At 66.6% G+C, this 57,671-nt stretch carries 44 protein-coding genes and 1 pseudogene (2 of these 45 only partly in view); 17 read left to right on the top strand and 28 right to left on the bottom strand.

Going from position 1 to position 57,671, the window contains the following annotated elements; all coding sequences use genetic code 11:
• The 5 genes and pseudogenes from ACUZUJ_RS06225 to map form a co-directional block, all read left to right on the top strand.
• A protein-coding gene (locus tag ACUZUJ_RS06225) for a GNAT family N-acetyltransferase (RefSeq protein WP_458220108.1) crosses the window boundary here: on the top strand, positions 1 to 988 show its 3' portion. Its footprint begins 77 nt before the window's first position; only the last 988 of its 1,065 coding nucleotides appear in the window; its start codon lies off the left edge, out of view; the stop codon is at positions 986 to 988.
• Between the two features lie 3 nt (positions 989 to 991).
• Positions 992 to 1,876: an arginase family protein gene (locus ACUZUJ_RS06220; RefSeq protein WP_101765151.1), complete on the top strand. Its 885-nt coding sequence runs from the start codon at positions 992 to 994 to the stop codon at positions 1,874 to 1,876.
• Between the two features lie 167 nt (positions 1,877 to 2,043).
• Positions 2,044 to 2,403: pseudogene (locus tag ACUZUJ_RS06215) on the top strand (bleomycin resistance protein).
• Positions 2,404 to 2,471: 68 nt separating this feature from the next.
• Positions 2,472 to 2,684, top strand: a complete 213-nt coding sequence (locus tag ACUZUJ_RS06210; RefSeq protein ID WP_005415768.1) for a ParD-like family protein — start codon at positions 2,472 to 2,474, stop codon at positions 2,682 to 2,684.
• 10 nt (positions 2,685 to 2,694) lie between these two features.
• Positions 2,695 to 3,477: a type I methionyl aminopeptidase gene (gene map, locus ACUZUJ_RS06205; RefSeq protein ID WP_197622032.1), complete on the top strand. Its 783-nt coding sequence runs from the start codon at positions 2,695 to 2,697 to the stop codon at positions 3,475 to 3,477.
• On the opposite strand, the gene ACUZUJ_RS06200 is transcribed toward map, so the two are convergent.
• Complete coding sequence (locus ACUZUJ_RS06200; RefSeq protein ID WP_049446381.1) at positions 3,474 to 4,088, bottom strand: LysE/ArgO family amino acid transporter; 615 nt, start codon at positions 4,086 to 4,088, stop codon at positions 3,474 to 3,476. The genes map and ACUZUJ_RS06200 overlap by 4 nt on opposite strands.
• 106 nt (positions 4,089 to 4,194) lie before the next feature.
• On the opposite strand from ACUZUJ_RS06200, the gene ACUZUJ_RS06195 reads away from it, so the two are divergent.
• From ACUZUJ_RS06195 to ACUZUJ_RS06175, 5 genes are all read left to right on the top strand, one after another.
• Positions 4,195 to 5,088, top strand: coding sequence for a LysR family transcriptional regulator ArgP (locus ACUZUJ_RS06195; RefSeq protein ID WP_101765149.1), 894 nt, complete (start codon positions 4,195 to 4,197; stop codon positions 5,086 to 5,088).
• 78 nt (positions 5,089 to 5,166) lie between these two features.
• Positions 5,167 to 6,573, top strand: coding sequence for a TolC family protein (locus ACUZUJ_RS06190; RefSeq protein ID WP_101765148.1), 1,407 nt, complete (start codon positions 5,167 to 5,169; stop codon positions 6,571 to 6,573).
• Entirely contained in the window at positions 6,566 to 7,579 is a 1,014-nt protein-coding gene (locus tag ACUZUJ_RS06185; protein ID WP_049446385.1) for an HlyD family secretion protein, read from the top strand. The genes ACUZUJ_RS06190 and ACUZUJ_RS06185 overlap by 8 nt, the downstream gene beginning before the upstream one ends.
• Positions 7,564 to 8,751, top strand: a complete 1,188-nt coding sequence (locus ACUZUJ_RS06180) for an ABC transporter permease (protein WP_049446388.1) — start codon at positions 7,564 to 7,566, stop codon at positions 8,749 to 8,751. The genes ACUZUJ_RS06185 and ACUZUJ_RS06180 overlap by 16 nt, the downstream gene beginning before the upstream one ends.
• Complete coding sequence (locus tag ACUZUJ_RS06175) at positions 8,748 to 9,875, top strand: ABC transporter permease (RefSeq protein WP_049446390.1); 1,128 nt, start codon at positions 8,748 to 8,750, stop codon at positions 9,873 to 9,875. The genes ACUZUJ_RS06180 and ACUZUJ_RS06175 overlap by 4 nt, the downstream gene beginning before the upstream one ends.
• Before the next feature lie 129 nt (positions 9,876 to 10,004).
• On the opposite strand, the gene ACUZUJ_RS06170 is transcribed toward ACUZUJ_RS06175, so the two are convergent.
• The 8 genes from ACUZUJ_RS06170 to ACUZUJ_RS06135 all read right to left on the bottom strand — a co-directional run bounded on the left by ACUZUJ_RS06170 (position 10,005) and on the right by ACUZUJ_RS06135 (position 29,617).
• Complete coding sequence (locus ACUZUJ_RS06170) at positions 10,005 to 10,373, bottom strand: glycine zipper 2TM domain-containing protein (protein ID WP_014646414.1); 369 nt, start codon at positions 10,371 to 10,373, stop codon at positions 10,005 to 10,007.
• A gap of 166 nt (positions 10,374 to 10,539) precedes the next feature.
• A complete protein-coding gene (locus tag ACUZUJ_RS06165; RefSeq protein ID WP_049446482.1) occupies positions 10,540 to 12,762 on the bottom strand; it encodes a methyl-accepting chemotaxis protein in 2,223 nt (740 codons plus the stop codon).
• A 210-nt stretch (positions 12,763 to 12,972) separates the two neighbouring features.
• Positions 12,973 to 13,365, bottom strand: coding sequence for a hypothetical protein (locus tag ACUZUJ_RS06160; RefSeq protein ID WP_049446392.1), 393 nt, complete (start codon positions 13,363 to 13,365; stop codon positions 12,973 to 12,975).
• A 143-nt stretch (positions 13,366 to 13,508) separates the two neighbouring features.
• Positions 13,509 to 13,763 (bottom strand): hypothetical protein, encoded by a 255-nt coding sequence (locus ACUZUJ_RS06155; protein ID WP_430345169.1) that lies wholly within the window; start codon positions 13,761 to 13,763, stop codon positions 13,509 to 13,511.
• Positions 13,764 to 13,818: 55 nt separating this feature from the next.
• A complete protein-coding gene (locus ACUZUJ_RS06150; protein ID WP_049446394.1) occupies positions 13,819 to 14,694 on the bottom strand; it encodes a DUF2628 domain-containing protein in 876 nt (291 codons plus the stop codon).
• Between the two features lie 136 nt (positions 14,695 to 14,830).
• Complete coding sequence (locus ACUZUJ_RS06145; protein WP_458220109.1) at positions 14,831 to 15,259, bottom strand: hypothetical protein; 429 nt, start codon at positions 15,257 to 15,259, stop codon at positions 14,831 to 14,833.
• Positions 15,260 to 15,262: 3 nt separating this feature from the next.
• Positions 15,263 to 27,919, bottom strand: a complete 12,657-nt coding sequence (locus tag ACUZUJ_RS06140; protein WP_458220110.1) for a hemagglutinin repeat-containing protein — start codon at positions 27,917 to 27,919, stop codon at positions 15,263 to 15,265.
• A gap of 21 nt (positions 27,920 to 27,940) precedes the next feature.
• Positions 27,941 to 29,617: a ShlB/FhaC/HecB family hemolysin secretion/activation protein gene (locus ACUZUJ_RS06135; RefSeq protein WP_049446396.1), complete on the bottom strand. Its 1,677-nt coding sequence runs from the start codon at positions 29,615 to 29,617 to the stop codon at positions 27,941 to 27,943.
• 363 nt (positions 29,618 to 29,980) lie between these two features.
• On the opposite strand from ACUZUJ_RS06135, the gene ACUZUJ_RS06130 reads away from it, so the two are divergent.
• The 4 genes from ACUZUJ_RS06130 (at position 29,981) to ACUZUJ_RS06115 (ending at position 35,640) form a co-directional block, all read left to right on the top strand.
• Positions 29,981 to 30,373 carry a barstar family protein gene (locus ACUZUJ_RS06130; protein ID WP_049446398.1) on the top strand — a complete coding sequence of 131 codons (393 nt, stop codon included), beginning with the start codon at positions 29,981 to 29,983 and terminating at the stop codon, positions 30,371 to 30,373.
• A 126-nt stretch (positions 30,374 to 30,499) separates the two neighbouring features.
• Entirely contained in the window at positions 30,500 to 33,091 is a 2,592-nt protein-coding gene (mutS, locus tag ACUZUJ_RS06125) for a DNA mismatch repair protein MutS (RefSeq protein ID WP_049446400.1), read from the top strand.
• Between the two features lie 194 nt (positions 33,092 to 33,285).
• A complete protein-coding gene (locus tag ACUZUJ_RS06120) occupies positions 33,286 to 34,929 on the top strand; it encodes a catalase (RefSeq protein ID WP_049446402.1) in 1,644 nt (547 codons plus the stop codon).
• Between the two features lie 108 nt (positions 34,930 to 35,037).
• Positions 35,038 to 35,640 carry a DUF937 domain-containing protein gene (locus ACUZUJ_RS06115; protein WP_049446404.1) on the top strand — a complete coding sequence of 201 codons (603 nt, stop codon included), beginning with the start codon at positions 35,038 to 35,040 and terminating at the stop codon, positions 35,638 to 35,640.
• A gap of 38 nt (positions 35,641 to 35,678) precedes the next feature.
• On the opposite strand, the gene hslR is transcribed toward ACUZUJ_RS06115, so the two are convergent.
• Entirely contained in the window at positions 35,679 to 36,086 is a 408-nt protein-coding gene (gene hslR, locus ACUZUJ_RS06110; protein WP_049446406.1) for an Hsp15 family ribosome-associated heat shock protein, read from the bottom strand.
• 9 nt (positions 36,087 to 36,095) lie between these two features.
• Positions 36,096 to 36,335 carry a hypothetical protein gene (locus ACUZUJ_RS06105; protein ID WP_049446409.1) on the bottom strand — a complete coding sequence of 80 codons (240 nt, stop codon included), beginning with the start codon at positions 36,333 to 36,335 and terminating at the stop codon, positions 36,096 to 36,098.
• Between the two features lie 62 nt (positions 36,336 to 36,397).
• Here ACUZUJ_RS06105 and ACUZUJ_RS06100 point away from each other — a divergent pair, with 62 nt between their 5' ends.
• Positions 36,398 to 37,858, top strand: coding sequence for an MATE family efflux transporter (locus tag ACUZUJ_RS06100; RefSeq protein ID WP_458220111.1), 1,461 nt, complete (start codon positions 36,398 to 36,400; stop codon positions 37,856 to 37,858).
• Between the two features lie 116 nt (positions 37,859 to 37,974).
• Here ACUZUJ_RS06100 and ACUZUJ_RS06095 read toward each other — a convergent pair whose 3' ends face one another.
• From ACUZUJ_RS06095 to ffh, 10 genes are all read right to left on the bottom strand, one after another.
• Positions 37,975 to 38,382, bottom strand: a complete 408-nt coding sequence (locus ACUZUJ_RS06095) for a DUF1801 domain-containing protein (RefSeq protein WP_049446414.1) — start codon at positions 38,380 to 38,382, stop codon at positions 37,975 to 37,977.
• Positions 38,383 to 38,420: 38 nt separating this feature from the next.
• Positions 38,421 to 38,855 (bottom strand): DUF1801 domain-containing protein, encoded by a 435-nt coding sequence (locus ACUZUJ_RS06090; protein ID WP_049446417.1) that lies wholly within the window; start codon positions 38,853 to 38,855, stop codon positions 38,421 to 38,423.
• Between the two features lie 79 nt (positions 38,856 to 38,934).
• Positions 38,935 to 39,315, bottom strand: a complete 381-nt coding sequence (locus tag ACUZUJ_RS06085) for a DUF6404 family protein (protein WP_014036408.1) — start codon at positions 39,313 to 39,315, stop codon at positions 38,935 to 38,937.
• A gap of 82 nt (positions 39,316 to 39,397) precedes the next feature.
• Positions 39,398 to 39,799 (bottom strand): 50S ribosomal protein L19, encoded by a 402-nt coding sequence (gene rplS, locus ACUZUJ_RS06080; RefSeq protein ID WP_005408597.1) that lies wholly within the window; start codon positions 39,797 to 39,799, stop codon positions 39,398 to 39,400.
• A 154-nt stretch (positions 39,800 to 39,953) separates the two neighbouring features.
• Positions 39,954 to 40,712, bottom strand: coding sequence for a tRNA (guanosine(37)-N1)-methyltransferase TrmD (gene trmD / locus ACUZUJ_RS06075; RefSeq protein WP_049446419.1), 759 nt, complete (start codon positions 40,710 to 40,712; stop codon positions 39,954 to 39,956).
• Between the two features lie 8 nt (positions 40,713 to 40,720).
• Entirely contained in the window at positions 40,721 to 41,233 is a 513-nt protein-coding gene (gene rimM / locus ACUZUJ_RS06070) for a ribosome maturation factor RimM (RefSeq protein ID WP_049446488.1), read from the bottom strand.
• Between the two features lie 44 nt (positions 41,234 to 41,277).
• Positions 41,278 to 41,538: a 30S ribosomal protein S16 gene (gene rpsP / locus ACUZUJ_RS06065; protein ID WP_005415733.1), complete on the bottom strand. Its 261-nt coding sequence runs from the start codon at positions 41,536 to 41,538 to the stop codon at positions 41,278 to 41,280.
• Positions 41,539 to 41,635: 97 nt separating this feature from the next.
• The gene (locus ACUZUJ_RS06060) at positions 41,636 to 42,448 is read right to left on the bottom strand and encodes an aminotransferase class IV family protein (RefSeq protein WP_049446420.1); all 813 of its coding nucleotides are present in this window, start codon (positions 42,446 to 42,448) and stop codon (positions 41,636 to 41,638) included.
• Positions 42,445 to 43,521 carry an NAD(P)H-dependent flavin oxidoreductase gene (locus ACUZUJ_RS06055; protein WP_101765138.1) on the bottom strand — a complete coding sequence of 359 codons (1,077 nt, stop codon included), beginning with the start codon at positions 43,519 to 43,521 and terminating at the stop codon, positions 42,445 to 42,447. Before ACUZUJ_RS06055 ends, ACUZUJ_RS06060 begins: the two co-directional genes overlap by 4 nt.
• 146 nt (positions 43,522 to 43,667) lie before the next feature.
• Positions 43,668 to 45,044 carry a signal recognition particle protein gene (ffh, locus tag ACUZUJ_RS06050; RefSeq protein ID WP_014036403.1) on the bottom strand — a complete coding sequence of 459 codons (1,377 nt, stop codon included), beginning with the start codon at positions 45,042 to 45,044 and terminating at the stop codon, positions 43,668 to 43,670.
• Between the two features lie 122 nt (positions 45,045 to 45,166).
• Here ffh and ACUZUJ_RS06045 point away from each other — a divergent pair, with 122 nt between their 5' ends.
• On the top strand, positions 45,167 to 45,961 hold the full coding sequence (locus ACUZUJ_RS06045) for a cytochrome C assembly family protein (protein ID WP_458220112.1): 795 nt from the start codon (positions 45,167 to 45,169) through the stop codon (positions 45,959 to 45,961).
• A gap of 137 nt (positions 45,962 to 46,098) precedes the next feature.
• Here ACUZUJ_RS06045 and ACUZUJ_RS06040 read toward each other — a convergent pair whose 3' ends face one another.
• The 4 genes from ACUZUJ_RS06040 to radA form a co-directional block, all read right to left on the bottom strand.
• A complete protein-coding gene (locus tag ACUZUJ_RS06040; protein ID WP_458220113.1) occupies positions 46,099 to 46,566 on the bottom strand; it encodes a hypothetical protein in 468 nt (155 codons plus the stop codon).
• A 92-nt stretch (positions 46,567 to 46,658) separates the two neighbouring features.
• Positions 46,659 to 48,965: a tetratricopeptide repeat protein gene (locus ACUZUJ_RS06035; protein WP_458220114.1), complete on the bottom strand. Its 2,307-nt coding sequence runs from the start codon at positions 48,963 to 48,965 to the stop codon at positions 46,659 to 46,661.
• A 48-nt stretch (positions 48,966 to 49,013) separates the two neighbouring features.
• Entirely contained in the window at positions 49,014 to 50,873 is a 1,860-nt protein-coding gene (locus tag ACUZUJ_RS06030; RefSeq protein WP_458220115.1) for an ATP-binding protein, read from the bottom strand.
• Between the two features lie 156 nt (positions 50,874 to 51,029).
• Positions 51,030 to 52,406, bottom strand: coding sequence for a DNA repair protein RadA (gene radA / locus ACUZUJ_RS06025; protein WP_014646395.1), 1,377 nt, complete (start codon positions 52,404 to 52,406; stop codon positions 51,030 to 51,032).
• Positions 52,407 to 52,555: 149 nt separating this feature from the next.
• On the opposite strand from radA, the gene ACUZUJ_RS06020 reads away from it, so the two are divergent.
• Positions 52,556 to 54,613: a putative bifunctional diguanylate cyclase/phosphodiesterase gene (locus ACUZUJ_RS06020; protein WP_049446430.1), complete on the top strand. Its 2,058-nt coding sequence runs from the start codon at positions 52,556 to 52,558 to the stop codon at positions 54,611 to 54,613.
• 126 nt (positions 54,614 to 54,739) lie between these two features.
• On the opposite strand, the gene cyoD is transcribed toward ACUZUJ_RS06020, so the two are convergent.
• The 3 genes in view from cyoD to cyoB are tightly spaced (each overlapping or abutting the next) and all read right to left on the bottom strand, a layout consistent with a single transcriptional unit that may run on beyond the window.
• The gene (gene cyoD, locus ACUZUJ_RS06015; RefSeq protein ID WP_014036396.1) at positions 54,740 to 55,081 is read right to left on the bottom strand and encodes a cytochrome o ubiquinol oxidase subunit IV; all 342 of its coding nucleotides are present in this window, start codon (positions 55,079 to 55,081) and stop codon (positions 54,740 to 54,742) included.
• Positions 55,081 to 55,719: a cytochrome o ubiquinol oxidase subunit III gene (cyoC, locus tag ACUZUJ_RS06010; RefSeq protein WP_049446432.1), complete on the bottom strand. Its 639-nt coding sequence runs from the start codon at positions 55,717 to 55,719 to the stop codon at positions 55,081 to 55,083. The genes cyoD and cyoC overlap by 1 nt, the downstream gene beginning before the upstream one ends.
• Positions 55,716 to 57,671 carry the 3' portion of a cytochrome o ubiquinol oxidase subunit I gene (cyoB, locus tag ACUZUJ_RS06005; RefSeq protein WP_014036395.1) on the bottom strand. It continues 42 nt past the right edge of the window, so the window shows 1,956 of its 1,998 coding nt (coding positions 43–1,998); its start codon lies off the right edge, out of view — the gene reads right to left on this strand; the stop codon is at positions 55,716 to 55,718. Before cyoB ends, cyoC begins: the two co-directional genes overlap by 4 nt.

Below are 57,671 nucleotides of genomic sequence, written 5' to 3'. Positions count from 1 at the left end.
GCTCGGATTCGAGGCGGGCCGCCTTCCCAGCGGCCTGCCGACCTTCCGTGCGCCGCTGGACCTGACCACCACCATGGACGACGACCTGCGCGGCAAGCTGCTTGGCCTGCCGCTGTCGCGCCTGTGGCGGCCATGGATCACCTGGAAGACCCGCTTCGTCGGTGCCACCAGCACCGAATACACCCCGCTGCCCGCGCACGTCGCACCGGAGGCATTGGCCGAGGACGTGACGCGTCACGCGATCGGCGATACGCGGCTGCTGGTGGTCAAGGACCTGGCGATCGATTCGCCGCTGCTGGACGACGCCGCCAACGCACACAGCGGTGCCTTCCTGCAGGCGCTGCTGGCACGCGGCTTCGTCGAACTGGAAGGCATGCCGCTGGCCTGGGTGGCCATCGATTTCGATTCGATCGATGGCTATCTCGGACGCCTGTCGTCCTCGCGCCGCAAGAACATCCGGCGCAAGCTGCGCTCGCGTGACGAGCTGCAGATCGAGTGCATCACCACCGGTGATCCGGCCCTGGCCGACCCGCAGCTGCAGGCCGAACTGTATGCGCTGTACCTGGGCGTGTACGCGCAGAGCGCGGTGCATTTCGACCAGCTCGACCTGCCCTATTTCCAGTACCTGCTGGCCGACAGCCTGGGCCAGGGACGCATGTTCCTGTACCGCCACCAGGGCCATTTGATCGGCTGGAACCTGTGCTACGTGCATGCCGGCAAGCTGGTGGACAAGTACATCGGCCTGGCCTATCCGCAGTCGCGCGAGCACAACCTGTACGCGGTCAGCTGGATGCACAACCTCGAGTACGCGCTGCAGCACGGCCTGAGCCACTACGTGGCCGGCTGGACCGACTCGCGGATCAAGGCCGAGCTCGGCGCCCGCTTCACCTCCACCCGGCACGCGATCCACGCACGCTCCCCGCTGCTGCGCGCTGCCCTGCGCAGGCTGGCCCCGTACCTGCAGGGCGAACCTGATGGAGGCGGTTGAACGATGCCGTTGCGTTCCCCGTTGATCCTGGACCTGGATGGTGGCGTGCTGCCGCTGCCCCAGGCGCAGACCCTGGCCTTGCCGCAGTGGCACGATCCACTGCGCTTCGCCTGCAGCAATGCCACCCTCGACCGTTTCGCCGCTGAAGTGCTGGCACCGCTGCCGGCCCAGCTCGGCACGGTGATGCTCGGCAGCGGTGATTTCCATCATCTCAGCCTGCCTCTGCTGCGTCGCATGCGCGCGCAGGAGCCGTTCCAGCTGGTGGTGCTGGACAACCATCCGGACAACATGCGTTTCCCGTTCGGCATGCACTGCGGTTCCTGGGTGAACGCGGCCAGCAAGCTGCCGCAGATCTCGCACATCCATGTGCTGGGCATCACCTCCAGTGACATCGGCCTCGGCCACGCCTGGGAGAACCACTGGCGCCCGCTGATCGGCGGTCGCCTGACCTACTGGTGCATGGACGTGGACGTGGGCTGGGGGCATCGCCTCGGCATGCGCCACGCCTTCCGCCGTTTCGAGCATCCCGAAGCGCTGGTGGCCGCGTTCGCTGCAGAGCAGGCGAAGTCGCCACAGCCGACCTACCTGTCGATCGACAAGGATGTGTTCGCCGAGGACGTCGCCCGCAGCAACTGGGACCAGGGCCGCTTCCAGCTGGAACATGCGCTGGTGGTGATCGAAGCGCTGCGTGCCGGCGGCCTGGTCGGCAGTGACATCACCGGCGAAGTGTCGCTGGCCAACTATCGGAGCCGCTTCAAGCGCTGGCTGTCCTCGCTGGATGGACAGCCCGACATCAGCGCCGACGATCTGCCGGTGTGGCAGGCACGGCACCAGCAGGTGAACCGCGAACTGCTGGCGGCGATGGCCTCGGTGCCGACGGCCTGCTGACCGCGTCCGGTCGTGCCGGCTGCTGGCCAGCCTTGGTTGGCAACGACCAGCCCCAGGCAGCGTCGGTAGTGCCGGCCGCTGGCCGGCAACCTCATTGTTCCCGGGCTCACGAGGATGCCGGCCAGCGGCCGGCACTACACTGGACGCCTGCCCCAGGAGCCCTCGCCATGCCCCAGACCGTCATTCCGCAACTGCGCATGCGCCATGCCGATACCACCCTGCCGTTCTAAGTGCAGGGGCTGGGCTTCGTGGTCGACTGGGAACACCGCTTCGAACCCGGCTTCCCGCTGTTCGCCCAGCTCACCCGCGACGGCCAGACGATCTTCCTCACCGAACACAGCGGCGACTGCGAAGTCGGCGGCGCGGTGTACTTCATCGTCGAGGACGTCGACGCCCTGCACCGCGCCTTCAGTGCCGCAGGCGTCCCCATCGAACAGCCGCCGCATGACACCGAATGGGGCAGCCGCGAGATGCTGCTGCGTGACCCCGACGGCAACCGCCTGCGCTTCGCCACCGACGCCAGCTGAACCGGGCGGCCTTGAGCTGGATATACGAAACATATACGCTTCGTATATCCACTCCTCCAGGACCGCCCATGGGCATCGTCAACATCGATGACACCCTGCACGACCAGCTGCGTCGTGCCTGCACCGTCTCCAGCCGCTCGATCAATGCCCAGGCCAACTTCTGGATCCGGGTCGGCATGCTGTGCGAGATGAACCCCACGCTGAGCTTCCAGGACATCGTCGCCAGCGAACTGCGGGCGGCCGGCGTGCAGCCGCCGCTGCTGGCACCGGGGCAGGTCTGAGCAGATGGCGATCATCAAGCGCCCCGACGAGATCGCGCTGATGGCCGAATCGGGCCGCCTGCTGGCGCAGGTGTTCGCCGCGCTCGACCGGCTGCCGCTGCAGGGCCGCAGCACGATGGAGATCAACGATTTCGTCGAACGCATGATCGTCGATGAACTGCAGGCGCGGCCGGCCAGCAAGGGCCAGTACGGCTTCCCGTATGTGCTCAACACCTCGATCGACAACGTGATCTGCCACGGCGTGCCCAGCACCACCGACGTGCTGCGCAACGGACAGATCGTCAACCTCGACATCACCCTGGAGAAGAACGGCTACATCGCCGACTCCAGCACCACCTACCTGGTGGGCGAGGTCGACTACGCCGCGCGCAGGCTGGTGCAGACCACCTACCAGGCGATGTGGAAAGGCATCGCCGCGGTGCGCCCCGGCGCGCGCCTGGGCGACATCGGCCACGCCATCGCCCGTCATGCACGCAGCCACGGCTACAGCGTGGTGAAGGAATACTGCGGCCATGGCATCGGCCAGGAGATGCACGAGGATCCGCAGATCCTCCACTACGGCCATCCCAACACCGGCATGGTGCTGGAAGAAGGCATGGTGTTCACCATCGAGCCGATGCTCAACCAGGGCAAGCCGGCCATCCGCCAGCAGCCGGACGAATGGCCGGTGTACACCCGCGATGGCAAGCTGTCTGCCCAGTTCGAGCACACCGTGGCGGTTACCCGCAGCGGCGTGCGCGTATTGACCCTGCGCCCCGGCGAAACGCCATTGTGCGCGGTGGAAGCGGCCTAGAGCGGACGCAACAGCAGCAGCGTGGCCAGGCAGAACATGAAGATCGCGACGCCCGCATCCAGCACCCGCCAGGCGCCCGGCCTGCGGAACACCGGCTGCAACAGGCGCGCGCCATAGCCCAGCGTGCAGAACCAGGCCACGCTGGCGGCGCAGGCACCGGCGGCGAACGCCCAGCGCAGGTCACCGGGGTAGCGCGTGGACAGGCTGCCCAGCAACACCACGGTATCCAGATAGACGTGCGGGTTGAGCAGGGTGAAGGCCAGGCAGGTCAGCAGCACCTGCCGTCCGCTGCCGCCCTGCGCCTCGGCGGCGGCCAGCGCACTGCCACCGCGCCATGCGCGCAGCCCCGCCTGCAGGCCATACCAGAGCAGGAAGGCCGCGCCACCGAAGCGCAGCACCTGCAGCAGCAGCGGCCACTGCAGCACCAGCGCGCCCATGCCGCCGACGCCGGCGAGGATCAGCATGATGTCCGCGCCGGCACAGGCCAGCACCACCCTGCCCACATGGCGCTGCTGCAGGCCCTGGCGCAGCACGAACGCGTTCTGCGCACCGATGGCGATGATCAGGCCGGCACCTGCGAACAGGCCGGCGGCGGTAGCGGCGATCCACATCAGGACAGGCCAGGCAGCGAGGGGACGCGCAGGGTGCGGCCGCCGCCACTGTTTAGACAAACTGATTTTTCTTTATCCTGTGCAGGAAAACTGAAGAGACACCGGCATGGATCTGGTACATCCGCAACTGGCCGCCTTTGCTGCGGTGCTGGAAGAAGGCAGCTTCGAGGCCGCGGCACGCCGCCTGTCGATCAGCCCGTCGGCCCTGTCGCAGCGGATCAAGGCCCTGGAGGACAGGCTCGGCCAGGTCCTGGTCGTGCGCCAGGCACCGTGCCGGCCGACCACCGCGGGCGAAGCACTGCTGCGCCGGGTACGACCGATGCAGGCACTGGAAGCCGAGGCGCTGGCCGAGCTGCTGCCCGAGCGTGGCAGCGACGCTGCGCGCACGCCGATCCCGCTGGCGGTCAACGACGACTCGCTCGATACCTGGTTCGTGCCGGCCATCGCCGACCTGCACCAGCGCCACGGTTACCTGTTCGACCTGCGCATGGACGACCAGGACCACACCCTGCAGCTGCTGCGCGATGGCAGCGTACTCGGCGCGGTCACTGCCGAAAGCCAACCGGTGAAGGGCTGCAACGTGCACCCGCTCGGCGCGATGCGCTACCACGCCATCGCCTCGCCCGGCTTCGCCCGCCAGTACTTCAGCGACGGCATGCAGGCCGCAGCCCTGGCGCGCGCACCGATGCTGGTGTTCAACCGCAAAGATGAACTTCAATGGCGCTTCGTGCGGCGCCTGACCCGCGCGCGGCTGCAGCCGCCGCTACACTACCTGCCCTCCTCCACCGGTTTCGTCGAAGCCGCCGCGTGCGGACTCGGCTGGGGCATGGCCCCGGAAACCCTGGTCGCGCCCGCCGTGCGCGCCGGCCGCGTGGTGGTACTGGAACCCCGCCGCTGGCTCGATGTGCCGCTGTACTGGCAGCATGCCGCCGTGCGCTCAAGCACGCTGCAGCACATCACCCAGGCGCTGCGCACTGCGGCCAGCGGCACCCTTCGTTGAGGACAAACCGATGATCGCAGACCCGGGCTTCACGCCGCGCGCACTACCGTTTGCGCACTTCTTCACCATTGGGACGGCATGGGCGTGATCGGCCGACGTACAAGGATGCACCGCGCGAAGGCCGCGCTGGCGTTGACGCTGGCAACCTGCCTGCCACTGGCTGCGCCGGCGCAGACCCTCACCGATGCACCGGCTTTGGACTGGGAACAGGCACGGCAGCGCCTGGAACAGGTCTCCGATGCGCTGGCCGCCGCCGACGCCGCCGTGCGCAACAAGCAGGACCTGCAGGAAGCGACGCGTCTGCTGCGCCTGCCGGAAATCACCGGCGAAGTGCGCCGCCTGCAGTTCCAGAAGACCCTCACCCTGCCACTGGGTTCGCTGGCACCGGTGGCCGAGGCCTATGGCATCGACTCGCCGCTGTCGTTCACCGAACGCGACTGGCGTACCCGCCCGGTGGTGACCGCCGTGCTGCCGCTGTACACCGGCGGTGTGATTCCGGCCGCGCAACGTGCGGCCAGCGCCGCACACGAACAGGCCAGTGCCGAGCGCGAAGCACAGCGTCAATCGCTGACCGTGCAGCTGGCCCAGGCCTATTTCGGCCAGCGCCTGGCCGAGCAGGCGGTGGACGTGCGCCGCGACGTGCGTGATGGCCTCAACCGCCACCTGTCCGACGCAGAGAAGCTGGAACGCGAGGGCTTCGCCACCCGCGCGCAGCGCCTGCAGGCCACCGTGGCCCGCGACAAGGCCGAGCGCGAATACCAGAAGACGGTGAACGACCTGGCCACGCTGAAGGCCGCGCTGGCCACGCTGCTGCGCAGTGGTGGCGAGGTGCAGCCGGTGTCGCCGCTGTTCGTGCAGCGCGTGCCGCTGGAACCGGTGACCAGCTTCGAGCGCACCGCACAGGCCCGCCAGCCGCAGATCGCACGCCTGCGGGCGATGGTGGCGCAGGCCGAACAGGGCGTGCGCGTGCAGCAGGCCAAGCTGAAGCCGCAGATCTTCGCCTTCGGCCAGTACGACTTCCGCCGCCGCGACGAGATGCTGACCGATCCGGACTGGGCGTTCGGCATCGGCCTGAAGTACACCTTCCTGTCGCCGAACTCGCGGCCGGCGCAGATCAGCGCCGCGCGTGCGCAGCAGGACCAGGCCGAAGCGGGCCTGCGCGAGGCCGAGAACCAGGTCGCGCTGGGCGTGCGCAAGGCCTGGAACGAACTGGAAACCGCGCGCCAGCAGTACGTTCTGCTCGACAGCAGCATCGCCCAGGCTCAGGAAAACCTGCGCCTGCAGGAGCTGGCGTTCCGCGAAGGCCAGGCGACTTCGCTGGATGTGATCGACGCGCGGCTCGGCCTCGGCGGCGCCCGTGTCGAGCGCGCACAGGCCGCCTACCAATACGATATTGCGCTGGCACAGTTGCTGGAGGTCAGTGGACAGATGGACCGTTTCGAAGAGTTCCGGCGGCGTGCGGACGAGGTGATCGACCATGAGTGATGTGCTGCACGACGATGCGACGACGCCCCCGGGCAAGCGCCGGTTGGGACCGATCCTGATAGTGGTGCTGCTGGTCGTGGTGGTGCTCGGCCTGTGGCTGGCCTGGCGCAGCCCGGGCGACCAGATCCAGGGCATGGCCGATGCGGACACGATCAACGTGGCCGCCAAGATCACCGCGCGCGTGGCCGAGCTGAAGGTGCGCGAGGGTGACCGCGTGCAGCCCGGGCAGGTGCTGTTCCTGCTCGACAGCCCCGAAGTGGCCGCCAAGGAACAGCAGGCGCACGGCGCATTGGCCGCCGCACAGGCGGTGGCCGACAAGGCCGACGAAGGCGCGCGCAGCGAGGACATCCGCGCTGCCGAAGCGAACTGGAAGCGGGCCGAAGCCGGTGCGACGCTGGCTGAAGCCACCTACCAGCGCGTGCAGAACCTGTTCAACGAAGGGGTGATGACCCGGCAGAAGCGCGATGAAGCACATGCCCAGGCCACCAGTTCGCGTGAACTGGCGCGTGCCGCCCGCGCGCAGTACGACATGGCCCTGGCCGGCGCACGCGAGCAGGACAAGCGTGCCGCGCAGGGCCAGGTGCAGCAGGCACAGGGCGCGGTAGCCGAAGTCAACGCCGCGCGTGTCGAAGTGGAAGGGCGCGCGCCGGTCGCCGGCGAGATCAACAAGCGCATGGCCGACCCGGGTGAACTGGTGCCGGCCGGCTACCCGGTGTTCACCCTGGTCGACATCGACCGCATGTGGGTGGCGATGAACCTGCGCGAATCGCAGATGCAGGGCCTGAAGGTCGGCAGCAAGCTGCAGGGCAGCGTGCCGGCACTCGGCCTGGATGGCGAATTCGAGGTCTACTTCATCAATCCGGCCGGTGACTATGCAACCTGGCGGACCACCCGCCAGTCGTCCGGCTACGACGTCCGCAGCTTCGAGGTGCGGGTGCGCCCGGTACGCCGCATCGAGGGCTTCCGCCCCGGCATGAGCGTGCTGTTCGCATGGCCCCAGCACTGAGCCCCGGCCGCGGCGGCTTCGCCGCCAGCTGGCGGCGCGAGCTGTGGTCGCTGCGCGGCAACCGCGCCGACCTGCTGCTGGTCACCCTGCTGCCGCTGCTGATGCTGGTGGTGATGGCGTGGATGTTCACCCCTTCGGTGATGCGCGACATCCCGATCGCTGTGGTCGACCTCGACCACAGCAGTGACAGCCGCCTGCTGCTGCGCATGCTCGATGCCAGCCCCGGCGTGCGCATCGCCAGCCAGCCGGTGGACCTGGAAGACGCATGGTCGCAACTGCGCAGCCTGGACGTGTTCGCCATCGTGCTGGTGCCGCGCGATGTCACCCGGCAGGCGTTGCGTGGACGCCAGGGCACGGTGTTCGCCTATTACAACGCCACCTACATGACCACCGGCCAGTCCGCGGCGCGCGATATCGGCGACGCGGTCTCGGCCTGGAACGCACGCCTGCTGCGCGAGCGCATCGGACTGCAGGTCGGTCCGGGCAAATTGCGTGCGGCACCGATCGCGGTGCAATCGGACATCCTGTACAACCCGGCGCGCAGCTACGAGCTGTTCCTGCTGCCACTGATCTTCCCCGCGGTGCTGTCGCTGGTGCTGGCACTTGCGGTGGCCGGCAGCCTCGGCCGCGAGATCCGCGACGGTACCCTGCCCGCCTGGCTGGGCCGCACGCCGTGGCTGGCGATTGCCGGCAAGGTCGCGCCGTACATCCTGCTGTTCTCGGTGTATGGCGCACTCGGCATCGGCTACCTGGCCTGGCTGCGCGGCGATGGCGTGGCGGGCAGCGTGCTCCTGCTGCTGCTCGCACAGCCGCTGTTCTACCTGGCCACGGCCGCCTACGCGCTGTTCTTCGTCGGCGTCACCCGCGACATGGGCACCGCGCTGTCCGCGGTCGGCCTAAGCATCGGCACCGCACTGGCGTTCTCCAGCGCCACCTTCCCGGTGCTGGATGGCCCCCTGTTCACCCGCATCTGGCATCAGCTGCTGCCGCTCAGCGCCTACATCAAGCTGCAGACCCAGCAGCAGTTCATCGGTTCGCCGCTGCAGGTTTCGGTATGGCCGTTGGCCACGCTGCTGCTGATGGCAGTGGTGGCCGGTGGCATCGGTGGCCTGCGCCTGATCGCCTTTGCGCGTACGCCTGCCGCCGCGCAACCGGCAGGGGCCGACGCATGAGCGCACTCTGGCGCAGCCTGCGGCAGACCCTGATGGCGGTGCTGTGCGACCGCTATGCGATCGTGGTGATGGTCGGCGCGGTGATCCTGTACTCGTTCTTCTACCCGGCCGCATACCGCCACCAGGTAGCCGGCAACCTGCCGGTGCTGGTGGTGGATGAAGACCACAGCGCGACCAGCCGTGAGCTGCTGCGCAAGTTCGATGCACTCCGGGTGGCACGCGTGGTCGGGCAACCGGCAGACATCGACAGTGCCCGCCAGCAGCTGGAAGCCGGCCACGCCGAAGGCATCGTGCTGATCCCGGCCAACCTGGAACGCGACATCCTGCGCGGCCACCCGGCCAAGCTGGTGCTGCTCGGCAACGGCGCCTACCTGGGGCGTGCCAGCTGGGTGCTGGGCAGCGTGGCCGATGCACTGGGCGCGTTCGGGCGTGAGGCGGTAGTCGGCCAGGCCGCCTTCATGGGCGCACCGCAGGCACCACCGGTCACCCTGGTGCAGCGCCCGCTGTACAACACGCAGGAAGGCTATGGCAGCGCCATCGTGCCCGGCGTGGCCGAGCTGATCGTGCACCAGACGCTGCTGATGGGCATCGGCGTCCTGCTCGGCGGCCGCCGCCTCGCGCTCGGCCGGCGCCTGCGCTTCGACCTGCCGACCCTGGCCGGCATGGCGATGGGCTTCGGCCTGATCGGCCTGTTTGGCCTGTTCTACTACGCCGGTTTCACCGCCTGGGTGCAGGACTATCCGCGCGGCGGCAACCCGCTGGGCCAGCTGCTGGGCGGCACCTTGTTCATCGCCGCCACCGTGGCCTTCGGCCTGTTCGTCGGCAGCTTCTTCCGCACCCGCGAACGCGCCTTCCAGTACATCATCGCCACCTCGATCCCGCTGTTCTTCCTGGCCAACCTGTCGTGGCCGGCGGTGATGACGCCACAACCGCTGGTCTGGCTGGCGCAGCTGTTGCCGACCACCTCGGGCATCAACCTGATGGTGCGCCTGAACCAGATGGACACCAGCCTGGCCGAAGTCAGCCACGAACTGATCACCCTCACCGCCCTGCTGCTGCTCTACGGCAGCCTCGCCACCTGGCGCCTCCTCGCAAAAAAGGGGACGGAGGGGATTAAGTCGTAAGCGGCCGGTTGGGGGGGATTGCGACTTAATCCCCTCCGTCCCCTTTTCCTGCAACGAAGAACGCCGGCGCGGGGCCGGCGTTCGAGTGCTGCGATGTGGAAGGGGAAAACGGGGTCTGGCAGCGATCGATCAGCGATAGACGCGTTCGCAGCGGCGCTCGACCACGCGGTCGCCGTTCTTCTGCTGGCTGTTGCCCTGGATCTGGCGACCGGCCGCACCACCGGCAACAGCACCTGCCACGGTAGCGAGCTTCTTGCCATTGCCGCCGCCCACCTGGTTGCCCAGCAGGCCACCGATCACCGCGCCGGTGGCAGTACCGGCAATGCGGTTGGGATCGCGCGAGTTGCGCTGCACTTCCACGTTCTTGCAGACCACGCGGCTGCCATCGTTGAATCGGCGTCCTTCATCGCGCGGCCCGTAGGTCTGTGCACCGGCTACCGACGAAGCCGCCAGCAGGGTGCCCAGCACAAGCAGTCGGGTCGAGGTCTTCATGGCCATCTCCTGAGTTCCGGTATGGCGCAAGTGTCCTCCCGCGGTTGGCAACCGGAAGTGAAATGCGCGTGTCCGCCACCTCATCGGCCATCGCGCGTTCAGGAAGAAAATCCGCGCCCATCACGATCAGCCATCGTGATGGGCGCCGTCTCCCTACCGGCGTGCTGCCTTGCTAGAACTCTTCCCAGCCACCGGCGTTGGCCGCCAGTGTCGGTTCGATGCGGGGTGAAAGCGCAGCGGGCCGACGCACTGGAGTGACCGTCGCAGCTACCGCTGCCAATGCAGGGCGTGCCACCGCCGCCGCCGTCGCCGCACCCGTGCGGAACACCGAAACCGCCTCGGCCAGCAGGTTGGCCTGCTCTTCCATCGAGCGTGCCGCTGCACTGGCCTCTTCCACCAGTGCCGCATTCTGCTGCGTGGTCTCGTCCATCTGCACCACCGCCTGGTTCACCTGTTCGATGCCCGAGCTCTGCTCCTGCGAGGCGGCGGAGATATCGGCCATGATGTCGGTCACGCGCTGCACCGACGCCACGATCTCGCCCATCGTGGTGCCAGCCTGGCGAACCAGCGCCGATCCATCGGCGACCTTGCCGACCGAATCCTCGATCAGGCCCTTGATCTCCTTGGCCGCACCGGCCGAGCGCTGGGCCAACGTGCGCACCTCACTGGCCACCACCGCAAAGCCCCTGCCCTGCTCGCCGGCGCGCGCAGCTTCCACCGCCGCGTTCAACGCCAGGATGTTGGTCTGGAAGGCGATACCGTCGATGACCGAGATGATCTCGGCGATCTTCTTCGACGAGGCTTCGATGGCCGACATCGTGGTGACCACCTGTCCGACCACCTCGCCGCCCTGCGAGGCGACACCGTGCGCGCCGATGGCAAGCTGGTTGGCCTGGCGGGCATGCTCGGCGTTCTGCTTCACGGTAGAGGTCAGCTCCTCCATCGACGCAGCCGTCTCTTCCAGGTTCGCCGCCTGCTGCTCGGTGCGCCGCGACAGATCGGTGTTGCCCGAGGCGATCTCGCCTGCCGCCAGGTTGATGCTGGACGCGCTGGACTGGATGCGGCCGACAATCTGCTTGAGCTGGTCGACGGTGGCATTGCAGTCATCACGCATGCGGGCGAACACGCCATGGAAGTCGCCCTGCATGCGCACGGTCAGGTCTCCGCGCGAGATCGCCTGCAGCAGGGTCGACACCTGCACCAGGTTCTCGTCGGTGGTCTGCATCAGGCGATTGAGCCCGGTCACCATGTCGCGGAAATCATAGGCGAAGCGATCTTCATCGCCGCGCAGGCTGAAATCGCCCGCCGCCGCTGCCGTCGCCAGCCGGCGGATCTCGCTGTTGATCGCCGACAGGCTGGTCTTGGTCTCGTCCATGGCCTGGGTGATCGCCGCCTTCTCGCCCGGCAGCGGATCCATGTCCACCGACAGGTCGCCACGGGCGTAGTGCTTCATCACCTCGATCAACCGGTTCTGCACCTGCACGTGCGAGCCGACCAGCGCATTGGTCTCATGCACCATGCGCCCGTAGTCGCCGGGAAAGGCACTCTCGTCCATGCGGTAGCTGAGGCTGCCCGCATCGTGCTGGCGCGCCAGCTCACCCTGCGCCGCCATCACCGACTGCAGCTGCGCCTGCATGCGCTGCATCGACCGGAGCAACTGGCTTACCTCATCATTGCCGGAGGCGTCGATGCTGCTGTCCAGCCGCCCGTTGGCGATGCCATCGGCCAGCTTCACCGCCCCTTCCAGCGGACGGGTCAGGCTGCGGGTGATGGCCCACGCGGCCAGTGCGCCGAGAATCAGGCTGAGCACACCGAAGGCGATGGACAGGGTTCCCGTCCACGCTTCCGTGGCGCGGTATTCCTCTCGGCTGCGCGCGGTCAGCGCTTCCTGATGCCGCAGCAATGTCGAGATGGCCTCGTTCCATGCGGTTGCCAGCCCATGCTCGGCGAGCAGTTCCTTGGCCGCGCCGTCGAAATCACCCGCCTTCATGCGCTCGTGAAGATGCTGGGTGGAGGCATCGGTCGCCTTGCGTGCCGCGTCGATCTTCGCAACCAGGGCATCGCCGGTGGCGTCGCGTGGAATCCTGATGTATTTGGCCCAGATACCGTCGTAGGTCCGCGACAGCTCCTGCGCCTTCTGATAATCCTTGTCGAAATCCTCGCCACGCTTGATCACCATCAGCCGGCGGTGCATCAACACTGCGTTGTTGGTATCCAGCATGTCGTTCAACAGCCGCATCTTCACCATGTTGACGTCCACCACTTTCTCGAACTGGGCGGACTTCAGGTGATTCCCGTACAGCACCAGGCCGACGATGGCCACGATGAACAGCAGCAGCAGTCCAAACCCGGCACCCAGCCGGGATCCCACTCGGAGGTTGCGTAAGGCGAGCATCTCAATTCCCTTGATCATGGCCGTACGATCGATGGCGGCGCAGGCAGGGGAAACTTTATGGGTCGATATTATTATATCGATCCAAAACTCTGGAACTGTGCAGACAGATGTGAAATCAGACGACCCATGAAGGCGTTATATCCATAAGGTATATCGCCACGGGTAGCGCGAATGGGATCAGGCCGGGGACTGCCCCCCCGCTATCCGGCATTACGGTGCAGCAGGCCCCGGGAAGACCAGATCCTTTCCGAGCCTTGCCGCATAGACGCTCTCGAACTGGAACGAGAGCACAAATCGAAACCCACACGTCGCGGCGTAGCGCTTTGTGAAGCGGCAGATTTCCTCCCAGGTGCTTTCAAACCCGCTCGCGCGGAAATGAAACGAGCCGAGCAGGCCCACCTGCCACTCGGCTTCAATCCCTTCCGCTACGAGCGCCTCCGGCGGGTCGACGATGCCGAACCCGAAGCCGGTGTTGGACACTGGAAGATATCCATGCAAACCGTCAGCACCGTCGGAGTGCTCGGCCTGGATTGAATCCAGGGCGTGCAGTACGGCGCCCAGGTCGGCACCGGCTTCGACTTCCAGAAACAGCGAAATGCTCATTATCGAACCATCATTCTGAAGCCAACAGCTTCATGACTCGGCATGGCCGCTTTCGTCTTCGGCTTCATTTCTGTCCTGAAGAATTCCTGATTCATACGGACTGCCCCTGCCCACCTCACCCATGGGAGCTCGCAATAATCCGGCTACCGCTTCAGATCAGTGTAGGTAGCACCCATATCCTTTATGCCCTCCTCGCTGTTCCCCATGGACGCTCTCACCGCGTCCAACCAGTCCTCCCACGCACCTGGATCCGTGGGGCTTCGATCCTCCTTAAGACTCCAGCCAAGTGAACCCAGCAGCCCCCCGATCTCATCGCTGGGGCCGCGGGAATAGTCGATCTGGAGGAAGTAGAACATCGCCATGTAGGCTTCCTCGATCGTCAAGAGCTGTTCTTTCACCAATAATCTCCCTGCATGCCCCATTTCCAGAGCGACTCTCGCCGGATGTCAGCGATCACAATCCAATGAGGGTATGCCGGTTGAAGAACCGCATCTTCCCCTCGATCGTGAAGTCCGTGCGCCTGATTTCACCCAGCATCATCTCGCGTTGGGCGTCGTTCAACGTACACGGCTCCAGGACATTGGCCTCCAGCACTTGACCTGGTGGCGCCAAACGCAACTCGACAATGCAGGCATTGCCCTCGGTTGGAACGCCCGCTGGCCACGCCGTCATTGCGATTGCACGCATTTGCTCCTGGTACGCCCCCCGCTCTGCTTCCTCTATCTGCGGGTCCGGCAGATCCGGCGGGTTCGCCGCCACGTACACAGCAGACTGCGTGGGCGTTGGCTCTGATAGCGAACGGACGATCAGATTGATCAGGGTGTTCTGTGAGGCCGTTACCGCCAAGGCGATCACCAGAGCTGTGTAGCTGACACCGCCAGCCTTCTGCAGTTCAAGGTGCCGCCGATGTGCCCCGCGATGCTCGGCATCAACCTTGCGGACAATCCTTCGACAGTGCGCCAGGTACAGCGGATTCGCCAGGATTCCAGCAAGCACGCGAAACACCACGAAAGAAAGCAAAGACAACCACGGCAGCCCCATCAGTACGAAGGCGGTCATCATCAACGGCGAAAGGATGAACCAGATCGCTCCCCACGCATGCATGCGCCGGAAGAAGAACCAGAGTGACGAGAACAGGAATGCCGGCCAGTTCCATCGCCTTGGCGCCCTTCCGGCAGCGTCGTCCAGGCTCCAGAAACGGCAATAAGTAGAGAACCGGTCCCTAACCAAAATCTCCAGTGCACTCTTTTCACTTGGCTCGTCAGCGGCCGAGTCTGCGTCTCGCTCCACACCAATTTCAGCGCGACTAAAAGCGGGCTCGATCTTCATTCGTTCTGATTCTTCATTCAAAAAACGCTGATACTTATTCAAAGGGTTGACTATTCTGGCGGGGCAACCGGGTAGCCGATCAATTGCCTGGCCCTGCATCGACTACCCGTTTCACACACTCCCACAAAAGCCGCATTCAGCGCATCAAATGAAGCAGATCATCGCCCGAACCGATGGCGATCTTTGGAATATGATTTCGAACACGCTCGGGGAGGTCGTCTTCGCGAATCGCAAGCTCCGGCTTGGCGATAAGGCGATAACCATCCCCACTTACGTCATGGCTAAAAATCCCGCGACTCGCCATTTCAAGGAAAGAGCGAAGATAGGCCTCGCGCTGAGCGAGTCCACTGAAATCAGGCAAACTCTCTTCAACCACGATGACGCCCGAGCAAACAGGAAGCGAGTAAATATAGTCACACGCCAATTGCCAGCTCTCGATGGACGACGCAACCTGGCTCGGAACGACACCACGCCCTCCCGTAGCAAAATGACAAACACACCCATCAGCACCAACCGCAAACCAATCAATGTCATTTACCTCAAGAAATTCTTCATCCATTTCCATATATTACTCATCTCCAAATATATTCCTGCAATTATCACATCTAGGAACAGGAAGGCCACTTCTCGGCCGAACAGCAGCAGTAAATTTGATATCCTCAAGCTTCAGACGTGGATTTGCCAGCATCAGTTCGTTTGCAGCTCTGAATTCTGCGCAACGACCAATAGTATTCCCACATGCTGTCTTGACGCCAAGGCCCCCGAGCGAATCAGCGTACGCCTTCAGGCCCGGCGCGATCACATCAGGAACAGGGCCACTCGACGTAGTCACAATTCTACCAGTTGTAGGATCAACAGCACCGATTGCGGTCGCTGGCGGGTTCCTTCCAATACCTGCGATGTACTTTATGAGCTGCTGTTCCGCATCGGCGATAAGTCTGACCTCCGAAGCGGCCGTCATGGTCCTCTTGGCGAGGAGTGCCTCCGGCCCGACCAAGGAAGTTCCGATGTCAAACGTGAGCTTTCCACCAATGTCAGCCGCCTGATCTACGTCTTCAAAATTCCACGAGTTCCTACCACCAGTCAGGTAGTACGCAAGGCCTGCCGTCTTCTCCATGTACTCATTGATGGCCTGACTTATCGCGCTGTTGCGTTTTTGGGAGAAGGCCTGCAAGCCAAGCTTGTCCATCTCCTTGTAATCCGAGACCAAGCCCAGCAGAACACTGATCTGGTTCATGCTTGCAGCACCCGCTAACAGGTCCTTTCCGCCGGTCCAGAGCCCGTTTACGAACGCAGTACCAGCGACCGATCGATTCGTCGACGACAGCCAGTCGGCTTCCGCACCGTAGCCTGCACCACGCAATAAATCGACAGTGTTCGAACCACACTCACCAACCAGCGAACAGTACACCTTCCTTTGCAGATCTTCGGTAGAAGAGTGAATGGCAATTTTTTCAAGGCTGACCCCAGAACCGGCATTCTTGCTCGCAGAGATGAGCTTATCGGCGTTTTCCGCCATCCATGCGTCATACTCCCCCTCATATATAGGTGAGTTATGCGATTCCAATGCAATTTTCGCAAGTGAACGCTGCTCAGCACATGCGGCAGATCCTGGCACTTGGCACGCCATCAACAACTTGTAATCGCGCTCCGCAGAGAGCCGCTCGAAGTTCTCCTTGATATCGCAGTCTTTACCTGCATCAGAGCAGATAACAGTCGCCTGAAGGTACTCCATCCGCTCGTCATGATTCAGGTAGTTGTTCTCAACGGAGTTTCTCGCAATCCCCATGCTCAATGCCGTACCAGAAACTCCTCCACCAGAAATCCCTCCCGCCATTGCGCCGACTGCTTGCCCGAGCACCCTTACCTGCTCCGCCTGCTCAGGTGACAATTTGCCCCCATTCTGTTTGGCGTAGTAATCGCCCAGGAACTTCGCCGCCAACTCACCACCACCGGCCGCCAACGCCCCACTCCCCGCCTTGCCGCCATTGGCCTCTGCCAACAGCGCGCCCAGCAGCGCGTGCGACAGCATCTGCATGGCCTCGCTAGGCGCAGCACTCTGCTTGTTCGGGTCAAACGTCTTGCCGATCAGTTCAGCCGCATACGGCGCCAGCGCGTTGGAACCCAGCTGACCCAGCCCCTGCCCTTCAACACCACCGACCAACGCGCTGGTCACTGCGCCGAGTGCGCGACCATAGACGCCATCAGGGGCCCACTTCTGCTGGGTCACCAGCGCTTCCGGGTAGGATGCATCGAACGCGACCAGACGGTTGAATCGCTCGTCCGGAGAAAGCGCATCGAATGCCCGTTTCTCTTCGGGACTCATCCCTTCCCGATACTTGTCCGTAATCTTCTTCGCATCCGCACTGCCAATATCCCAGGCAATCTGCTGGCTGGTGGCCATCACCGTCCCCGCCGCAGCCACCATCGCCTGCTGATCCGTCAGCCGCTTGCTCGCATCCGGCAATGCATCCACCGCGCGATGCGCTCCACTGGCATCGGTGTTGATGCCCAGCTCGGCCGCCGACGTCTGTCTGCCACCGATGGTGATGTTGCCCTCGGTCAAGGTGGCAAGGGTGGAGCTGCTGTCGCTGCCCTTTTCCATCATCGGCAGGCCCGGACCACCTCGGGGTGCGGCAGTTCCCGGCTTGGGCGTCCAGCCATCCATCTCTCCGCCCGCACCACCACTGATGCTGCCGGAGCTGGCCGTGTAGTCCATGTGGTTCCGCAGGTCAGTGAACGTCAGCGAGCCCGCAGTCAGTTCACTGTTGCCCGCATGGGTGCTGGTAATCGCACCGCCCACCAGATTCACGTGGCCGGCGTCGACGTGGTACCCGCCATTACCGGCAAACAGGCCGCTCTGCTGGCCAACACCCTGATAGCTGCCGCTGGCCTTGCCTGCACTGGCGTAACCGTCGGCATTCCACGCAGTGCCGAACGACACCTGCACGCGGCCACCCACCTGGCTGTTCCTGGACATGCTCTCGGCGATGTCCTGCAGCGACTCGATCGTCAGCGTGCCGCCGGTCTTGACGTCGATGCGATCAGCGGACGCTGTGGCGCCACGCAGCGTGGTATCGCCGTCGGCCTTCATCGAGATGTTCTTGCCGGTCAGCGTGGTGTTCTGCCAGGTGCTACTCTCGGCATTGGCCTTGCTGCTGCCAACACTCGCCTCGGCGTACACATACACGCCGGTCTGCGCGCCTACAGAGACCCCCACGCCGACTTCGGCGCCGGCATTGCTGCTCTTGCTGCGGTCGGCCACATGCGCCTTGCCAGCTTCCAGCAGGATATCTCCGGCCGAATCCAGGCTGAGGGTGTTGCCTGCACTCAGGTTGCCCTGAACAACATGGATGTCGCCCTGGGTGCTGGTGAGGTTGACGTTGCCGCCGCCCTGGATGGTGGAACCACGCGACACCATGCTGCTGCCATCGGCACTGCTGTTGGCGGTCTTGAAGCCGATGCCTGCTTCAGCACGGAACAGTTCGCCACTGCCGCCATGGCCGGAAAGCGCCGAGATCGCACTGGCTGCCTGGTACGCGTTGGCGCCCGCTGCCATGCCCTGCATCTTCTGCAGGCGATCATCTGACTGACGGGCCGCGTCCACGTTGTTGATCAGGTCGATCAACGGCGACTTCACCCGCGCGAACACGCCGATCTTCAGGTCCTTGTCGCTCTGCGAGTAATGGCCACTTTCGTCGGCGGTCAGCAGCTCGATCTCGGCAGCGGTGATGTTCACGTCCTTGGCTGCCACTACATTGCTGGCCGTCTGCGTGTACTTGCCACCGGCGGTCAGGTTCACGCTGCCACCCAGACTGCCGATGCTGCTGGCCACCTGTGACACCTGCGCGCTGTCGTCCTGGTGCTGCTCGCGGTGCCAGCCGGAGAACTTCTCGGCATCCGATATCTGTACCGTGCCGATCGCCTTGCTGTCCGACGTATTGGCGTTGCTGACCGTATCCTGCCCGCTGCGGACCAGCAGATCACCGGCCGCACGGATGCTGACGTCCTTCTCGGCGGCGATATTGGCTGCGGTCAGGCTGATGTTGCCCTCGGTGGTGGCCATGCGCACGCCGCCGCCGACCGACAGCTGCGTGCCGGTGATGGTGTCGCTGCTGCCGCTGCCCTGGCTCTGCGAGTTGTTGGTACCGAACGGCAGGCCGCTGGTGTTGTTGGCAAAGCCCCAGCCCTTGCCGCGGCTGCTGCTGTCGCTGCGCTCGGTGTTGTGGGCCACGTCGAACACGATGTCCTTGGTGGCCAGCAGCACAGCGTTGCCCTCGGCCGACATCTGCGTGCCCTGGCTGAGGATCGAGCCCCCATTGGCAATCAACGTGAGATCGCCGCCTGCAGCCAACTGGCTGACGCGGGCATCACTGGTCGAATGGCTCTGTTCGCTGTTGGTGCGCTGGCTGCCGGCAGTCACCACGGTCGAAGTGGTGGCCGCGCGCAGGCCGGAGGCTGCACCTTCAGCGGTGCGGGTGATCCGCCCCATCGCCGAGCCACTGTCGGCCATGCCGTCGGTGGTCGAATCGCGGGCGCTGCGGTAGGCCTTGGTCGGATCGTAGGTCACGCCCACCGAGAAGCCGCTGGACTTGCTGGCCTGGCTGGATTCGCTATCCGTGGTGTCCTGCCGCGCCAGCAGCGCAATGTCCTTGCCCACCAGTGTCAGGTTCTCGCCTGCGGCGACGTCCGATGCCCCGATCGTCAGTGTGTTGCCAGCATTGATCAGCACATTGCCGTCGCGCGAGGCGATCGCCGATCCCACCTGGGTGGTGGACTGCTCGGCGCGGGTGCTGCTGTTCTTCGCGCTGCTGTATCCAACCGATGCCACGCCGTTGCCGAAGCCTCCGGTAACGCCCGATTTCTTTTTGCTCTCGCTGGATTCACTGCTGTGATGGTCCTCGGCGGCAGTGATCAGCACATTGTTGCCAGCCCCCAGGATCCCGTTGCCGGTGGCATCGACCACCGCACCTACCGCAGTCAGATCGCGGCCAGCCGTGATGCTGATGCGCTCGCCCTGGATCGCCGTGCCGATGGCATAGCTGTCGCTGGCGTCGACGCTGCGCGTGGTGGTGGTGCTGGAGAGCGTCTTCTTTTTCTTGTCGTAGCTGTCGAGGCTGTAGTCGTGCGTCTCGTTGGCTGAGAGCAGGTTGACGTCGCGGCCCGCAGCCACGCTTACCGTGCCGTCATTGCTGTCGACCAACGCGGCGGTCAGGTTGACGTCCCGGCCAGCCTTCAGGAGCAGATTGTCCCCTGCCTGCAACGTACTGCCACGCACCGTCTCATCACGCTGGCTGACCTGCAGCGAGCTGCGCTTGCCCGCATTGGCAAAATCGCGGCTCTCGCTGTCCACCAACGCCTGGCTGTTGATGTCCCCACCGGCCTGCAATGCCAGGCCGGCCCCCGCCTTGATCTGCGCGGCGGCCAGGGTGATGTCCTTGCCAGCGGCCAGCACCACATCGCCAGCGCCCTGCACCGACGAGGCGGCATGTGTCGTCCTGCTGCTGCGCTGGTGGTTGCGCTCGTCGAAGGTGGCGTCGCGGCGTTCCTCCAGCGCAATCGCGCCAACATCCAGATTGCCGCCTGCGGCCAGCTGGGTCAGGCCGTCAGTGCCAGCGTTGCGGATCTGTGCGGCCTGCAGGCTGATGTCACCGCCAGCCACCACCGACAGCATGCCGTCGCCACTGGGGTTGGTTACATACAGGCCGGCGACCCGATCGATGCGGTTGGTCTCGTACTGGTAGCTGCCACCGCCCCGCTGTGTCTCCACCGTGGAGGCCACCGTGACGTTGCCCGCCGCCTTGACCGACAGCGCATCGGTGGCCGTCACGGCGGCACCGACAACGCGGATGTCCTTGTCCGACGACAGCCCGACGTACTGGCCGGAAATGCTGCCGCCGAGGTGCTCGATGTTGCCGGCATCGATGGTCACCAGCTTGCGGCCGGCGATATTGCCGGTGTTGACCAGGCCATTGCCCAGTTTGATATCGACATTGGCACCGGCCAGCAGTGCACCGTTGCCGTCCAGGTCGCCCGGTCGCAGGCGCAGGTAGACCTGCGGCACCAGCGCGGTGGTGGTGCTGCCATCGGCCAGGGTGACGGTCTGCTCGACCAGCCAGACGATGTCACTGGTCAGCTGTGCCATCTGTGCTTCGGTCAGCGCCACGCCGGGGCGCAGGCCCCATTCGCTGGCCACCGTGGCACCGGCCTCCAGCAGCGCGCGGTACTGCGCCTCGTCACTGGCGTAGCCATCGAGGAAACGGCGACCGGTCAGCTGGCCGATCTGTTCGCGCACCAGTTTCTGCTCGTAGTAGCCATCGCCCAGGCGTTTGTGCACGGTATCGGGCGAGTAGCCCATCTGGCCCAGCAGGTGGTCCGAGCTCAGCCAGGTCTTGTGGTCGGTGAAGCGCGGATCGGTCTCGACCAGATAGTGGCCACTGTTGGGATTGACGTTGAACAGGCTGGCGCTCGGCGCGCGCGTGTCCGGTGCACCCATCGCGATGCGGTCCGGTGATCCACCACTGGCCGCGACCACGCGCGGCCCAGAGGTGCCGCTGTTGCCGGCCACGCCGCCGACGTTACCGCCCTGCTGAGTGCCGGCGGCATCGGCCGCCTGCGCCAGCGCGCGTTCGGCACCGGTGCCGGTGGACTGGCCCGGCCCCTGCGCACCGCCATGGCCCGGCCCATCCGGCAGCGACTTGGGCCCCTGCACATTGAGGTTGGCCATGGCCGAACCGTTCTGCACGTTCGGCGCGTTTCGCCCCTGGTTGAGGTTGCTCAGGTCACCGACGTCGATGACCAGCGTGCCACCACTGGTGATGCTGCCACCGATCCTGCCGATCTCCTCGGAGATCGTGTCATTGCTCCAGGTGACCCGTTCGTTGCTGTAGGTGTGACCCACATTGTTGAATTCATGGGTGCGGAACAGCGTCTGCGCCAGGTTCTCCACCTTCGCCGTCGCGGTCAGTCCCACGATGCTCAGGTTGCCCCCTGCGGCGATGCTGCCGTAGTGGTTCTTCAGGTTGTCGGTGCCGATGCGCATCGCGCCGCCGGAGCGGATCACCGCGTCGGCGCCTACCCCGGCGCCGAGCACATCTTCGGTCACTGTCCGGGTCGCGATGCGGTACTGCTCATTGCTGCTGACGTTGTTGCCACCCGAGCCGCGCGGATTGGTCAGCGTATGGTCCGGATCGTTGTAGTCCTTGTAGGTCCACAACTGCACGCAGTTGGTGGTGCAGGTTCCGTAGTTGCTGGAATAGGTCAGCTTGTCGTCGACATAGCGGAATGCCGGCGCATCGGGATGCAGGGTACTCAGCTCGGCGAACGGGTCATCCGCGCCGACACGCACCTGGTCCGGATTGACCTGGTTGTCCTGGCGGCCGACGTAGTACATCACCACCGTGCCATCCTGCACGTTCAGGCGCGCGCGCTCGCCCAGGCCGGCATACAGGCCACCGCGTCCGAAGAAGTAGGCACTGGTCTTCGAGCTCAGGCGCACCACCGCGCGATGCACGGTGAAGCCATCAGGCGTGATGTGCGGCGTGTCTTCGAGGATGTCGGCCGGGTCGAGGTAGTACACCTCGTGCGCGGAGTAGTGGCTGGTACTGCGGATATCCTCGGTGCCGTTCTTGCCGTTGCGCCACCATGCCGGGCGGTCCAGCCGCACCGGATCCATCACGGTCGTGGCCTGTGTGATGACCACGTTCTCGCGGATGTTGTTGACCACCTGCGCATCGATGGACAGGTTGCCGGTCACATCGATGACCGAGCTGATGTTGTCGATCCGCCCGGCAATGCCGCTGGCGATCCGGTCAGCGTCGAGCGTGCCGCCGATGGCAGCATCACCACCGCTGTAGATCAGGCCCTTGCCGGTGTTCTGCAGCTCGCGCACGCCCAGGTCCAGGCGCTCACGTGCGGCCACGGTGCCGACGCGGGTGGCACCACCGGCCTCTTCGGCGCGGTTCTTCAGCACGCCGGTGGAGATCGCCACGCGATCACCGTAGATGCGCCCGGTGCCGAGATTGTCGATTTCGCCGGCCTCCAGGTGGGTCAGCGCGCCATCGATCAGGCCCCGGTTGGTCAGCTGGCCACGGGCATTGAGGTGGGTCGTGCCCTGGCTGGAGATCTCACCCGAAGCCGCATTGGTGATGTTCTGGGCGTTGAGGTCGAGGTTGCCACCGCGCACCACACCCTGGTTGTCGAGGTCGCCGGACAGATTCAGCGACAGCGTGCCGTTGGCGATCCATTCGCCACGTTGGCGCATGCCCTGCTGCAGGGTGAGGCCGAGGTCACGCTGCGCATGCACCTGGCCGTCTTCGCTGAGCGCACGTGCCACCAGGGTCTGGCTGCCATCGGCGCGCAGCAGGCCACCGCTGTTGGCGACGTTGTCCGCCTGGCTGTCCAGGTTGCCGCCGGTGCTGATCACGCCGCCGGTGTTCTGCAGCTGGCCGTTGATCTGCAGCCGCGCACCGCCATCGGTGACGATCTGGCCCTGGCTGTTGTCCAGCCACTGGGCGCCGAACTGCAGCTGGCCCGCCTGCAGGCCACGCGTGCCGTCGCCGCCACGGGTGTTGCGGTTGTCCACGCTGGCGGCAGTGAGGGTCAACCGCTGCCCGGCCGCGATCGCGCCGGCGGCGTTGTCCAGGTGCCCGGCCAGGGTCAGGTCGAGGTTGCGCCCGGCCTGCACGCGACCACTGGCATTGGCCAGGCTCGCCGCCTGCAGGGACAGATCCGCGGAGCTGGCAAGTGTTCCACCGCCACTGTTGTCGACGCGGGCCAGCAGCAAGCGCGCATCGCCTTGTGCATTGACTGCGCCGCCACGGTTGTCCAGCACGCCACCATCCAGCTGCAGCTTCCCGGCTGCCAGCAATCCACCGCTGCCGGCGGTGGCGCGGTTGTCGATGTCCTGCCCGGCCGTGTTGATGGTCAGGTCGGCCGCCGACTGCACGCGACCACCCTGGTTGTCCATCGCGCCACTGCGAACGATCAGGTCGCCCTTCTGCGTGCCCAGCGTGCCGGCGCGGTTGTCCAGCCGCTGGCCGCGGGTATCGATGTCCAGCTGGCCGCCCAGCAGCGTACCGCGCTGGTTGAGCAGGCCATTGGCCTGCAACTGCAGGCGTTTGCCGGCCTGCATCGCACCGTCGCTGTTGTCCACGCCTCCTGCCGTGGTCACCGTCAGGTCCTTGCCAGCGACCAGGGTGCCGTGGCGGTTGTCGAGGCTGTCGGCGTCCAGGGTCATCGTGCCGGTGCTGGACAGCAGGCCCTGCTCGCCATTGTCCAGGCGACCGTCAACGCCCAGCACCAGCGCGCTGCCGCCCGCATGCACGGTGCCGCCCTGGTTGCCGAGGCTGGCAGCGGTGACCGTACCGGCACCGCCGAGCAGTATGCGGCCCTTCTGGTTGTCCAGAGCGTGGCCGATCGCCAGCGTGGAGTGACCGGTGCCTGCGCCCTGCAGCGTGCCCTGCGCATTGATCAGCTGCTGCGCGGTGACATCCAGCGCGCCATTGCTGGCGAGCGAACCACCGCGATTGTCCAGCACACCCTGTACGCGCAGGCGCAGCGCGTCTTCACCCGTTGCGGTAAGCGTGCCACCGGCGGTGGTCAGGGTGCCGGCAGTGATGTCGACGCGGCGCGCCGAGGTGGTCGCCCCGGTCAGATCGAGGTTGGCGCCATCCAGCGCAAAGCTGCCATTGCTGAGCACGCTGCCGCCCTTGCCCAGCAGGGTCTGCGCCGAGACCTGCAGCTGGCCGCTACCGGCGTGCTGGATCCTGCCTGCGCTGTTGTCCAGCGCCTGCGCCTGCAGCGTCAGGTCACCATTGCTGGCCAGCGTGCCACCGGCATTGCCCAGCGTCGTCGCCTTGATGCGGCTGGCGCCTTCACCGCTGGCGATGATGCGGCCACCGGCGTTGTCGAGCGTGGCGGCCTCAAGGTCGAAGCGATCAGCGCCCAGCGTCGCGTCACGATGATCCACGTCGTCGGCGCGCAGGGTCAGCGTGGCCGAGGAGACCAGCGTGCCCTTGCTGCCGTCCAGGCGGCCGGTGGTGATGTCCAGGCCCTGGTTGCCAGCCTGGCGGATGCTGCCGCCACTGTTGTCCAGCCGTGCGGAAGTGACCGCCAGGCGGTTGGCGTTGCTGGCGATCGTGCCTTCGTGATTGTCCAGCGCTCCGGCGATCTGCAGCGTGCTGTCAGCCGTACCGGCGCCGCTGAGCGTGCCCTTGCGGTTGATCAGTTCGCCGGCCTCTACCTCCAGCGCGCCATTGCCTGCAATCGTGCCGCCACTGTTGTCCACGCGCTGCGCCACGCGCAGCCGCAGCGCGCCGCTGCCGGTCGCGCTGAGGTTGCCGCCAGCGTTGTCCAGGCGCTGCGCGTCGATGGCAATGCGCTCGGCCTGGGTAATGCTGCCGGCCCCCAGCAGCAGGTCGCCGCCCTCAAGCTCCAGCGTCGACTGGCTGAGGATGCGGCCGCCCGCACCCTGCACGCTGTCGGCGCGGATCTGCAACGTGCCGCCGCCGGCGTGTTCGATCGCACCACTGCGGTTGTCCAGCCATGCCGCCTGCAGCCGCAGATCACCGGTACCGGCCAGGCGGCCGCCGCTGCCGTTGTCCAGACGTTCGCGGGCCTGCACCTGCAGCGCGCCGCTGCCTGCCGCCAGCACCTTGCCGCCCTGGTTGACCAGGCTGCCAACCTGCAGCTGCACCTGGCCATTGCCGGAGATGCCTCCGCCGCTGTTGTCCAGCGTGTCGCGCACCGTCAGCGCCACGCCCTGCGTGCCGGCCGACTGCAGCGTGCCCTGCTGGTTGTCGATGCGACCGGCGTCGATGCGCAGCCCGCCGTTGCCGACGATCTGGCCGCTCTGGTTGTCGAGCGCATCGCGCACGTCCAGTGCCAACGCCTGCGTTCCCTGCGCAACGATCTGGCCCTGGCGGTTGCGCAACACATCGGCCTGGATCTGCACGCGCTGCGCCGACGTGGTACCGCCACTCACGTCCAGCTCGCCGCCGGACAGCACCAGCGCGCCGTTGCTGAGCAGGCGCCCTTCGCTGCCACGCAGGGTCTCGGCCTGCACCCGCAGGCTGCCGGTGCCGGCCTGCTGTACCAGCCCCTTGCGGTTTTCCAGCGTGATCGCGGTGAGGCCCAGATCACCATTGCTGGCCAGCGTGCCGCCGGCGCTGTTGTCCAGCACCGTGGCCTTCACCGAACTGGCACCGGTGCCGAGCGACAGCAGGCTGCCACCCCGGTTGTCCAGCGTCCCGGCCACGATGTCGAACCCAGCCGCACTGAGCGAGCCGTTGCGCAGATCGGCGTTGCCGGCCGTCCATTGCAGGCGGCCCAGGGTACTCAGCCGGCCACCGGCGCCGGCCCAGTCGCCCGTATCCAGCTGCAGCCCCCCCTCACCGGCATGTTCGATGCGGCCAGCGGCATTGCCGACCTGGCCTGCGCGCAACGCCAGCTGCGTGGCATTGGTGGCCAGCAGGCCACCGTCGTTGTTGAACAGGCCATGCACCGTCCACGACGATGCCGCCTTGCCGGCGTGCCGCAGTTCACCACCGCGGTTGTCGAGCGACTGCGCATCCAGCAGCAGGCCACCAGCCACGCTCAGCGCGCCCTTCTGGTTGGACAACAGGCCCACCCGCAGCGTGGTATCGCCATGCACCTGCAGCGTGCCGCCATCGTTGCGCAGATCGCCCCCGGCCTGCAGCGCGCTCACTCCCAGGCGACCGCCGCGGTTGTCGAGACCGTTGCGTGCAGCCAGTGACACCGCGCCGCCGTTGCTGATGCTGCCGCCGTCGTTGTCCATCGTGCCGGTGATGGCGATCAGGCCGTCGACCATGGGCTCCACCGGCGGGCCACCGGTCGAACCGCCATTTCCTCCCCCGGTTCCCGGCGTGCCGGTTCCGGGCGTTCCGCCGCCGCCCGGCGACGCGCCGCCGCCAGGATTGCTTTCATTGCCACCTGACGCCACGGCATCCAGTGCGCCCAGCAGGCCGTTGCTGCGGTTGCTGGCCGTGTCGGCCCTGAGCACCAGGGCCTGCACGCCGGTCTGTTCAATCGCGCCGCCCTGGTTGCGCAACCCCTGCGCCTGCAGCTGCAGGCGCTGCGCATTGAGCGTGCCGTTGCTGTTGTCCAGCGTGCCGCCAGACGTGATGGCCACCTCACGCGAAGCCGCGATGGTGCCGGCATTGGCAATGTCACCACTGGCCTGCACGCGCACGTTCTGCCGCGACTGCAGCGCACCGGTGTTTTCCAGGCGCCCATCCACCGTCACCACCAGCTCGCCGGCCTGCGCACCGATGCTGCCGGCATTGCGCACGCCCACGCCATGCTCGTTGCCGACCAGCCAGATCTTGTTGGCGAACATGCCGCCCAGTACGCCGACGTCCAGTGCGAACGTCGGTGCCTCGCCGCTGGCCGCGTTCGCGCTGGCCTGGCTGTGGTCGGCACTGACCACGTTGCTGCCCAGCGTTGCCTGCAGCTGGTTGGCCCAGATGCCGGCATTGACCTTCAACGAACGGGTGATCAGGTCGGTGTAGTCGGCACGGCTGCTGTCCAGGCCATCGCCATCGATCTGGATCGCACCGCCGGTGACACGGTAGCCCTCAAGTGCGCCTGCACCGCTGAACATCGGGGTGCCGGTGGTCAGGGTCACCCGGCTGGCATTGAGGAAGCCGCCACCGTTGACCTGGATGCCGGCCGGGTTGGCAATGATCACTTCTGCACGCTGCCCGGCCACTTCCACATAGCCGTTGAGCCGGCTGGCCGGACCATTCACTTCATTGAGGATGACCCGTGCACTGCCAGTGGCCAGCCACGGGTTGCCCTGCACCCAGCCGCCCAGCTGCGTCTGCACCTGGCCGCGGGCGTTGTTGAGGATGGCGCCTTCGCGGCCCACGTCGAACTGCGAATAGCGGTTGCGCGACACACCCGCCGCCGACGGCGTGGTGATGTTCACCATCGGCACGCCGTTGGGTGCCGTCACCACCGTCGGCCGTTCACGGCCCGGCGCGTTCGGATCGGAACTGATGCGTGCATCGGACTGCGCCAGCGCAGGTGTTGCCAGACTGACCCAGCCCAGTGAGCACATCAGCGCGAAGCCCAGCAGCGACAGTGCCGCGCTCTGCCGGCCCGGCACATGGCCGACCAGGCCACCGCCGCCCTTCACCAGCTCCGAAGCCACCTGCCAGACGCGCAGCGCGCGGTTGAAAACCAGACGATAGATAGTGTTCATGTCACGTGTCCTTGTGGCAGATCAGTAGCGCCAGGCCAGGCTGAAGCCGAACGTGGTGTAGTCGGTGGGGAAATGGGCGGGCTTGTGCAGCGCTGAGCCCACGAAGCCATCCCAGGAAAGCTGCTGCCAGCCGCCGCGCAGGCCCAGCGCCATGCCGGCCAGGTCGTGGCCGGACTGCCATTGCGCGGATGGGCCGCCGATACGGCCGTAGTCGGCGGCCACGTAGAACTCCTGGCCACCGCCGATGCCCAGCGAAAGATCGTTGCGCAGCGACCAGCCACGCTCGCCGCTGAGCGAGCTTTCACCATCGAAACCGCGCACGGTATAGCGGCCACCGATGGCGAAGCGGTCCTGTGGCGAGAGCGGCGTGCGGTTCCACTGCGCCCGCCATGCGGCGGTGTAGCGCAGGCGCTGCCTGCCCAGCTGGAACGGCACGCTGAACTGCGCATCAGCGGTGATCAGCTTCATCCGCGAGGTGCCTTCCAGCGGCAGCGTCGGATCCCACTGCTGCGCCCTCTCTTCCGGCGAGCGCAGGGCGTGGAAGGCGCCCGTGCCACGCCGGTAGGCCACGCTGGCATCGAGCGTGGCAGTGCCGATGAACTGCTTGTGGGTCAGGCCCAGTTCCCAGCCGGCGGTGCGGCGGCGCTGCACTTCAATCTCGGTATCGTCGATGTAGTTCTTCGACTCGCGCTGCCAGCCGCGCGCATAGGCACTGAACTTGATCTTGGCATTGCGCAGCAGCAGCCGGTCCACCCGCGCTTCGGCGTTGCGGCTGCGACCGCTGTAGTCATAGCGTTCAAAGGCGCCGACCACGCTCTGGCTGTAGTCGTAGGCGCTGGCGGTGGCACCGAACAGCCAGTAGCCGTACGGCACGTCGTAGTGCGCCGTCCAGCTGTCGGTGTCCCTGCCGCGGCCGTTGAACACGCCACGCCCGGCACTGATGTAGAACAGCTCGTTCAGCCCCAGCGGATTATCCAGCGACAGCGTCGCGTTGGCCTGCAGCTTGCCGGTGCCGCGGCTGCCGGCATCGTCCAGGGTGACGCTGGCGCGTACCGGTGAACGCTGCGTCCAGTCGATCTGCAGGTCGCTCTGGCCCGGCGCCGCGCCCTCGCCGTCGGCCGGCGCGATCTTGATGTCGGCGCTGACGGTGGGCACGCGCTGCAGGTTCTCCAGCCCCTGCTCGATGTCACGCAGGTTGAGCAGGCCGCCGCTGCGGATCGGCAATGCATTGGCGATGGCCGGATGCCGGCCCTGCGGATTGGAGAACACGGCCTCGCGGAACCGGCCCGGCACCACCGACAACGTCAGCGTGCCCTGGTTGAGGTCCTGCGGTGCCGACAGCACCCGCGTGGTGACATAGCCACGGGCGATGATCGCGTTCTGCACGCGCTTCATCACCACGTTGATGCCTTCGGTCCCCAGGCAACGGCCGGTGGCCGGATCATCCACCGGGTCGGCCGCCGCCAGTGCCCAGCCGAAGCGCTGGCTGTCGTCGCCCTCCAGCACGATGCGATCAATACGCACGCAGGGCTGCTCCTGCGCCGGCAGGTGCTCGCCCTCCTTCTGCGCATCCCGCTCCAAGCGGACGTCGGGGCGTTGTTCCTGCTGCTCGCGCAATACGCGTTCGCGTTCCTGTTGCCGCAGCAGTTCCTGCGCGGCTGGATCACCGGCCTGCTGAGCGGCAACACTGAAGGTCATGCCAAGCAACACCCCCCACCCACCACCACGGCACACCTGCCGTGCCTGCTTCTTCCCTGACCGCACAGTCTTTTCCTGATATTGATGCAGGCCGTCGGGCGCCCTGTCCGGAAAAGGACAAGGCATCGACGTGCCGGCTTGATTCGGGTCTGCCGTCGCACACGCGAGAGCACGCCGCCGCGCGAAGCGCAGAAAAGCGCAAAGGGTATCGGCCGCCACAGGAACTTCTATAGGGAAGATTGCAAATTCAGTCGGCTGCGGGGAAACACACCGCAAATGGCCCGGACGTATACGCGCGCGCCATGGCACGAACCCTGGTCGTTCAGCACGCCAGCTTTCGCCTGCTGACGCTACAGTCGGCGCATGACCATTCTCCTACAGATTGAAGGCGCCGCCATCAATGACATCGCCAGCCTGTACGCGGAGATCAACCGTGTGTTCATGGCCGGCGAAGACTGGCAGCTGGCGCCCAGCCTGGATGGGTTGGATGACCTGCTGTACGGCGGGTACGGCGCCCTGGCCGGACGGTCCACCCGCACCATCATCTGGCGCGATATCGAACACAGCCGCGCAGCATTGGGCGTGGCTGCCACACGCAGCTGGATGCAGGCCAAACTGGCCCATCCCGGTGCATTCAACACCGCAGCCATCGAGCAGCAGCTGGCGGCATTGGAGTGCGGTGAGGGGCAGACCTACTTCGAGATCGTAATGGAGATCTTCGCAGCCCATCCGGACATCACCCTGGTGCAGACCTGAAGCAAGCGGCAGCCCAGGCCTGCGAACGCGGCAGCCCCTGCCCCCACCAGTTACCATGGGCATCCCTGTACCCGCTCCGCCGCCGCCGCCCTCCGGCGCGGCCGGACGCCCTGATCCACGAGCCCCATGTCCAAAGAAAAGTCCGCCGAACACACCCCGCTGATGAAGCAGTTCTTCGCAGCCAAGTCCGACTATCCTGACCTGCTGCTGTTCTTCCGCATGGGCGACTTCTACGAGCTGTTCTACGACGATGCGCGCAAGGCCGCGCGCCTGCTCGACATCACCCTGACCCAGCGCGGCAGCTCCGGCGGCGCGCCGATCCCGATGGCCGGCGTGCCGGTGCACGCCTACGAAGGCTACCTGGCACGGCTGGTGGCGCTGGGCGAATCGGTGGCGATCTGCGAGCAGATCGGCGACCCGGCGCTGGCCAAGGGCCTGGTCGAACGCAAGGTGGTACGTATCGTCACCCCCGGCACCGTCACCGACGAAGCGCTGCTGGACGAGCGCCGCGATACCCTGCTGATGGCCCTGTCGCGCACGAAGCAGGGCTACGGCCTGGCCTGGGCCGACCTGGCCGGTGGCCGCTTCCTCGTCAACGAAGTCGAGACTGACGACGCGCTGGAAGCCGAACTGGCCCGACTGGAGCCGGCCGAGCTGCTGGTGCCCGACGAGGAGAACTGGCCCGACTTCCTGCGCCAGCGCACCGGCGTGCGCCGCCGTGCGCCGTGGCTGTTCGACGCCGACAGCGGCCGCCGCCAGCTGCTGAACTTCTTCAAGCTGCATGACCTGAGCGGCTTCGGCATCGATGACAAGCCGCGCGCAACCGCCGCAGCTGGCGCCCTGCTCGGCTATGTCGAGGAAACCCAGAAGCAGCGCCTGCCGCACCTGACCTCGATCGCGATGGAAACCGCCGGCGAGGCGATCGCGATGAACGCCGCCACCCGCCGCCACCTGGAACTGGATACGCGCGTCGACGGCGATACCCGCAATACCCTGCTGGGCGTGCTCGACAGCACGGTGACGCCGATGGGCGGGCGCCTGCTGCGCCGCTGGCTGCACCGCCCGCTGCGCCTGCGCGAGGTGCTGGTACAACGCCACCATGCGGTGGAAACCCTGATCGACCGTGGCAGCGACGCCGACATCCGCGAGCAGTTCCGCCGCCTCGGCGACCTGGAACGCATTCTCACCCGTGTCGCGCTGCGTTCGGCGCGACCACGCGATTTCTCCACTCTGCGCGATGGCCTGAACCTGCTGCCGGCGGTGCGCGAGGTGCTGGCGCCGCTGGATTCACCGCGCCTGCAGGCGCTGCATGCCGCGCTGGGTGAACATGACGAATGCGCACAACTGCTGGCCAGCGCCATTGCCGAGATGCCGCCGCTGAAGCTGAGCGATGGCGGCGTGCTGGCCGACGGCTTCGATGAAGAGCTGGACGAGCTGCGCCGCCTGTCCACCCATGCCGACCAGTTCCTGGTCGACCTGGAACTGCGCGAGCGCGAGAGCAGCGGCATTCCCACCCTGAAGGTGGGCTACAACCGCGTGCACGGCTACTACATCGAAATCAGCAAGGGCCAGTCCGACCGCGCGCCGGTGCACTACACCCGCCGCCAGACGCTGACCAATGCCGAGCGCTATATCACCGAAGAACTGAAGGCGTTCGAGGACAAGGTGCTGTCCGCGCGCGACCGTTCGCTGTCGCGCGAGAAGTACCTGTACGAGCAGCTGCTGGATACCCTTGGCGCGCAGCTGGAACCGCTGAAGCAGTGCGCCGCCGCACTGAGCGAACTGGATGTGCTGGCAGCCTTCGCCGAACGCGCGCAGGCGCTGGACTGGGCGCGCCCGGAACTGCAGGCCGAGCCGTGCCTGAAGATCGAGCGCGGTCGCCATCCGGTGGTCGAGGCGGTGCGCGAGCAGCCGTTCGAACCGAACGACCTGGACCTGCATCCGGACCGGCGCATGCTGGTCATCACCGGCCCGAACATGGGCGGTAAATCGACCTACATGCGGCAGAACGCGCTGATCGTGCTGCTGGCCCACATCGGCAGCTTCGTGCCGGCCAGCCGTGCGCTGATCGGCCCGATCGACCGCATCCTGACCCGCATCGGCGCCGGTGACGACCTCGCCCGCGGGCAGTCGACCTTCATGGTCGAGATGGCCGAGACCAGCTACATCCTGCATCACGCCACTGCCCATTCGCTGGTGCTGATGGACGAGATCGGCCGCGGCACATCCACCTACGATGGCCTGGCCCTGGCCGACGCAGTGGCCCGCCACCTGGCCTACCAGAACCGCTGCTACACGCTGTTCGCGACCCACTACTTCGAGCTGACCGCGCTGGCCGACGAGCAGCACGAGGGCGGCCGCAGCGGCATCGCCAACGTGCACCTGGATGCCGTCGAGCACGGTGAAGCGCTGGTGTTCATGCACGCGGTGAAGGACGGCCCCGCCAACCGCAGCTTCGGCCTGCAGGTGGCCGCACTGGCCGGCCTGCCGCGCGCCACCGTGGCACAGGCGCGTCGTCGCCTGGCCGAGCTGGAGCAGCGCGGCGGTGAGAGCCATGCCGCCGAGCTGGCGCCGCAGGCACTGGATGCGCCGCAGCAGTTCGGCCTGTTCAGTGCGCCGGCCAGCAAGGCGCAGGAAGCACTGGCAGCAATCGACCCGGACGAACTGACGCCGAAGCAGGCGCTGGAAGCCCTGTACCGGTTGAAGGCGCTGCTGTAACCGCAGCGCACGCCCAAGGCCTCCCGCCTGCCTTGCGGGAGGCCTATCGAAAGGCTCTGCAGATCCGATTCTGCGTTTCAATTGACAGAATCTATCAACCTGAACGAATCATTCGATTATTCATTTCATCCGGCCATAGCTAAAGTCGAGTGAAGATGTTTACCCACGTCTTCACCGCCACCAGGAGCCAGCCGATGAGCCAGTCCGACAACAACAACGCCAAGTGCCCGTATCACAGCGCACCGTCGCCCGAGGAAGGCGCCCAGCAGCAGCGCGAGCTGAGCACCACGCCAAAGCAGAAGCACGGCGATGACCCGGTCACGCCGATGACCACGGCCTTCGGCGCACCGGTGGTGGACAACCAGAACAGCAAGACCGCCGGCCCGCGTGGCCCGCTGCTGATGGAAGACGTCTGGCTGCTGGAAAAGCTGGCCAACCTCAACCGCGAGATCATTCCCGAGCGCCGCATGCACGCCAAGGGCTCGGGCGCGTTCGGCACCTTCACCGTCACCCACGACATCAGCAGGTACACCCGCGCCAAGCTGTTCGAGAAGGTCGGCAAGCAGACCGAGATGTTCGCCCGCTTCACCACGGTGGCCGGCGAGCGTGGCGCCGCCGACGCCGAGCGTGACATCCGCGGCTTCGCGCTGAAGTTCTACACCGAAGAAGGCAACTGGGACCTGGTCGGCAACAACACCCCGGTGTTCTTCCTGCGCGATCCGCGCAAGTTCGCCGACCTCAACAAGGCGGTCAAGCGCGACCCGCACACCAACCTGCGCAGCGCGCGCAACAACTGGGACTTCTGGACGCTGCTGCCCGAAGCCCTGCTGCAGGTGACCGTGGTGATGAGCGACCGCGGCATTCCGCGCAGCTTCCGCCACATGCACGGTTTCGGCTCGCACACCTACAGCTTCACCAACGCCGACAGCGAACGCTTCTGGGTGAAGTTCCACTTCGTCAGCCAGCAGGGCATCGAATCGCTGACCGACGCACAGGCGCAGATCCTGGTCGGTCATGACCGCGAAAGCCACGGCCGCGACCTGTTCGCCGCGATCGAGAAGGGCGACTTCCCGAAGTGGAAGCTGTTCATCCAGGTCATGCCGGAGCTGGACGCGGAAACCTACCGCGTGCATCCGTTCGACCTGACCAAGGTGTGGCCGAAGAGCGACTACCCGCTGATCGAAGTGGGCCAGTTCGAACTGAACCGCAACCCGGTCAACTGGTACCAGGACGTGGAGCAGTCAGCGTTCGCACCGAGCAACCTGGTGCCGGGCATCGGCCCATCGCCAGACAAGATGCTGCAGGCGCGCCTGTTCGCCTATTCCGATGCGCAGCGCTATCGCCTGGGTGTGAACCACCACCAGATTCCGGTGAACGCAGCGCGCTGCCCGGTGCACAGCAACCACCGCGATGGTGCGATGCGCGTGGACGGCAACTACGGCGGCCTGCCGCACTACGAACCGAACAGCTACGGCCAGTGGCAGGAACAGCCGCAGTACCGCGAACCGCCGATGAAGATCCGCGGCGACGCCGACTTCTGGAACTTCCGTGAGGACGACGCCGACTACTTCAGCCAGCCCGGTGCGCTGTTCCGCAGCTACAACCAGGCCCAGAAGGACCGCCTGTTCGCCAACACCGCCCGTGCCCTGGGCGATGCGCCGGACTTCATCAAGCAGCGCCACATCGACAACTGCAGAAAGGCCGACCCGGCCTACGGTGCCGGTGTTGCCGCGGCGCTGAAGGCGCTGGCCAGCCAGCCGTCGGATCCGTTCAAGCCGGCCCAGCCGGAAGCGGACTTCCCCACCGCCACCCCGGGCGCCGAAGACATCGAGCTCTGACCGCCCTCCCCCGTGAACGGCACGCCGCCTCCCCGTGAGGCGGCGTCGCCGTTTTAACGGTCCGCGGCGTACCTTCTGCACGCCCAACCCCAATCAAGGATTCCGCAGATGAGCCTGACCGACGAACTTCTCGCCAAATTGCAGGGCGCCCCGCTGCAGCAGGTGTCGCAGCAGCTCGGCATCAGCGATACCCAGGCTTCCGGCGCGATCAGTGCCGCGCTGCCGGTGCTGATGGGCGCGCTGGGCAACAACGCCTCGCAGCCGCAGGGCGCGCAGGCACTGCTCGGCGCCTTGCAGAACAACCACAGTGGACTGGATCTGGGCAGCGTGCTCGGTTCGGTGCTGGGCGGCGGCGGCGGCGGTGCCGCCAGCGACGGCGCCGGCATCCTCGGCCACATCTTCGGCGGCAGCCAGCAGAAGGTGGAAACCGGCCTGGCCCAGGCCACCCAGCTCGACAGCGGCCGCACCAGCCAGCTGCTGCAGATCCTCGCGCCGATCGTGATGGCCTTCCTGGCCCAGCGCCTCGGTGGCGGCCAGGCCGATGCCGGCTCGCTCAGCCAGGCGCTCGGCCAGGAAAAGCAGCAGGTGCAGCAGCAGGGCGGCATCGCCGGCGGCCTGCTCGGCAGCGTGCTGGACCAGGACGGCGACGGCCAGTTCGGCATGAGCGACCTGCTCAAGCTCGGTGGCAACCTGCTCGGCGGCAAGCGCTGAGGTTTGCGGGCGCCGGACCCGGTCCGGCGCCCTGTTACCTACAGCGCGTCAATATCGCCCAGCGCGCGGATCAAGCGCCGTGCGCGCTTGTCCGGCTTGTGCTCCGGCGGCTGGAACCCATCGCGTGCGGCGATGCGCAGCGCACGCTGTTCAGCACGACGGGCCCTGGAGGCCTCGCTCTCGGCATACAGCTGCTGCGCCGTCGGCGCTGGCCCGCGCTGATCGCTCAGCCCCAGCACCTGGATCTCGAAATGCTCCTCGCCACGGTCGACCTGCAGCTGCTCGCCGACGCGCACCGCGCGTGAGGATTTCGGGCGCTGCCCCGCGACGCTGACCTTGCCGGTTTCGATGGCCTGCTTGGCCAGGCTGCGGGTCTTGAAGAAACGGGCCGCCCACAGCCAGATGTCCAGGCGGACACTGGGCGACAACGGGGAAAGCTCGGGCATTGTTCGCTACTACTCCGGTGGCTTGTTGAGAGGACGCGGGTTGTCCGGATCGGCCCGGCAGCCGGTGCCGCCGATCAGCGGCCGCACGCCGGAGGCCAGGTCCTGGCGCTGGCTGCCGACCAGGCACTCGGGCCGGTCGGTCGGCCGGATCTGGGTATCGCCCAGCCGGTCGTCCATCGAACATGCGGCCAGTACAGCGCTGATCAAGGCCAGCGCCACGCTCCGCTTCACCTGCAGTCGTTGATGCATTGCCACATCCCGCAAACCGGCTTGGTGCTAGTGTGCGCCTCCCGGGATTCGATCACCACTCCATGGCCAAAGCGCCGCTTGACCTGACCTCCGGCCCGATCGGCCGCAATCTCCTGCTGTTTTCACTGCCGATCCTGGCGGGCAACATCGCGCAATCGCTGAACGGTTCGGTGAATGCGGTCTGGGTCGGGCGCTTCCTCGGCGAGGCGGCACTGACCGCCACTGCGAACGCCAACAACGTCATGTTCTTCCTGATCGGCTCGGTGTTCGGCTTCGGCATGGCCTCGACCATCCTGATCGGCCAGGCGATCGGCGCGCGCGACATCGCGCAGGCGCGGCGCGTGGTCGGCACCAGTGCCACCTTCTTCATCGGCCTGTCGGTGATCATCGCCATCGCCGGCTGGTTCATGGCCCATCCGCTGCTGGCGGCGATGGGCACGCCGGCCGCCTCGCTGCCATTGGCCGAGGCCTACCTGCAGATCATCTTCCTGGCGATGCCGACGCTGTACGCGTTCGCCTTCCTCACCGCCGCACTGCGCGGTGCCGGTGACTCGCGCACGCCGTTCCGTTTCCTGATGGTGTCGGTGGCGCTGGACATCGTGCTGAACCCGGTCCTGATCTTCGGCATGGGGCCGTTCCCCGCGCTGGGTATCGCCGGCTCGGCCTGGGCCACGCTGGTCGCGCAGACGCTGTCGCTGGCCGGCCTGCTGCTGTACATGCGGCACAAGCGCCACACCCTGTGGCTGGGCCGCGCCGACATGCGCCTGTTCAAGCTCGACATGACCATCCTCAAGGCGCTGGTGGTCAAGGGCGTGCCGATGGGCCTGCAGATGGTGCTGATCTCGCTGTCGGTGATCCTGCTGATGACCATGGTCAACCAGTACGGCACCGACACCGGCGCCGGTTACGGTGCTGCCCTGCAGCTGTGGAACTACCTGCAGATGCCGGCGATGGCGATCGGCGCGGCGTGCTCGTCGATGGCCGCACAGAACGTCGGTGCGCAGCGCTGGGACCGCGTACGCGGCACCGCGCGCCAGGGCGTGCTGTTCAACTTCCTGCTGACCGGCGCGCTGATCCTGCCCCTGGTGGTGTTCGATCGCCAGCTGCTGGCCCTGTTCCTGCCACCGGCCAGCCAGGCGCTGGACATCGCCCGCCACCTCAACCACGTGGTGATCGGCTCGTTCCTGTTCTTCGGCGTCAGCTTCGTGATCTCCGGCGTGGTGCGCTCCACCGGCGCGGTGATTCCGCCGCTGCTGATCCTGGCCGGCTCGCTGTGGGGCGTGCGCGTGCCGTTCGCCGAACTGCTGCAGCCGTACTGGGGCGCCGATGCGATCTGGTGGAGCTTCCCGGCCAGCTCGCTGGTCTCGATGCTGCTGTCACTGGCGTATTACCGCTGGGGTGGCTGGCGCAAGGCGAAGATGATGGGCAAGCCCTCGCACGCCGAAGAACTGGCCACGCCGTCGGAGATTCCGGCCTGCCCACCATCGCCGGTGGCCGACCCGGATGCCGCGCCACTGCGGTAGTGCCGGCCGCTGGCCGGCAACTTCATGGATCGGTCAATGCACGGTAGTGCCGGCCGCTGGCCGGCAACTTCACACCTCTCCGGAAGCATCGCAAAACAGCCGGCCAGCGGCCGGCTCTACCGCTTCTTCTTCGCAGCGTTGAACGTCGCCGCCGCGCGCAGCAACGCCTTGAACGCAGCGGCATCCGGCACCGCACCTTCATGGATGTCGATCGCACGCCGCGTGTTGCCGTCGAGGCTGGCGTTGAACAGGCCCTTCGGGTCCGCCAGCGCGGCACCGTTGGCAAAGGTCAGCTTCACCGCCTGCTTGTAGGTTTCGCCGGTGCACAGGATGCCGTCATGCTCCCATACCGGCGTGCCGCGCCACTTCCAGGTTTCCTGCACGTCCGGCAGCGCTTCATGGATCAAGGCGCGCACGTGTGCCAGCGCTTCGCCACGCCAGTCGCCCAGCTCGGCGATGCGTGCATCGATCAGTTCAGCGGCCGGGGTTCCGGCATCGGCAGGGTTCGGCGCGTGCGTGGACATCAGCGGTTCTCGTTGGCAAGGGGATCGGAACGGTGCGCTTACATGCGCTCGCCGGGTAATGCCGCGGCTTGGCGCACCCAGTCGAGGAGCTGTGCTTCATCCAGCACCCCATCCTGTGCAATGTGCAGGTATCGCGTATCGGCACTCCTGGACGGCTCGGGCGGCACCGGCGTCAATGCAGCGCCGCGGAAGAACGCCACCTTGATGTAGCGGGTGAAGCAATGGAAGCTGAGAAACCAGCCTGCGCCCGGCGCCACCGCATACATCGGCGAATTCCACTTCACGGCCTTGTGCACGCCAGGCACTGCCTGCGCGATCAGCGCATCCAGCTGTTCGCCGATCGGCCGCTTCCAGTCCGTCATTGCCGCGATATAGGCCTGCACCGGGGCATCGCCCTCGCCCTTGGCAATCTGCGGATTGCCGCCGGACAACAGCGTGGGCGCGGCGGAAGGTGCGGTTCGCTTGGCAGGCATCGCACGGCACGTCCATCGGGATGAAGCCGCAGCCTAGCGCGGCGCGTGCCTGCCGGTCACGGCGCGGTGCGCCATCGGCTCAGTCCGCCTGTCGCGCCCGGAACTGCCGCCAGTCCGGCAACTTGCGGTGGCGGCGCAGCGAGCGCATCAGCGCCGCCATCACCACGCCGAACAGGGCACCGGCCAACAGTCCGGCCGCCAGCAGCAAGGCCAACGGGCGCTCGCTGCCCTGCCACAGCATCAGCCACATCAGCGCGGTCCAGAACAGCCCGAACAGCAGACCCTGCACCAGCGCATTGGTGCCGAAGCCGGCCAGGATCGGCGGTGGCAGCGCGATGCCCATGCGCCACAGCACACGATGCAGCAGCGGCGCCGACTGCACGCGCGCCAGCCCCTTGTCGTCCAGGAAGCGCAGCGCCGACTGGATGACAGCGGGATAGTGCCGGTTGATGTCGTTCATCACCCGATCGTGGCCGATGCGGTGCCGGAAACGCAAACGGCCACCCGAAGGTGGCCGTCGCGGCAACAACCGAAGTTGTTTATCAGGCCTTTTCGGCCAGACGGGCAGCCTTGGCGGCAGCAGCGGCAGCCAGGTCTTCCTTGATGCGGGCAGCCTTGCCTTCCAGGCCACGCAGGTAGTACAGCTTGCCGGCGCGGACCTTACCACGACGCTTCACTTCGACCGAGTCGATGATGGCGCTGTGGGTCTGGAAAACGCGCTCGACGCCGTAGCCGTGCGAGATCTTGCGGACGGTGAACGAGGAGTTCAGGCCGGCGTTCTTGGTGGCGATGACGACGCCTTCGTAGGCCTGCACGCGCTCGCGGCTGCCTTCCTTCACCTTCACGTTGACGACAACGGTGTCGCCCTGGCTGAACTTCGGCAGTTCACGGGTGATCTGGGCGGATTCGAATTCCGCGACGATGGACTTGTTCAGCTTGCTCATGGGTTACACCGATTCTTGTTCGGGTGGGCGTGTCGTATCGACAACGTAGGCTCATGCAGTCACCGGACTGTGCTGCACGTTTGTTTTGGGTACTGCGCGCGCCGGCCGGGGCCGACGGGAATTGGCCATGATAGCCGATAACGCCAGCCCTGCGCTAGGGGCTGGCCTTCTGGTTGCGGGCCTGGCGGCCCTGCTCCAGCAGTTTGCGGTCGGCCTTGCCCAGTGCCTGTTCATCCAGCAGGTCCGGGCGCCGCTCGGCGGTCCGGAGCAGCGACTGCTGGCGGCGCCAGGCCGCGATGGCCGCGTGGTTGCCCGAGCGCAGCACGTCCGGCACGTCACCCAGCGGGTGCTGGGCCGGCTGGCTGTAGTGCGGGCAGTCGAGCAGGCCGAGGTCGCCCTCGAAGCTGTCCTGCGCCGCCGATTCGGCGTCGTTCAGGGCACCGTCCTGCAGGCGGGCCACGGCGTCGATGATCACCGCCGCGCCCAGCTCGCCACCGGACAGCACGTAGTCGCCGAGGGAGATTTCCTCGTCGACATTGGCCTCCAGGAAACGCTCGTCGATGCCTTCGTAGCGGCCACAGAGCAGGACCATGCGCGGCAGCGCCGCCAGTTCCCGCACCTTGGCCTGGGTCAACGGCGCACCCTGCGGGCTGAGATGGATCACCCGCGCCGGGGTCGGATCGGCATCACGGATCGCCTGCAGGCAGGCCTGCAGTGGCTCGATCAGCATCACCATGCCGGGGCCACCACCGAACGGACGGTCGTCCACCCGGCGGTAGTTGCCTTCGGCGTAATCACGGGGGTTCCAGCCATGCAGGCTGAACAACCCCTTCTCCTGCGCGCGCCCGACCACGCCCAATCCAGCGGACTGGGCGAGGAACTCGGGGAACAGGGTGATGACGTCGAAACGCATGCTCACACTCAGAACTCGGGATCCCAGTCGACCACGACCAGGTTGGCCTCGAAGTCGACCGACTTGACGAAGTCCGGCTGCACGAACGGAATCATCCGCTCGCGGTCACCACGGACCACCACCACGTCGTTGGCGCCGGTGCTGAACAGGTGCGAGACCTGGCCCAGGGCAACGCCCTCGGTGGTCTTCACGTCCAGGCCTTCCAGGTCCACCCAGTAGTACTCGTCGGGCTTCGGCGGCGGCAACGCACTGCGGGCCACGTAGATCTCGGTGCCGTGCATCGCTTCGACGGTATCGCGGTCCTCGACGCCGGGGAAACGGGCGACCAGGTGCTTGCCGCTGTCGCGGCCGCGCACACCTTCAATCGTGGTTTCCACGCCGGACGGGCTGCGCAAGATCCACGGCTGGTAACGGAAAATGGCGGAACGTGGCTCGGTCCAGGACTCGAGCTTGATCTCGCCGCGCACACCAAAAGCGCCGACAACCCTGCCCAGCAGGATGCGGCGCTCGATATCTTTCATCTGCTTCAACCAAGAGGGCCACGCCGAAGCGTGGCCCGTCAGGATCAGGCCGCAGCGGCCTGGGACTTGGTCGCTTCCTTGATCAGGTTGCGGACCTTGTCGGTCGGCTGGGCGCCGTTCTTGACCCAATGGTCAACGCGGGCCAGGTCCAGCTCGATGCGCTTCTCGGCGCCCTGGGCGACCGGGTTGTAGAAGCCAACGCGCTCGATGTTGCGGCCGTCGCGCGCGCTGCGCACGTCGGTGACGATGATGTGGTAGAACGGACGCTTCTTGGCGCCGCCGCGGGTCAGTCGAATCTTGACCATGGTGTTTTTCCTATTGCCCAGTCGCCAGGATGGCGAGGTAAGCGGGCGATTATAGCGGCAGAGCCCGGCCGAGCCAACCCCGGGGGCTCGCCCGGGGTCAGATCCCTTTTGCGACGCAAAAGGGATCTGACCCCAGCCCCTGCCAAGCCACGCCCGCCAGCACCGCCCTGCCCTGTTCAGCCAGTGCCTGCGAGCCGGGCAGGACATGCCCGTCGATGGCCTCCAGCGCCCACAGGCCGCTGGCGTTGCAGGCAAAAGCGGCCTTCACACTGTCCAGTTCAGCCAGTGCCAGCGGCCGCGTCTGCTGTCCCCCCGGCCAATGCTGCTTCAGCAGCGCCTCGGCGGTACCGCGCAGGGCCGGCGCCTGCGGCCAGAGCAGCCGTTCACCATCGTGAACGGCCACGTTCCAGGTGCTGCCTTCACTCACGTCGCCATCGGCGGTCACGAACAGCACATCGTCGAATCCTTCCGCCATCGCCGCGCGACGTTCGGCGAACAGACCAAACGTGCCCACATGCTTGATCTGTGGCAGTTCACGCTGCCAGGCCACACTGCGCACGCGCTTGGAGGCGGTCAGCGTCACCGGCGCGGACACCGCCACCAGCACGTCCACCGGCACCGCCGCCAGCGGGTTGCGGAAATCGAAGCGGCGCGAGTACACCGTCACCCGCAGTGAGGCATCGGCCAGGCCGGCCTGCCGCAGCGCCTGCGCCATCCAGCCCCGCACCTGCGCCGTATCCAGTTCGCTGCCGAACAGTTCGCGCGTGGCATGCGACAGCCGCGCCAGATGCAGGTCCAGTCCCTGTACGGCGTGGTCGCGTACCTGCAGCGAGGTGAAGTGACCGTAGTTCACCAGCGCCGGCAGCAGATCCTCCACCTGCGCCGGCAGGCCGTTGCAGGTCAGCGTCATCGCAGCAGTGCCTGCGCCTGTTCCCACATGCCGCGCAGCACGTCGGCGGCCGGCCGTGCCGGCGCCATCCACGCCGACTGCCCGGCCCAGGCCTGCATCGCCGCCAGGCGGTTTTCCTGCGCGGCCTGCCTGCGCATCGGCGCGGTCAGCCCGCGCTGCACCGGATACGGACGCGGCGCCGGGGCGCCTTCCGCAGCGGCGGCGCGTACATAGGGGGTCGCCAGGCCACGGCCCAGGCGGCCGCTGAAGGCGCGGGTCGGCCAGGTATCTTCGGGTTCGCTGGCCGCCAATCCATCGGCCCACGCTGAAGCGATCGCCGCTTCGGGCGTGCGCAGGAAGGCAGTGCCGATCTGCACGGCGCTGGCCCCCAAGGTGAGTGCGGCAGCAATGCCACGGCCGTCGGCGATACCGCCGGCGGCGATCACCGGAATCTGCAGGTGATCGGCCAGGCGTGGCAACAACGCAAACAGGCCGACCAGCTGGCGCTCGGCCATCGCCGGATCGAACGCACCGCGATGGCCACCGGCCTCCACGCCCTGTGCGACCACCGCGTCGGCACCGGCGTCCTGTGCCGCACGCGCTTCGGACAAGGTGGTCGCACAGGCGATCCAGGCAATGCCGGCATCCTTCAACTGCTGTACGTGGCGCGGCAGCAGCACGCCCATGATGGTCGAGGCCACCGCCGGGCGCGCCGCCAGCAGTGCGGCGAACTGTTCTTCGAAGTCGGCGGGCGTGGCATCGGCGGCGCTGGCCGGCACGTCCGGACCCCACTGCGCGAGGAAGGTGCGGCTGGCGGCTTCAGCGGCGACATCACGGGTCGGTGCCGGGTCCGGCACCCATAGGTTCACCTGTGCGGGGCCCGTCGAGGCAGCGCGGAAGTCATCCATCCAGTGGCCGATATCGGCCGATGACGACAGCACCGCGCCCATCGCCCCCATGCTGCCGGCATTGGCCAGCGCAGCCGACAACGGCACCGGGCAGGCGCCGGCCATCGGGGCCAGCAGGATCGGAACGGAAACGCCAAAGCGCCGGCAGAACGCCTCGACGCGGGAAGATACAGCGGAACTCTGCATGACGGCCCATCGTTTCGGACAGGCCCCCATGGTGCGCGCAGGACGGGGGTAGAGTCGAGCTTGCTCGACTCTACCTCGACCGGGGCACCGACAGAAAAGCAGTCGAGCATGGCTCGACTCTACAAAAAAAGCCGGTGTTCAACGCATCAACGGAACGGCATGCCGCGGCCGCCCATGGCGCCCATCATGCCCTTCATGCTGCGCAACATGCCCTTCATGCCGCCGCCGGCCATCTTGCTCATCATCTTTTCCATCTGCATGTACTGCTTCATCAGCTTGTTGACGTCGGCCGGGGTCACGCCCGAGCCCTTGGCGATGCGCGCGCGGCGCGAGCCATTGAGCAGGTTCGGGTTGCGCCGTTCCTTCTTGGTCATCGAGCCGATGATGGCGATCATGCGCGGCACTTCCTTGCCCTGGCTGACCTGCTGCTTCAGATGGTCGGGGATGTTGCCCAGGCCCGGCAGCTTGTCCATCAGGCCGCCGATGCCGCCCATGTTCTGCATCTGCTCGAGCTGGTCGCGCATGTCGTTCAGGTCGAACTTCTTGCCCTTGGCGACCTTCTCGGCCAGCTTGGCGGCCTTGTCCTTGTCGACCTGCTGCTCGACCTGCTCGACCAGCGACAGCACGTCGCCCATGTCCAGGATGCGGCTGGCGATGCGGTCCGGGTGGAACACGTCCAGGCCTTCCGGCTTTTCGCTGACACCGACGAACTTGATCGGCTTGCCGGTGATGTAGCGCACGCTCAGCGCGGCACCGCCGCGGGCGTCACCGTCGGTCTTGGTCAGTACCACGCCGGTCAGCGGCAACGCATCACCGAAGGCCTTGGCGGTGTTGGCCGCGTCCTGGCCGGTCATGGCGTCGACCACGAACAGGGTTTCGGCCGGGTTCACGGCAGCGTGCAGGGCCTTGATCTCGGCCATCATCGCTTCGTCGATGGCCAGGCGGCCGGCGGTATCGACCAGCAGCACGTCGACGAACGACTTGCGCGCATCGTCGATTGCGGCGCGGACGATGGCTTCCGGCTTCTGGTCGGCGCTGGACGGGAAGAACAGCACGCCGACCTGCTCGGCCAGGGTCTTCAGCTGCTCGATCGCGGCCGGGCGGTAGACGTCGGCCGAAACCACCATCACCTTCTTCTTGCGCTTTTCCTTCAGGTGCTTGGCCAGCTTGCCCACCGTGGTGGTCTTGCCGGCGCCCTGCAGGCCCGCCATCAGGATGATGGCCGGGGCGGGTACGTTGAGGTTCAGGTCGCTGGCTTCGGCGCCCATCACCGCGGTCAGCTCGTCGCGGACGACCTTGATCAGGGCCTGGCCCGGGGTCAGCGACTTCAGCACTTCCTGGCCGACCGCGCGCACCTTGATGCGCTCGATCAGGGCCTGCACCACCGGCAGCGCAACGTCGGCTTCGAGCAGCGCGATGCGCACTTCGCGGGTCGCCTCGCGGATGTTCTCCTCGGTCAGGCGGCCGCGGCCACGCAGGCGCTCGATGGTGCCGGAAAGGCGCTGGGTCAGGGACTCGAACATGCGGCGCAACCTGTCTGAAAGCGGGGGACAATAAGGCAGACAGTATAACGGGTCCGGCTGTCCGCCCGGACTGCGACCACCGGGCCGTCGCCAGCATCCCGGGGGTATGCGAAACTGCAACGATGACAATCGTTCTCATCGCCGTCCTGCTCTACCTGGCTGCCAGTGCCCTGCTGGTGCGCGCGCTCGGCCGCGATGAAACCACCGGCTCCCCCACCTGGCTGTGGCCCGCCCTGCCGGCGATGCTGCTGCATGGCGGCTACCACGTGATGGTGGCGATGCGCACCAACGGCGGACCGGACATGCACTTCTTCGCCGCGCTGTCGCTGGTCGGCCTGGGCATGGCCTGGCTGACCTCGCTGGTCGGTGCGCGCGGGCGGATGTCGGCGCTGGGCGTGGTGGTGTTCCCGCTGGCCGCGTTATTGCTGCTGGCCTACCACGGCTACGGCCACGAACCGAGCAAGGTGCTGGGCTGGCGCCTGGCCAGCCACGCCTGGCTGGCGCTGCTGGCCTACGCCACGCTGAGCATCGCCGCACTGCTTGCGATCATGCTGTGGCTGCAGGAACGCGCCCTGCGCCGCCGCGAGTTCCGCCCGTGGCTGCGCGCGCTGCCGCCGCTGGCGGACCTGGAATCGCTGCTGTTCCGGGTGATCACCGTCGGCTTCGCGCTGCTGACCCTGACCCTGGTCACCGGCGTGCTGTTCGTCGACGACCTGCTGGCGCAGAAGCTGGTGCACAAGACCGTGCTGAGCGTGCTGTCGTGGATCGTGTTCGGCGTGCTGCTGATCGGCCGTCGCCGCTACGGCTGGCGCGGCATGAAGGCGGTGCACTGGACGCTGGCGGCGATGCTGTTGCTGCTGCTCGCGTTCTTCGGCAGCCAGTTCGTGATCGAACTGGTGTTCGGGCATACGCGATAAAGGCGTGCCGACCAACGGTCGGCCCCCACCCCGGTACTGCTAACCAACGGTCGGTCCCCAATCTGGTAGTGCCGGCCGCTGGCCGGCAACAGGGCGACGCCATGCGTGGATGCCGCAGCCGCCCCCCCCCCCCACCATCAAGGGACAGGCTGGGCCAGGATCCGGCGCAGCGAGCGGCCGTTGTTGGAGATCAGGTCGTCGGCCTGCCAGCAACCCTTGCCCTGGCGGACCATCGGCACGCGCGACACGAACGCCTGCTTCTCCACTGCGTAGTGGATCTCGACCATGCCGGTATCAGCCGTGGCCCCCTTCCACTGGTAGGTCACCGGGCCCTCGATGTCAGCGTCCTGCGCGTCCAGCCACGGATCCCAGTCAATGTTGCAGATGCCCTGCTCGCGCGCCTGGCAGGCGCGCTCGCCACGCAGGGCTTTGCCAAAGCCGTCGCTGACCAGCGCCTGCGGTGCGTCCAGCACAAAGCCGTTGTCACCCGACGTCGCCTCGAAGAAGGCGCGGGCCACGGCGGTGGGTTCCTGGCAGGCCGGCGCCGCCTGCGCGGTGGCGGCCAGCAGCAGTCCGGCGATCACGAACATCCCTGTCTTTCGCATGTACTTCTCCTTGAGGTAGTGCCGGCCGCTGGCCGGCAACACAGGATATCCCGACGCTGCCGGCCAGCGGCCGGCACTACCCGATACCAGGCTTACAACCCGTAACGCTCGATCACATCCAGATGCGGCTGGCGATCCTGGTCGCAGGCTTCGGCCAGGCGCAGCCAGCAATGCGGATGCGGCCACTTCGCGGTTTCCTGCTGCAGGAAGCGGTGCAGCGCCAGCGGCGCATGGTCCTGCGGCTGGGCGACGGTGAACAGCAGGCCCGGCAGCGTGCCCTCCTCCTCGTCCGGATCGGTCACGATGTAGTCCGGGCGGCTGTGCGACCACACCTGCCAGCCCTGCGCCTCGGCCGCTGCGACAAAGGCGTTCCAGGCTTCTTCGCCCGGATGCGCGCCGTCGATCAACCAGCTGCGGGCGAAGCCACCGCGCTCCAGCACATGCACCTGCGCATAGGTCGGGATGAAGTGCTCGCGCGCTTCCTCCTCCTCCGGTGCCGGATGCACCAGCGCGGCGTCGAACACCACCCAGTCGCCCACCTGCTGCGCGCGGTTGGCCGGTGCGTTCTCGACGATGCGTGCGGTCACCGGGCCGCTGCGACGGGCGTAGTACTCCATCGGCTCGCCGTTCTCTTCGCTGCGGATGATCACCCAGCCCCACGGCTCTTCGACCACACCGTCCTGGCTGGACAGCTCCATGCCGATCGCTGCGGCCGAGCGGCGCACCGCGTCCCAGTCACGCGCCGCGCTGGCTGCACTCATGTGGTCCCAATGCGCGGCGCTCGGCTCTTCCAGCAGCTCCACCAGCTGCGCATAGCAGGCCTGCGCCTCGCTGAAGCGGCCGGTTTCCATGTACATCCGCGCCAGCGTGCCGCGCGCACCGTGCGAACCGGGCGATGCCGCCAGCAGCGCCTGCGCGGCCTGCTCCAGCGCCGGCCAGTCGGACACGCGGCGGGCGCGCTGCACGTCGCACCAGTGCGCGAACACCGGCACGCTGCCGCGATAGAGGTCGGCCAGCTGGCGCAGGCCATCGTCGTCACCCTGCTCTGCCAGCCAGCGCATCAACGTATAAGCGGCCGGGCCATCATCCTGCGCGTGAGTGCGCACGAACCGCCACAGCAATGCGCGCGCTTCCGTCTGTGCACCACAGGCGCTCAGCGCGGAGGCGGCCATCTCGGCCAAGGCCTCGTCATCAGGCAGCTGCGCCTGTGCCTGCAGCAGCCACTGCGCCTCACGCTCCGGATCGCGTGCCTGGTTCTGCTCGCCCTGCGCGTCCAGCCACGCCAGCAACTCGCCCGCCGGTGCCGGCAGCGGTGCCATCTCCGGCAAGGCATCGATGCGTGCCGCCAGGCCGGCCACCAGCGCAGCCGCACCCCGGTCCTGGCGCAGCTGCGCCAGATGGGTACGCGCCAGCTCCAGCTGGCGCAGCGCCACCCAGCGCGCTCCCCGCTGCAGCGCCAGCTCCAGGCTCAGCGCCGCGACTTCGATCAGCAGGCGATGCGAACCGACCCGGGCGAAGTGCTCGATGATCGTGTTGAAGCGCGTGCCCAGGTCCCACGTATTGCGCGCGGGGTCGCGCTGGCACAGCGCTGCAGCGGTGTTCGCCCACAGCCGCCAGTAGTTCGGGGTCAGCTCGCGCCACGGCACCAGCTGCTGCAGCGCCTCTTCGTCGCGGCCCAGCTGGGCCAGCGCCCACGCCTTGGACAGGCGGCGCGGCACCGTGCAGTTGGCCGGTTCGTACTCACCGGAAGCCGCCACGTCAGCCTCGCGCTTTTCGATCAGCACCAGCGCCTCTTCGGCCCGGCCGACGGCGAGCAGGATCTTGATCTGCATCTCCGGGAAGCTGTCGAACACCTCCTTGCCACAGGCCTCGATCGCATCGGACTGCACCTGCAGGTAATCCAGCGCCTCCTGGCCACGGCCGTCGTCGAGCAGCGCATCGGCTTTCTCGCAGCTCAGGCACTGGAAGCAGGCCCAGCTGGGATCGATGCGGCCGAGGGTCTCGTCGCACACCTCGATGCGCTCGGGCACCCAGCCCGGGCCATCGATGTTGCCGTAGCAGGCGGCCAGGTCCTGGGTCACGCAGATCGACTGCGGGCATTCCAGGGTGTCTTCGCGGTGTGCGCGCTCGAACAGCGAAACGGCTTCGCCAAGTGCGCTCTCGCCTTCAACACGGTTGCCGACGCGGTTGCGCAGCGCCCAGTGGCCGACGTAGACGTCGACCCAGGGGTTGTCGAGTGCCTTGCCCAGCGCACGCGCTTCGGGCAGCAGTGCATCGACGCGGTCGATCTGCAGCTCGCTGACCTCGTCGGCGAGGCGGTTCAGCAGGTGCGCGTTCTGCGCCTGGCCGGCCTGGCGCAGGTCTCCCTGCAGTTTTTCGACCCAGTTCCAGATGTCCATGGGGTAAGTGCTCCTGTCTAGCGAAGGCTGGATGAGAGGGTGCGGTGCTCAGCGCAGCATCTGCTGCAGGGCACCGGCGATATCGGTAAAGGCGCCGTTGAGATCCGGGCCTGGCGTGGCGGTCGCTGCCCGGGCCAGGGGACGGCCCTGCGCGGCGACGATGATCTTCAGCGAGCGCAGCAGGCGTGCCGCCGCTTCGGCCTGCGGGTGGCCCTCGCGCTGGGCGCGCAACAGCGCCTGCACCGCCGGATTGTCGAGGTTGAGGTACAGCCGCGAGGGTGCGCGCGATTCGATGCGTGCGGTGAACTGCCGCGCCAGGCGCAGCGCCGCCATCGAAACGCGCTTGTCGTTCTCGTCGTCCTCCAGGCGCTGCTTCAGCTCGGCCTCGCGGTCGGGCACCACCACTACCGGCAATGCCTCCGGGCTGAAGCGCGCCGGCAACAGCTGCTCGCCATCGCCCAGCTGCTCGCGCAGCCATGCCAGCTGCACCTCGTCGAGGCTGTCATCGCTGCGGAACAGCGCGCGGTTGCCCTGCTCGGTCCCCAGTTCGACCAGGCGCAGGCCCTTGGCCTGGGCCCAGCGCCGCAGGAACGGCACCACCGCATAGCGATGGCCATGCGCGACCGGCACGCCCATCGCACGGAACAGCATTTCCTCGAAGCCGCCGCCGTTGTCGAGGATCACGTGCACGGCACCGCGTGCGGGCAGCGCACTGGCCGGCAGGTCACCCTGCGAAGTCGGCACGCGCACGTGTTCCAGCAGCAGGTCGAACAGGCGGTCATCGCACAGCGCCGCGCCCAGCAGCGCCTCGTTGTGGCGGCTCAATACGCGTCGCCACGCCTCTGGCTGCTGCCGCGCAACGTCGGCCAGGCCGTCGATCAGCGCCTCCAGCAAGGCATGTTGCACAGCGCGGTACTGGTCATCGCGCTGCAGGTCTTCGCGGCTGGCGGTGGGGGTCAGCCGCGAGGATTCGATCACCCCGCCGATGAAGCCGGCCCACGGCGGCAGCAGGTCGCGGGCGTCGTCATCCAGCAGCATGCCGCGCACGAACACCGACAGGTTGCGGTTGTCACTGGTGCCATAGGTGGCGCCGTCCTGCACCCACAGCAGGCCGGTGGCATCGCTGTTGCCATCGGCACGCAGCGGCACGGTGACGATCGGCTCGAAATCGTGCTCGAAGCGCGCAGCGAACTGCAGCGCCTGGCGGCGCGCCTGCACCGGATGCACGGCGACATCCCCCTGGCCGCGCCACGGCGGTGGCTCGGGATTGAGCGCCTCGCCCGCAGCGCCGATGAAGATCGGCTCGGACAACAACGCGCAGTAGCGGCCCAGCACCTCATGCAGGCGCGCCTCGTTGGCCAGCGGCAGGAAGTCCGGATGCAGCTCCAGTTCGACCTCGGTGCCGACCGCGCGTGCCGGCACTTCGCTGACGGTGTACTGCTCGGCGTTGCTGGACACGTACAGATGGCCCAGCTCCGGCGTCTGGTACGAGGTCGTGCGCACGCTGACCCGGCGCGCGAGCACGAAGGCCGACAGGAAGCCGAGGCCGAACATGCCGATCAGGCCATCATCGTCCTCGCCGCCCTGGCGCAGGCCACGGGTATAGCCGACGCCGACGGTGGCCAGGTAGTCGTGGATTTCCTGGCGGGTCAGGCCGGCACCGGTATCGATGATGCGCAGCACGCCGGCACCGGCATCGACCTGCACCGAAATGCGCGAAGGTACCTCGACGCCGGGCTGCTCGATGCGGCGGCGGATGATCGAGTCGTGCGCGTTCTGCACCAGCTCACGCAGCGCCACCACCGGGGTGGAATACAGGTGCTTGCCCAGCACCGTCATCAATCCATTGAGATCGACCCCGGCACGACGGATCTCGGCGTTGGGGGCAATGAGCGCGGTGTCCTGCATGTAATCGTTTACTCCTGGGCACGGAAAGACGCCAGAGGGCGACTTCGTCGAGCGGGAAAAACTAGCACAGGGAAGCTGACCGTTGCCGTGTCGGTCGCCGTATTCCACGTGCGCGGTGGTGACGCCGGGTGATGCCCGGCGGGTGCGCGGCAGGCATCACGCCGCGTCGATAGCCTCGGACAGACGCTCCACCGCAATCACTTCCATACCCTTCACCGAACCGCCTTTGGGCGCATTGGCCTTGGGCACGATGGCGCGCTTGAAGCCATGGGTGGCGGCCTCGCGCAGGCGGTCCTCGCCATTGGGCACCGGGCGGATCTCGCCGGACAGGCCCACCTCGCCGAAGGCGATGGTCTTTTCCGCCAGCGGCCGATCCTGCAGCGAGGACAGCACCGCCAGCAGCACCGGCAGGTCGGCGGCGGTCTCCTGCACGCGGATGCCGCCAACGACATTGACGAACACGTCCTGGTCGCCGACCAGCACGCCGCCGTGGCGATGCAACACCGCCAGCAGCATGGCCAGGCGGTTCTGCTCCAGGCCGACCGCGACACGGCGTGGATTCGACAGCGGCGACGCATCGACCAGTGCCTGCACTTCCACCAGCAGCGGCCGGGTGCCCTCGCGGGTGACCATCACGCAGCTGCCCGGTTGATGGGTGCTGCCGCCGGACAGGAAGATCGCCGATGGGTTGGAGACCTCCTTCAGGCCCTTGTCGCCCATCGCGAACACGCCCAGTTCGTTGACCGCACCGAAGCGGTTCTTGAACGCACGCAGCAGGCGGAAGCGGCTGCCGCTCTCGCCCTCGAAGTACAGCACCGCGTCGACCATGTGCTCGAGCACGCGCGGACCCGCGATGCCGCCCTCCTTGGTCACGTGGCCGACCAGGAACACGGCGGTACCGGTCTCCTTGGCAAACCGCACCAGCCGCGCCGCGCTCTCACGCACCTGGCTGACCGATCCCGGCGCAGCGGTCAGGCTCTCGGTCCACAGGGTCTGCACGGAGTCGGCCACGATCAGCCGCGGGCCGGCCTTGGATGCATGCTGCAGGATCGATTCGACCCCGGTCTCGGCCAGCGCATTGACCCCGTCCAGCGGCAGCTCCAGCCGGTGCGCGCGGCCGGCGACCTGCGCCAGCGACTCTTCGCCGGTGACGTACAGCACCGGCAGCTCGGCTGCCATCTTCGCCACCGCCTGCAGCAGCAGCGTCGACTTGCCGATGCCCGGATCGCCACCGACCAGCACCACCGCGCCCTCGACCAGGCCACCGCCCAGTACCCGGTCGAACTCGCCGATGCCGGTGGAGACCCGGCGATGCTCGGTCTGCTCCACGTCCTTCAGGGCGGTGATCTTCGGCGGGTCGATCTTGCCGGCCCAGCCGGCCCGGCGCGAGGCCGGCGCCTTGGCCGCCGCCGCGCTTTCCAGCACGATTTCCGACAGCGAGTTCCAGGCGTTGCACTCGGTGCATTGGCCCTGCCACTTGCTGAATTCGGCGCCGCATTCATTGCAGACGTAGGCGGTGCGGGCTTTTGCCATCGGATGATTTCCAGCAACGGGAACAGGCGTGGCAGGATAGCCGAGCCGGGTCGCAGGTGCTGCGACCGCTCAAGTCCTGCCCACCCGCGCCGATAGGGGTCGCGGGCGTGCGCCTTGCGGGCGCCCCTCCCTCTCCCACTGGATTCAACATGACTGGCAGTTACAGTCAGAGCCTGGTCATCATCTCCCTGCTGGTGGCCATTCTTGCTTCGTACACGGCGCTGGACATGGCCGGGCGCCTGGCCACGGCCGAGGGCCGCGTGGCCCGCTGGTGGCTGACCGGGGGGGCGGCGGCCATGGGCCTGGGCATCTGGTCGATGCACTTCATCGGCATGCTTGCCTTCGACCTGCCGATCCCGGTCGGCTACGACCTCGGCATCACCCTGTACTCGCTGGCGGTCTCGATCGGCGCCTCGGCCTATGCGCTGTGGCTGGTGTCGCGGCCCAGCCTGCCCTGGCGCCGGCTGCTGGCCGGTGCCGTGCTGATGGGCCTGGGCATCGCCACCATGCATTACCTGGGCATGGCGGCGATGCGCATGCAGCCGGGCATCGACTACCACCCGGGCTGGTTTGCCGCCTCCATCGCGGTGGCCATCGGTGCCGCCGGCGCCGCCCTGTGGATCGCCTTCCGCCTGCGCGCCGAGCACCGCCACACCCTGCTCCTGCGCGCGCTCGCGTCGCTGGTGATGGGCCTGGCCATCGTCGGCATGCATTACACCGGCATGGCCGCCGCGCGCTTCCCCGAAGGCAGCATCTGTGGCGCCGTCGGCAGTGGTGGCATCGACACGCGCTGGCTGGCGGTGCTGGTCATCGTCACCACTGTAGCCACGCTGGGCATCGCCCTGGTGGCCTCGCTGTTCGACCGGCAGATGCGTGTGCGCACCGGGCTGCTGGCCGACTCGCTGGCGCACGCCAACAACAAGCTGATCCAGGCCGCACTGCACGACCCGTTGACCCAGCTGCCCAACCGCATGCTGCTGCAGGACCGCATCGAGCAGGCCATCGAGAAGGCGCGGCGGCGCAACCATGCGGTGGCGGTGATGTTCTGCGACCTGGATGGTTTCAAGGCGGTCAATGATGCCTATGGCCACCAGCTCGGCGACCGCCTGCTGGTGGCGGTGGCGCAGCGCATCGGCGGGCTGCTTCGGCCGCAGGATACGTTTGCCCGACTCGGCGGCGACGAGTTCGTGATCGTGCTGGCCATCGATATTCCCGACGATGCGGTGGTGGTGGCCGAGCGCATCATCGCCGCCGCCGGCGAACCGTTCACGCTGGATGCGGCCGAACTGCAGGTCAGTGCCAGCCTGGGCATCGCCCTGTACCCAGACGACGCCAGCAACGAGCGCGAACTGATGGCGCACGCCGATGCGGCGATGTACCACACCAAGGAAACCGGACGGAACGGCTATACCTTCTTCACCCCCTCGATGCAGCTGAGCGCCAACCGCCAGCTGCGCCTGCTGCAGGACCTGCGCAAGGCGATCGCGCGTGGCGAACTGGTGCTGCACTACCAGCCCAAGTTCCCGGCGGCGGGTGCACCGGCCACCGGCGCCGAGGCCCTGCTGCGCTGGCAGCACCCGGAGCTGGGCCTGCTGGCACCGGATGTGTTCATTCCCATTGCCGAACGCAGTGGCCTGATCCTGCCGATCGGCGACTGGGTACTGGACCGCGCCTGCGCGCAGCTGCGTGCGTGGCACGATGCCGGGCATGCCGAATGGTCGATGGCGGTGAACCTTTCGCCACTTCAGTTCTCCTCGCCGGCCCTGTTGGACAGCGTGCGCGAGGCACTGGAGCGGCACCGGATCGAACCGGCGCGGCTGACCCTGGAGATCACCGAGACCACGGCGATGAAGGACGTCGATGCCAGCCTGGCGATCCTCAACGACCTGACCGCGATGGGGGTGCACATCGCCATCGATGATTTCGGCACCGGCTATTCCAGCCTGCTGTACCTCAAGCGCATGCCCGCCACCGAGCTGAAGATCGACCGTGCGTTCGTGCACGACCTGGAACGCAACGACGAGGACGCCGCCATCGTCTCGTCGATCATCGCGCTGGGCCGCACCCTGCAGCTGCAGGTGGTGGCCGAGGGCGTCGAGACCCAGGCGCAGCGCGAATACCTGAGCGAGCTGGGCTGCGACCAGTTGCAGGGTTATCACCTGGGACGGCCGATGGAGGCAGAGGAGTTCCTGCGCCGGGTGGGGTGACGCGGCGGTTCATCCACGCATGGCGTGGATCTACTGATTGCCGGCCAGCGGCCGGCACTACCGGAGAACGGAAAACAAAAAGGCCGCCCGAGGGCGGCCTTTCTGCGTGGTAACGTCGCGAGGACGTCAGTGCATCATGTGCACGTTCATGTTGTGCATGACCCACAGGGTGCCGATCACGATGATGCCGATCACCACAACGGTGAAGGCCGCAGCGTTGACGTTCCAGCGGCTTTCCGAAGAGCGGTCCAGGTGCAGGAAGAACACCAGGTGGACCAGCATCTGCAGCACCGCGGTGACCGCGATCACCACACCGTTGACGGTGCGCGAGAAGTCGCCCGACATCACCATCCAGAACGGGATGACGGTCAGCACCACCGCCAGCACGAAGCCGATCAGGTAGGACTTGACGCTGCCGTGGCTCTCGCCGCCGGCGGCGTGGTCGTGTGCATGGTTGTCATGTGCCATTACAGCGCTCCATTGAGGTAGACGACGGAGAACACGCCGATCCAGATCAGGTCCAGGAAGTGCCAGAACAGGCTCAGGCACGCCATGCGGGTCTTGTTGGTCGGGGTCAGGCCGTACTTCTTCAGCTGCACGAACATCACCAGCAGCCACAGCAGGCCAGCGCTGACGTGCAGGCCGTGGGTACCGACCAGGGCGAAGAACGCCGACAGGAAGGCACTGCGGTCCGGACCGTAGCCCTGATGGATCAGGTGCTGGAATTCATAGACTTCCATGCACATGAAGCCGAAGCCCAGCAGCCAGGTGACCGCCAGCCACAGGAACATCTGGCCGACCTGCTTGCGGTGCATGGCGATCATGCCCAGGCCGAAGGTCAGCGACGAGGTCAGCAGCAGCGCGGTTTCCCACGCCACGAACGGCAGCTCGAACAGGTCCTTCGCGGTGGGACCACCATCGGTACCGCCGGACAGCACCACGTAGGTGGCGAACAGCGAGGCGAAGATGAGGCAGTCGCTCATCAGGTACACCCAGAAACCGAAGACGGTATTGCCGCCGGTGTCGTGGTGCTCGTGGTCGTCATGGCCATGGGCCGCCGCGTGCGCGGCGTGCCCGTGGCTCAGGGTCGAGGTATTGGTGCTCATGCCTTCAGCTCCGACTTCACCAGGCCCTGGGCTTCCAGGTGCTTGCGGTGTTCGTTCTCGATGCGTTCTACCTCGGCGGCCGGGACCCAGTAGTCCACGTCCTGGTCGAAGGTGCGGTAGATGAACGTGGCGATCATGCCGACGAAGCCGACGATGGCCAGCCACCAGATGTGCCAGATCATCGCGAAGCCGAACACCAGGCTGAAGGCACCGATGACAACGCCCGTGCCGGTGTTGCGCGGCATGTGGATGTCGGTGTACTTGGCCGGCTTCGGCCAGGCTTCACCGCGCTGCTTGCGCTCCCAGAAATCGTCCAGCTCGGTGACTTCCGGCAGCGTGCCGAAGTTGTAGAAGGCCGGCGGCGAAGAGGTTTCCCACTCCAGCGTACGGGCATCCCACGGGTCGCCGGTCAGGTCGACGGTCTTCTTGCGGTCGCGGATCGACACGGCCACCTGGATGATCTGGCACAGGATGCCGGCGCCGACGATGAAGGCACCTGCAGCTGCGATCAGCAGCAGCGGCTCATAGGCCGGGTTGACCGTGCTCTGCAGGCGACGGGTCATGCCCATGAAGCCCAGCACGTACATCGGCATGAAGGTCACGTAGAAGCCGATGAACCAGCACCAGAACGCGCACTTGCCCCAGAACTCGTTGAGGCGGAAGCCGAACATCTTCGGCCACCAGTAGGTGATGCCGGCGAACATGCCGAACACCACGCCGCCGATGATGACGTTGTGGAAGTGGGCGATCAGGAACAGGCTGTTGTGCAGCACGAAGTCAATGGCCGGGATCGCCAGCATCACGCCGGTCATGCCGCCGATGACGAAGGTGACCATGAAGCCGATGGTCCACAGCACCGGGGTGGTGAAGTGCACGCGGCCGCGGAACATGGTGAACAGCCAGTTGAAGATCTTCACGCCGGTCGGGATCGAGATGATCATCGTCGTGATGCCGAAGAAGGCGTTGACGTTGGCACCCGAGCCCATGGTGAAGAAGTGGTGCAGCCACACGATGAACGACAGCACGCCGATGCAGGCAGTGGCGTAGACCATGCCCTTGTAGCCGAACAGCGCCTTGCGCGAGAAGGTCGCGATGACTTCGGAGAACACACCGAACGCCGGCAGGACCAGGATGTACACCTCCGGGTGGCCCCAGATCCAGATCAGGTTGATGTACAGCATGGCGTTGCCGCCACCGTCATTGGTGAAGAAGTGCGTACCCAGGTAACGGTCCAGGGTCAGCAGCACCAGGGTGATGGTCAGCACCGGGAAGGCCGCGACGATCAGCACGTTGGTCACCAGGGCGGTCCAGGTGAACACCGGCATCTGCATCAGCTTCATGCTCGGGGTGCGCATCTTGAGGATGGTGATGAAGAAGTTGATACCACTCAGCGTGGTACCCAAACCCGCCACCTGTAGACCCCAGATGTAATAGTCCATGCCGACGCTTGGACTGTATTCGATGCCCGACAGCGGCGGGAACGCCAGCCAGCCGGTGGCAGCGAACTCACCGATCCACAGCGACAGCATGATCAGCACCGCACCGGACACGAACAGCCAGAAGCTGAGCGAGTTGACGAACGGGAACGCGACGTCGCGCGCACCGATCTGCAACGGCACGGCCAGGTTCATCAGGCCGGTGATCAGCGGCATCGCCACGAAGAAGATCATGATCACGCCGTGGGCGGTGAAGATCTGGTCGTAGTGGTGCGGCGGCAGGTAACCCTCGGAACCACCGACGGCGATGGCCTGCTGGGTACGCATCATGATGGCGTCGGAGAAACCGCGCAGCAGCATGACGAAGGCGACGATGAGGTACATCACGCCGATCTTCTTGTGGTCCACCGAGGTGAACCACTCCTTCCACAGATAGCCCCACAGCTTGAACTTGGTGATCAGGGCCATGACGCCCAGGCCACCCAGCACCGCGCCGACCAGGGTGGTCAGCACGAT

The sequence above is a fragment of the Stenotrophomonas sp. S4 genome (genome assembly GCF_054187805.2).
This window is presented reverse-complemented; position numbering and strand designations above follow the sequence as displayed.

Coding starts and splice junctions, on each gene's coding strand:
- rplS (WP_005408597.1), bottom strand. CDS start 39,799: ATGAGCAAGCTGAACAAGTCCATCGTCGCGGAATTCGAATCCGCCCAG.
- trmD (WP_049446419.1), bottom strand. CDS start 40,712: ATGCGTTTCGACGTCATCACCCTGTTCCCCGAGTTCCTCGCCCAGTCC.
- hslR (WP_049446406.1), bottom strand. CDS start 36,086: ATGCCCGAGCTTTCCCCGTTGTCGCCCAGTGTCCGCCTGGACATCTGG.
- ACUZUJ_RS06160 (WP_049446392.1), bottom strand. CDS start 13,365: ATGAGCATTTCGCTGTTTCTGGAAGTCGAAGCCGGTGCCGACCTGGGC.
- ACUZUJ_RS06020 (WP_049446430.1), top strand. CDS start 52,556: ATGACTGGCAGTTACAGTCAGAGCCTGGTCATCATCTCCCTGCTGGTG.
- ACUZUJ_RS06105 (WP_049446409.1), bottom strand. CDS start 36,335: ATGCATCAACGACTGCAGGTGAAGCGGAGCGTGGCGCTGGCCTTGATC.
- ACUZUJ_RS06165 (WP_049446482.1), bottom strand. CDS start 12,762: ATGCTCGCCTTACGCAACCTCCGAGTGGGATCCCGGCTGGGTGCCGGG.
- ACUZUJ_RS06130 (WP_049446398.1), top strand. CDS start 29,981: ATGACCATTCTCCTACAGATTGAAGGCGCCGCCATCAATGACATCGCC.
- ACUZUJ_RS06115 (WP_049446404.1), top strand. CDS start 35,038: ATGAGCCTGACCGACGAACTTCTCGCCAAATTGCAGGGCGCCCCGCTG.
- ACUZUJ_RS06140 (WP_458220110.1), bottom strand. CDS start 27,919: ATGAACACTATCTATCGTCTGGTTTTCAACCGCGCGCTGCGCGTCTGG.
- ACUZUJ_RS06040 (WP_458220113.1), bottom strand. CDS start 46,566: ATGCGAAAGACAGGGATGTTCGTGATCGCCGGACTGCTGCTGGCCGCC.
- ACUZUJ_RS06145 (WP_458220109.1), bottom strand. CDS start 15,259: ATGGAAATGGATGAAGAATTTCTTGAGGTAAATGACATTGATTGGTTT.
- ACUZUJ_RS06090 (WP_049446417.1), bottom strand. CDS start 38,855: ATGCCTGCCAAGCGAACCGCACCTTCCGCCGCGCCCACGCTGTTGTCC.
- ACUZUJ_RS06030 (WP_458220115.1), bottom strand. CDS start 50,873: ATGCAGGACACCGCGCTCATTGCCCCCAACGCCGAGATCCGTCGTGCC.
- ACUZUJ_RS06120 (WP_049446402.1), top strand. CDS start 33,286: ATGAGCCAGTCCGACAACAACAACGCCAAGTGCCCGTATCACAGCGCA.
- ACUZUJ_RS06195 (WP_101765149.1), top strand. CDS start 4,195: ATGGATCTGGTACATCCGCAACTGGCCGCCTTTGCTGCGGTGCTGGAA.
- ACUZUJ_RS06200 (WP_049446381.1), bottom strand. CDS start 4,088: ATGTGGATCGCCGCTACCGCCGCCGGCCTGTTCGCAGGTGCCGGCCTG.
- ACUZUJ_RS06220 (WP_101765151.1), top strand. CDS start 992: ATGCCGTTGCGTTCCCCGTTGATCCTGGACCTGGATGGTGGCGTGCTG.
- ACUZUJ_RS06210 (WP_005415768.1), top strand. CDS start 2,472: ATGGGCATCGTCAACATCGATGACACCCTGCACGACCAGCTGCGTCGT.
- ACUZUJ_RS06175 (WP_049446390.1), top strand. CDS start 8,748: ATGAGCGCACTCTGGCGCAGCCTGCGGCAGACCCTGATGGCGGTGCTG.
- ACUZUJ_RS06150 (WP_049446394.1), bottom strand. CDS start 14,694: ATGAAGATCGAGCCCGCTTTTAGTCGCGCTGAAATTGGTGTGGAGCGA.
- ACUZUJ_RS06095 (WP_049446414.1), bottom strand. CDS start 38,382: ATGTCCACGCACGCGCCGAACCCTGCCGATGCCGGAACCCCGGCCGCT.
- ACUZUJ_RS06190 (WP_101765148.1), top strand. CDS start 5,167: ATGGGCGTGATCGGCCGACGTACAAGGATGCACCGCGCGAAGGCCGCG.
- ACUZUJ_RS06045 (WP_458220112.1), top strand. CDS start 45,167: ATGACAATCGTTCTCATCGCCGTCCTGCTCTACCTGGCTGCCAGTGCC.
- cyoC (WP_049446432.1), bottom strand. CDS start 55,719: ATGAGCACCAATACCTCGACCCTGAGCCACGGGCACGCCGCGCACGCG.
- rpsP (WP_005415733.1), bottom strand. CDS start 41,538: ATGGTCAAGATTCGACTGACCCGCGGCGGCGCCAAGAAGCGTCCGTTC.
- ACUZUJ_RS06135 (WP_049446396.1), bottom strand. CDS start 29,617: ATGACCTTCAGTGTTGCCGCTCAGCAGGCCGGTGATCCAGCCGCGCAG.
- ACUZUJ_RS06185 (WP_049446385.1), top strand. CDS start 6,566: ATGAGTGATGTGCTGCACGACGATGCGACGACGCCCCCGGGCAAGCGC.
- ACUZUJ_RS06180 (WP_049446388.1), top strand. CDS start 7,564: ATGGCCCCAGCACTGAGCCCCGGCCGCGGCGGCTTCGCCGCCAGCTGG.
- cyoD (WP_014036396.1), bottom strand. CDS start 55,081: ATGGCACATGACAACCATGCACACGACCACGCCGCCGGCGGCGAGAGC.
- ACUZUJ_RS06055 (WP_101765138.1), bottom strand. CDS start 43,521: ATGCAGAGTTCCGCTGTATCTTCCCGCGTCGAGGCGTTCTGCCGGCGC.
- ACUZUJ_RS06100 (WP_458220111.1), top strand. CDS start 36,398: ATGGCCAAAGCGCCGCTTGACCTGACCTCCGGCCCGATCGGCCGCAAT.
- ACUZUJ_RS06035 (WP_458220114.1), bottom strand. CDS start 48,965: ATGGACATCTGGAACTGGGTCGAAAAACTGCAGGGAGACCTGCGCCAG.
- mutS (WP_049446400.1), top strand. CDS start 30,500: ATGTCCAAAGAAAAGTCCGCCGAACACACCCCGCTGATGAAGCAGTTC.
- ACUZUJ_RS06060 (WP_049446420.1), bottom strand. CDS start 42,448: ATGACGCTGACCTGCAACGGCCTGCCGGCGCAGGTGGAGGATCTGCTG.
- ffh (WP_014036403.1), bottom strand. CDS start 45,044: ATGTTCGAGTCCCTGACCCAGCGCCTTTCCGGCACCATCGAGCGCCTG.
- ACUZUJ_RS06170 (WP_014646414.1), bottom strand. CDS start 10,373: ATGGCCATGAAGACCTCGACCCGACTGCTTGTGCTGGGCACCCTGCTG.
- rimM (WP_049446488.1), bottom strand. CDS start 41,233: ATGAAAGATATCGAGCGCCGCATCCTGCTGGGCAGGGTTGTCGGCGCT.
- ACUZUJ_RS06085 (WP_014036408.1), bottom strand. CDS start 39,315: ATGAACGACATCAACCGGCACTATCCCGCTGTCATCCAGTCGGCGCTG.
- radA (WP_014646395.1), bottom strand. CDS start 52,406: ATGGCAAAAGCCCGCACCGCCTACGTCTGCAATGAATGCGGCGCCGAA.